Genomic DNA, 57,671 nt, shown 5'->3' with positions numbered 1-57,671 from the left:
GCATGCAGGAAGCTGAGAAGGCCCGCAAGCAGCAGCAGGAGCAGATGCGCCAGCAGCAGGACGAGGCCAGGAAGCAGGCTGAGGAAGCCAAGGCCCGCGAGGAGCAACAACGCATGCAGGAGGCCGAAAAGGCCCGTCAGCAGCAGCAGGAGCAAATGCGCCAGCAGCAGGAAGAGGCCCGGCAGAAACAGATCGAGGAGGCCCGCGAGCGACAACGCCAGCAACAGGAGGAAATGCAGCGCCAACAGCAGGAACGCCAACGCCAGCAACAGGAGGAAATGCAGCGCCAACAGCAGGAACGCCAACGCCAGATCGAGGAGGCGCGGGAACAGCAGCGCCAGCAGCAGGAACGCATGCGCGAACAGCAGGAGGAGATGCAGCGTCAGCAACAGGAACGAGCGCGTGAACAACAGGAACAACAACGCCAGCAACAGGAACGCATGCGTCCGCCTTCCCAAGGCGATGGCGGTGACGGCCAACCGTCACAGGGCCGCCGGGAACGCCGGGAGCGGTGATCTTTCGGCCTCCAGGCGTAGCGGAAGTCGTGAGACTTCCGGTGGTGGGGAAGTCCACGGAAAAACCGCAGCGTTCCTGTCAGGTGACATCCATCCCGCCGAATCTCTCACGAGATCCGCTACCTCCCGGATCCGTCACGCCATGAAATCCGCCACGGGCGGGATGCCATCCTTTCGGTTGACCCGTGCCGGATCCGACGCACGGTTAGGGTGGTGTTCCCATGAAAACTTTCCCATTCATCATCCTCTGTGCCACCGGGCCGCTCCTGCCCGCCCAGCCCGAAAAGCCGGAGACGGGGGAGGTCGCCCCCGCCCCGAAGAAAGACGCGGAAGAGCAGACAGTCACGATCGCCGAGGTGCTGGGCAAGCCGATCAAGGCGAACCAGAGCGAGGCGCTCACCTCCCTCATCTTCACCGCGATGATGGAGAAGTATGCGAAGGACAACAAGATCGCGGCGACGGATGAAGAGGTGGAGACGTTCCTCGCCAAGGGCGATGAAATGGACAAGACGACCCGCGAGGGCTTCATCAAGGACAGGAAGCGCCTGGAGGAGGAACTGAAGTCCGCCACGCTCAGCGATGCGGACCGCAAGAAGAAGCAGGAGGAACTGGCAATGGCGGAGGATGTCCTGAAAACCATGGAACAGGAGGCGGACAAACCGAAGAAGCGGGATGCGGAGGAAACGAAGATGGCCCGCGAGTTCGTCCGCACGTGGAAAGTGAACCGCGCGCTCTACAAGCAATATGGCGGCCGCGTGATCTTCCAGCAGGCGGGACCGGAACCTCTGGATGCCTACCGGGACTTTCTCCGCGGGGAGGAAGCGAAAGGTTCTTTCAACATCATGGATGCGGAAGCGAAGAAGGTGTTCTGGAAATACTTCACGGATGACTCGATGCACACGTTCCTGGATGCGAAGGAAGGCGCACAGGCGATGGAGATCCCTTGGTGGCTGAAAGAGCAGAAGCCGGAGTAGGGAGGGAGGACACTCCTGTCCTCCGGCGGCATTGGCGAAGCAGGAATGGGCGGATCTACTCCCAAGACGCCTTTGTTTTGCGTTCCTGTTGCAGCCGGAGGACAAGAGTGTGGTCCCTCCTTACTGACAAATCGGCGTTATCCTGCCGTATTGCATGGCGCACATGATCCTTCGCTGTCTGCTCGTTTCCACATGCCTTGCCGTGCCCGCGTTTGCGGGTGAGATTTCCGTTTCACCGGACCGTCCTTTTTCCGCGATCCTGGAGGCGGCGCGGAAAGAGCCGAAGCCGGTGACGGTGGTGATGCAGGCGGGGACCTACCCCATCACGGAGGCGGTGGCGCTGGGCGCGGCGGACTCCGGGATCCACTTCCGGAATGCGGAGGGAGCCGCGGTGGTGATCGACGGAGGTAGGAGGATCACCGGCTGGACGAAGCAGGCGGACGGCCTGTGGCGGGCGGAGGTGCCGGAGGTCCGTGAGGGGAAATGGTATTTCCAGCAACTGTGGATCAACGGTCGCCGGGCGACACGGGCACGCACGCCGAACAAGGGATTCCTGCACATGGAGGACCGCGCGACCTCCGCGATCTTCCCCGGGGAGAAGCCGGGCGATGAGAAGTGGGAGGCGGCGCTGAAGTACCAGGCATTCACCACCAGCGCGCCGACGTTCGCCATTTTCCAACAGATCAAGCCGGAGGAGACGGGGGATGTGGAGATCATCATCCCGCACACGTGGGACGTCCACCACTACCACCTGAAGCAGCTAAACCCGGCGGCGAACGCGGTGCTGATGCACGGGCCGCGCATGCGCGAGCTGCTGACGAACGAGCCGGACGGACGCTTTCACATGGAGAACTACCGCGCGGCGCTGGATGCACCGGGCGAGTGGTTCCTTTCCCGCTCCGGGGAGCTGCTCTACTCCCCGCTGCCGGGTGAGGATCTTTCAAAGGCGGAGGTGTCCGCGCCGGTTTCGCAGAAGCTGGTCACCATCGACGGGGCGAAGGACATCCGCTTCACGGGGATCTCCTTCCGCCACCAGCAGTGGGTGATGGGGCCGGACGGCTACGGCGACCCGCAGGCGGCGCACATGATGGGCGCGGCGGTGGAGGTGGACCGGTCTGAGAACATCCATTTCGACAACTGCGAGATCAGCCACACGGGCGGCTACGCGCTGTGGTTCCGGCATGACGTGGCGCATAGCTCGGTGAAACACAGCCATCTCCACGACCTGGGGGCCGGAGGTGTCCGCATCGGCCCGACGACGCAGCCCGGCTCCACGAAGACGACGGCGTTCGTGACGGTGGACAACAACATCATCCAGCACGCGGGGAGGATCTTCCCGGACGCCATCGGCGTGTTCGTCGGCCATGCTTCCGACTGCGGGGTGATGCACAATGACATCGGGGATCTCTACTACACCGGCATCTCCGCGGGCTGGCACTGGGGCTATGGGGAGACGGTCGCGCACCGGAACCGGTATGAGAACAACCACATCCACCACATCGGCTGGGGATATACCAGTGACATGGGCGGGTTCTACAATCTGGGCACGTCCCTGGGCACGGTGGTGCGCGGGAACCATGTGCATGACATCAGCAGCCACCGTTACGGCGGCTGGGGCCTCTACACGGACGAGGGCAGCACGGGCCTGGTGTTCGAGAACAACCTGGTGCATGACACGCGGGAGAGCGGCTTCCACCAGCACTACGGCTACTACAACACCATCCGTAACAACATTTTCGCCTTCGGCAAGAACGCGCAGATCCAGCGCAGCAGGCCGGAGAAACGGCTGAGCTTCATCTACGAGAACAACATCATCGTCTGGAACCCGGACACGGCGAAGCTGCTGCACGGCACGAAATACAACTGGGCGGACGTGGAGAACCGCGGCCACGGCGACCCGAAGACCGCCTACGTGATGCGGAAGAACCTCTACTGGCCAGTGACGGGAAAGATGCCGGAGATGACCGAGGGATGGTCATGGGATGAGTGGCGGAAGCAGGGACGCGACGGCGGCTCCATCATCGCGGACCCGCAGTTCGTCGATCTGGCGAAGCGTGATTTCCACCTGAAGCCGGACAGCCCGGCGCTGAAGCTGGGCTTCAAGCCATGGGACCTGTCCGTGGCCGGCGTGCGGTCGGACGGGCCGCGCGGAAAGGCATGGCGCGAGCTGGCGGAAAAGGCGGATTTCCCGAACTGGGAGGAGGACTCCAAGCCGTGGCCGTCACCGCCGTGGTCGATCCCGATGAAGACGTTCGAGTTCGCTGCGGACGGCACGTTGCCTATCATCGGAGCCTCGGCGGATCTGTCGAAGGAGAAGAAGGGCGACTCCATCAGCGTGACCAGCGATGCTTCCTCACCCATCCCGTTGGACGGTGGCGCGGGATCCGCCTCCCCCGCCCCGTCGAAAAAGTCGATCAAGATCCAGGACGCGCCCGGCCTCACGCCATCCTGGCTGCCGGTGCTGAACCTGCACCCGAAGTTCGCACCGGGACCGATCCGCATTTCCTTCGATGCCATGTCACGCGCCGGAGCGGAGTGGTTTTTCGAGGTGCGTGGAGGTGAGTTCGGAGCGGGCCCCTATCTTTCATGGAAGGATGGAAAGCTGGCCGCGACCACCGGCCGCAGCGTGCCGCTGGCGGACATCCCCACCGGCGAGTGGTTCCGCGTCCGCATGACCGCCACCCCCGGCAGCGGCACCTGGAACGTGGAGATCACCCGCCAGGACGGCACCAGAACGAACCACCCGGACATCCCGTGCAAGAAGGAGTGGACGAAGGCGAACCTCGTCCTGTGGAGCGCCATCTCCAATGCGGACACCGCCTTCCACATCGACAACCTGGAGATGTCCGGGGAGTGATGGGATGTTGGATCGGCGGGAACTGGCCCTCCCCTCGCCGGGAAAATGCACCCCGATGGGCGGAAACCCCCGCTGGCGCCGCTTTGCCTCCGGTTCTTTTCCCTTTGCCTCCGGGCGGTGGATCACCTACCTAGAGCGCCCACGCCGCATGAGACTTTTCCGCATCCTCACCTTCAAGGAATTGAAGGGCTATTTCCTCAGTCCCTTCGGCTGGGTCATCCTGGCGTTCGTCGTCATCATGCAGGGGATCTCCCTTTCCACGGCCATGAAGGGGTTCCGTGACACCCCGGTGAAGGACAGCCTGGTGTATGTCACCTTCCACACGCCGTTGTTCTGGTTCTATTTCCTGTTCATTTTCCCGCTCATCACCATGCGGCTTTTCGCGGAGGAGGAGCGCAGCGGCACGCTGGAAAGCCTGCTGACCGCGCCGGTGCGGAGCTGGCAGGTGGTGGCGTCGAAGTACACCGCGGCCATGATTTTCTACACATTGCTGTGGGTGCCCGCCATCGTGCAGTTCAAAATGTTCGACTGGGTGACGGTGTTCGAGTGGGCGAAAGGCATGCCTCCGGCGTGGACCGCGGGCGGCCTGCTCGGTTCACTGGCCATCATCTGGCTCATGGGCGCGGCGTTCACCGCCGTCGGCTGCCTCTGCTCCTCGCTGACCTCCAGCCAGATCACCGCCGGCATCTTCACCATCGGCATCCTGGTCATCTTCCACTTCCTCGGCTACGTCACCACCATCTGGGGGAACTCCTTCGCCGGGGCCGCGTTCTTCGACTACATCTCCTCCCGCCAGCACCTCCACTACTTCGCCAGCGGCCTGTTCGACAGCCGTCCGGCGGTGCTCTACCTCACCCTTGCCATCTTCGTCCTGTTCCTGACCTACCAGGTCGTGGATTTCCGCCGCTGGCGGCGCTGACCTCCCCACCCTCATGTCCGAAGCTTCCGCAGAAATCTCCGGGAAAAAATCCGGTGGCGCGCCCCGCAAGCCCAACCGCTGGGGCGTGGGCACGCTTTCCATCATCCAGCTCGTCCTGCTGCTGTTCGTCCTGGGCGGACTGAACTACCTCAGTTCCTTCCACTACGTGCGGAAGGACCTCAGCAGGGACGGAAACTACACCCTCTCCAACTCCACCCGCCGCTACCTGGAGTCCGAAGCCATCCAGCAGCGGGACAAGCCTGTGAAATGGATCATGGCCTTCCGCCGCTCCTCCCCGTTCTACGAGCGGGTGCGCGCGCTGGCGGAGGACTATACCCGCCTTTCCGGCGGAAAGATCGAGCTGGAGATCCTGGACCCGCTCCGCAGCCCGGACCGCACCCAGCAGGTCACCGCCGCGTATGACATCTCCCTCGTCCGCGACCTCCTCCTCATCGACGCCCGCACGGACGAGTCCGCCGTCACCGCCCAGGAACAGGGCGGCACCCGCGCGCTGAACCCCAACGTCAAGATCGTCGTCGCGGATGAGATGCTCGTCCACACCACCTACCAGGGCCAGCGGCGTCCCACCGGCTTCAAGGGCGAGGATCTCCTCACCGCGCGCTTGGTCGAGGCCATCGAGGGCCGCCCGCGGAAGATGCTTTTCCTTTCCGACAAGAGCCGCATCGACGCGGAAGGGGAAGAGTCCTCATGGAAGTCGCTGGAGGAAAACCTGCGCCTCCAGAACATCCAGCTCACCGCCATGGAACTGGCCGGCATGAAGGACATCCCGGAGGATGCTGAGGGCATCGCCCTCGTCGCGCCACGGTATGACTTCACCGATGAGGAGATCGCCGTGCTGGAGCGCTACTGGCAGCGTCCCCGCGCCGCCCTGCTGGTGCTGCTGAAGGCGAACGAGACGCCCGCGAAGCTCCGCGCCTTCCTCCGCACCAACGGCGTCACCCCGCAGCGTGACCGCGTCATCGCCCGGGAGGGTGGCCGCATCGTCACCCACGCGCGCGGCACCTACACCTACGGCGTGGATTTCCTTTCGGACCTGGCCCTGCAGTCCGCCATGTTCAACGGCGCCACCTCTTCCCTGGAGGTGCGGGAGGGCGCGGAGGATCTCATGACGCGGAAGATCACCCCCTTCGGCCTCATCCGCGCGGCGGAGGGATTCTGGGGTGAGACGAAGTTCGGCGAGGGCGATCCCGTCTTCGATCCCGCGGAGGATTCCAAGCCGCCGCTCTACCTGGCCGCCAGCGTCACCCGCGGGGATGAAAGCAGCGACGCCACCGCGAACGAAACCTCCCGCATGATCGTCGTCGCCAACACCGACTTCCTCGATCCCACGCGCCAGCGCACGGAAAACGTCGATTTCCTGGCCTCCTCCGTGAACTGGCTGGTCGGGCGGAAATCGCTCACCGGCACCGGCCCGCGTTCCATCGGCACCTACATGCTGCCGTTGCTGGACAGCCAGGTGCAGTTCATCAACCGGGCGAACCTGTTCTTCATGCCCGCCGCCCTCCTCATTGTCGGGGCGTTCGTCTGGTCCTCCCGCCGCGCCTGATTCCGCCATGCGCTCCTTTTCCTTCACCCTCTTCCTCGCCCTGCTCGCCGCGGCCATCTGCGGCGTCATCGGCTGGCAGTTGAAGGAAGGGAACCTCGACGCCATACTCGGCGTCCCGCCCGTCCAGCCCGGGGAGCGTCTCTACACGGACTTCCTCCCGGATGATGTGGCGAAGATGTCCGTGGAGTCCGGCGGCATCCACCTGGAGTTCGTGAAGGACGGCAGCACCTGGAAGTCCACCGCGCCCCCCCATGACCGCATGGACCCCAGGGCGGCCGCCAACATCATCAACTACACCCTCGGCCTCACCGTCACCGACCACGCCCCGACGGATGAGATCGACCGCACGGAGGCCGGCCTGCGCGATGGCAGCGTGCAGATCGAGCTGGAGGACACCTCCGGCGGCTCCCTCGCCCGCTACCGGCTGGGCATCCGCACCCCCTTGCTGACGGAGAATCCGCAGACCGGTGACAGCACCGCCAACTTCTACATCCAGCCCCGCGAGCGCGGGAAAAAAGACCACGTCTATGCCTGCACCGGCGACATCTCCGGGCTGTTCAAGGACGGTATGAAGCTCCTGCGCGACCACCAGCCCTTCTACGTGAATCCGCTGGCCCTCCAGAAAATACGCCTCCGCACGGACCAGGGGGAACTCACCCTGGGACGGGAACTGCCCACGGGGGAGACGCCGAATCCCCCGTGGCGCATCGTCAAGCCGCTGGATCTGCGTACGGACCGCGACCGGATGGTCGCCCTGCTGGAGGGCATCGTCCAACTGCATGCCTCCAGCGTGGTGGACCGCAGCTCCGTGACGCTGCCCGCCCTGGACGCCTCGTCAAAGTCCTTCCAGATCGGCGTGACCGCCTACGGCCAGGAAAAGGAAACGCTGCTGGAGGTCTATCCGCCGGAGACTCCGGACGCCGCCGAGTCACTCGCCACCATCAGCGACCGTCCGGACACCGTCTTCCATCTGCCGCGCAAGGCGGGGTCCGGCTCCCTCGCCAACCTGCCCCTCACCGTCAACGAGCTGCGCGACCGCGCCCTCACCCACCTCAACATCAAGAACGTCCGCGCCATCTCCATCACCCCGCTGACCGGCAGCAGGATCCTCCTCAGCATCGACCCGCCGAAGCCATGGCAGGTCGAGATCAACGGCGTGACCCAGAATGCCAACGAGCAGCGCCTTTTCGCCCTGCTGAAAATGCTCGGCACGAAGGCCACCGGCATCGAGAGCGACGCCGCGCCCGACCTCGCGCAATGGGGGCTCGACAAGCCCTTCCTCGTCATCGAGGTCATCGACGGCAACAACCAGGCGCTGCGGCTGAACTTCGGCATGGACCAGCAGGGCGGCGTCTTTGTCAACCGTCAGGGCACCCCCACCGTCATGAGGATGGAACGCTCCATCCTTTCCTCCATCTCCATCCAGCCGCATGAGTGGCGGCACGCCCTGCTCTGGTCCATCGCCGGGGTGGACCTGGAAAGCGTCCAGCGCACCGTGCGGAATGATCCGCCGCTGGACCTCACCTACAACGACGCCATGGAAACCTGGCGTGGCCGCATCGGGGACACCGATGTCACCGACCGCATCGAGCCGGCGAAGGCGAAGGCCATGCTCAACGCCATCCTCTCCGTGTATGTCTCCCGCTGGCTGCCGCTGGCGGACGCCGGTGCGGAGGCCGCCCTGGCCAGCCCGGTCTTCACCCTCACCACCTCGGAGATCCAGGTCGATGAACTCGGGGATGACACCGGGGAAAGGAAGCGCCGCACCCTCACCCTGGCACCCATGACGGACTCCGCCGACTACTACGGCAGGCTCAGCGGGGAGCCGCACCCCTTCGTCATCGACCGGGACACCGCGTTCAAGCTCGGCATCGACCCGTTGGAGAAAGCGCAGCCGTGATCTCCTCGCTCCGTCTCCAGGACTTCCGCTGCTTCCGGTCGCTGGACCTCGCCGCTCCCGCCTCCGGCGTCGTCCTCACCGGGGACAACGCCCAGGGGAAAACCTCCATCCTGGAGTCCATCTGCATGCTCGTGCGGCTCCACTCCCCGCGCACCCACCGCATCGCCGCCATGGCCCGCATCGGCACTCCCGGCTTCGGCATCGCCGGAGATCCATGGGGCCAGGAGAGGAAAGTCCGCCACTCCCGCGACGGCCTGCTGCTGGAGACCGACGGCGAGCCGCAGACCAGCCAGACCGGCTACCTCGCCGACGGCGGCCTGGTCGTCTGGATGGGGAATGAGGACCTCGACCTCATCCGCGGTCCGGGTGAGGGCAGGCGGCGCTACCTCGACTTTCTCGGTGCGCAGGTCGATGCGTCCTACCGCCGCTCATGGGCGCGCTACCGCCGCGCCCTGCGGGCGAAGAACGCCCTGCTGAAGGACGGCCGCCCGCGCGATGCGGAGATCGCATCGTATGAGGAGATCCTCGTCGAACACGGCGGGAACCTCATGGCCATCCGCGCCCGGCTCGTCGCGGAGCTTTCCCCCTTCGCCGCCGCCGCCCAGCTTTCCGTCAGCGGAAAGGAAGAACCGCTCACCCTCCGCTACCTCCCCGCCAGCGGACCGTCCCTGCGCGACTCCATGCTCCAGGCCCGCGAGCGGGAAATCCGCCTCCGCCAGTCCGTCGTCGGTCCGCACCGCGACGACCTCGAACTGCGGCTCCACGGCGTGCCCGCCTCCGAGTTCGCCAGCGAAGGCCAGCAGCGCACCATCGCCCTCGCGCTCAAGCTCGCCCAGGGCGCCCTGCTCGAGCAGCGCGGCGGGAAGCTCCCCATCTACCTCATGGACGACATCTTCGGCGAGCTGGACCCCGGCCGCCGCAACGCCCTCATGCGCCACCTCCCCGCCGGAGCGCAGAAGTGGATCACCACCACCCACCTCGGCTGGCTGGAGGAAACACCCGCCCTCGGAGAACTGGCCCGCATCACCGTCTCCGGCGGCGCCATTTCGTGAAGCGGACGGAACCGTAGCCGCGTCCCCGTAGCTGCGGCGTCCCGCCGCAGGCCGTGATTGCGGCGTCCCGCCGCAATTCTTCCACTGTGGCTGGGCCATCCTGGCCCAGGCCGTTGCAGGGGCATCTTGCCCCTGTCTTCCGCCCGTGAAACCGGACCGCATCTCTAACAGACGTCCATCCCGCGGAAACCCGGCACTGCTCAATACACCTGCCCTGCCATAAGATTGATTTCCCTGCCGTCCCGGCATTGCTATGGATAAAGCCAGCCGCGCTTCGCGGATAAATTCATCACCCCACCCTGAACACCGACCTGCCGCAGATGGACACCACCTTGCTCCTCCTGACCGCGTTTGCAGCGACCTTCCTCGCCGGTCTGGTGATCGGTTTCATGTCCGGAGTCGCGAAGGGATTGGTTCTGGGCGCGAGATTCCGCACGGGCCGCCCGGCATCGCCGCTGCCGTGGATCCTTTGCTTCGTCGCCTCGGGCGGCTTCCTTCTGGCGGCCGCAGCCACCACGGTCTATTCCACCTGGTTCCTCTCCGCCGGCATCAGGACCACCGCCACGGTCAACGAGATCATCGAGCGGAAGGACGATGACGGAAAGGTCAGCCGGACCACCCGCTACACTTACCGGGACAGCGCGGGCACCTCCCATACGGGCGAAACCTCCCTCAGCGGTGGCCGCCCATCCGCAGCCGGGGATGCCATCCCTGTCCGTTACCTCAGGGACTCTCCCGGCAAATCACGGATCGACACCTTCCTGCATCACTGGTTCGCGCCGATCTTCCTGGCGGGCTGGTCGATCTTCGCATGGGCCTTGGGCATCGGGTTGCGCTGGTGGCGCAGCCGGGAACAACAATGGACTGAAAAACGCCTGCTAGCGGCCGGACCCGCCCCCGATGCCTGACCCTCCGGCCCTTCACACACATGCATCTCTATCTTTCATCCTACCGGATCGGAGCGGAAGGCCATCTGCTCCGCGAGCTTGGAGGGGAGGGAAAAGCCTTCGTGATTGGGAATGCCCTCGACTTCTCCGGAGATGTCGGGCGGCGGAGGAATGGCATCGCTCGTGAGATCGACGATCTCGGCACGTACGGTATCACCGCGGAGCCTCTCGATCTGCGCGACTTTTTCGGCCACCCGCAGCTTCTTGCCAATGAACTCGAGGGTGCGACGATGCTCTGGGTGACAGGAGGGAACACCTTTCTCCTGCGGCGTGCGATGGCGCTGTCCGGTCTGGACGAATTCCTCCATGCTAAAAAGGACGCTCCGGATTTCCTCTACGCCGGATACAGTGCCGGAGCGTGCGTCCTTTGTCCGTCGCTGGAAGGCATCCACCTGGGGGATGATCCCGATGCCCGGGCCGAAGGCTACGCCGGAGAAGTCCTGTGGACCGGGCTGGGGTTGATCGACTACTACTTCGTGCCCCATTTCCGTTGCGGGCATTTCGAGTCGGATGCGATGGAGACGGTCGCGGCCTACTATCATGTGCGGAACCTCCCGTATCGGACAGTCGCGGACGGAGAGGTCATCATCGACAGAACCCACCACCGCGAACCGGAACCGTAGCGGAAATCGTGAAACTTCCGGCTGGGAGGAAGTCCATGAGGGACTGGAGCGGGTTCGTTCGCAGACATTCACCCCGCCGAATTTCTCACGAAATTCGCTACCCCCGGAATGCGCCACATCCGCTCACTCCCGGTCACCTGTCAGCTTGCGGAAGATTTCGCCTTTCTCCCCTTCGGGATTGGGAAAGGGCGGCATGCCCTTCGGGGTGACCACCACACCTGCGGAAGTCAGGAAGACATCCTGGTTCGCGGTTCTGGCGATCTCACGCAGGATGGTGTCGAGCGTCACCTTCGTGCCATCGTAGGAAACGGTGAGGGGTGGGTGGTTTCCGGGATCCCCGGCGACCGGAGCGGGCGGCACCAGGATGATGACCAGCGGAGACGCCCCCGGCAGCGGGCTTTCAGCCGTGGATTCCTCCACCCGCTTCTTCAGCTTGTCCAGTGCATCGGAAAGCGTGGATTCCTCCACCCGGAACGAGCTGAAGCGGATGTCCCGCAACTGCGCCTCCAGCACCTCCAGCGGGACGGCGCTGGCACCGGCCGCGAAGTGCAGGAAAAGCAGGCAGGCTGCGGACAGTGCGCGTTTCATCCGAGAAGATAGCCCGTTCCCGGCGTGGCCGCCACCGTTCCTTTCCACCCGGAGGGCAGCGAAGGCCGTGAGACCTCCCGCTGGGAGGAAGCTCATGGAGAAGCCGCAGTCCTTTTTCCAGCAGACGCCTTCCCCGCCGAACCTCTCACGAGGTTCGCTACATCACGCCATCTCCAGCCCGCGCATGGTGCCGGTGCTGGTGGCGAAGCGGTCCGCGCCGATGCCCATGCGCTGGAGCATGCTGACGAAGAGGTTCGGCAGCGGATAGTTGTGCTCCTTGTCATAGGCCAGGTGCTGGCCGTGGCGGAAGCCGCCGCCGGCGAAGAGGATGGGCAGGTTGGTCGTGACGTGGGTGTTCGCGTTGCCCAGATTGCTGCCGTAGAGGATCATGGTGTGGTCCAGCAGGTTGCCACCGCCCACCTCGTTGCGGGACTTCAGGTCCGTGAACAGCTTGTCCAGGTGCTTCATGTGCTCCCGGTCGATCGTTTCGAGCTGGCCCAGCTTCGACTCGCTTTTCCCGTGGTGGGAGAGGTTGTGGTAGCCTTCGGAAATGTGCGCGCCGTCGATGTCGAGCGCGGGTGAGTTCACGCTGTCCAGCATGAGGGTGATGAGGCGGGTGGAGTCCGTCTCGAAGGCGAGGCGCGCCATGTCATACATCAGGCGCACCTTCTCCATGTATTCGCGCGGGTCGCCGGGATCGACGGGGGGCTGGTCCTTCACCACGGGCTTCGGCTTCGTCTCCCACTCCGCGGACATCTCCAGCCGTTGCTCCAGGTCGCGCACGCCGGTGAGGTACTGGTCCAGGCGTTCCTTGTCGTGGGCGCCCACGCCGTGCTGGAGCTTCCGCGTCTGGTCGGCGATGGTGTCCATGATGCTCTGGCCCAGCGCCAGCCGCCGCATCTGTTCCTTCACCTCCTCCGGGGAACCACGGAGGAAGAGTTTCTTGAAAACCTCCGACGCCTTTTCCTCGCACGGGATGAGGACGCCGCCGCCGGTCCAGGAAAGGCTGCGGGAGCCCTGCACCACATTCACCCCAAGTGTGAGGGAGGGGAAGCGGGTCAGGTGGCCGATCCGTTCCGCCATATACTGGTCCAGGGAGATGGTGTTGCGGAAGCCGCCGCTGCCCGGGTGCGGTGCGGCGGTGAGGAAGCAGTTGTCCGCCGGGTGGCCGCCGTCCACATCCGGGTGCCACACGCCGCTGAAGACGGTGAACTGGTCGCGGTGGGCGGAGAGGTGTTCCAGGTAGGGGGACAGCTTGTAGCCGCGGCCCGTTTGGTCCATGGCGGGGAAGAACTTGTCCGGCAGCAGGCCCAGGTTGTTGCAGATGCCCAGCATGCGGCGCGGCTGGGCGGGCTTTGCCTCCGCGGCCCGTGCGAAGGCGGGGAACATGGCGTCGAGCATCGGCAGGCCGAGGGCGACCCCGGCCCCGCGCAGGAAGGACCGGCGGGAGAGCGCCGCCTGGGTGGATACGTGGAAGGACTTCATGGGCTTCGCTTATTTATGGAGGAACAAATGGCTGGAGACAAGCTCCCGGATGAGGGTGCGGACGCCGAAGCGCCCCGCCTCGCAGCGGTCGAGGATGCGCTCGACCTCCGGCCGGTCGCTGAAACGCGCGGGAGAACCGGTGGAATAGACGAGCAGTTGCTGGAGCAGGTTGCGCGCGACCTGGCGCTCGTCGGAAAGCATCAGCTTCTTCAGCTCCCGGATGTCCTTGAACGCCCTGCCGTCCGGGAGCACGCCGGAGCAGTCCACCGCCGGGCCGTCATGGAAGTCGAAGGCCTGGCCGTTCTTGCCGATGCCGACGGTGCGGGTGCCCTCACCGAGCGCGCGGTACTTGTCCCGCCAGCCGCCCAGCACGTCGAAGCTCTCCAGCGCGAATCCCGCGGGGTCGATCTTCACGTGGCAGGTGTTGCAGCTTTCCTGGCTGCGGTGCTTGTCGAGCTGCTCGCGGATGGTGGTCGCGCCACGAGTGTCCGGCTCCACGGCGGGGACGCTGGCGGGCGGCGGTGGCACCGGCTTGCCCACTAGGCGCTCCAGGATCCACACGCCGCGCAGGACCGGGGAGGTGGTGGTGCCGTTGGCGGTGACCTTCAGCACACTGGCCTGCGTCATCAGCCCGCCGCGCGGACTGTCCGCGGGCAGGGTGACTTTCAGGAAGTCGCTGGTCCCGGCCTTCGCCGCCGCACGGGTGTCCTGGTAGGGCTTTTCCAGCCCGTAGTGGCGGGCCAGCCGCTCATTGACCATGACAAAGCGGGAATCAACCAGATTCGCGGCGGGGAGGTCCTTTTTGATCAGCTCGGTGAAGAACGCGCGCGTCTCATCCGCAGAGGACTCCACCAGATAGTCGTCCAGGTAGTAGTCCGGATAAAGGAGCGCGTCCGGGGAGGTGGCGTTCACCTTCCGCAGGTCCAGCCAATAGTCGAGGAACGCGGCGGTGAAGCGTTCCGACCCCCGGTCATCCAGCAGGCGGTCCGCCATGGCCCTCACCTGTTCCGGCTTGCCCAGCCCCCCCTCCGCGGCGGCGGCACGGAGAAACGCGGGCGGCTCCGAGTTGTGCAGGAAATAGGAAAGCCGCGCGGCCACCGCCGGGGCATCCAGCGCGCCGGGCTTCTCCTCCAGCGTGACGAACTCCGGGGAGCAGAGGACGGCGGAGTAAACGGTGAGCATGGTCTCCCCGAAGGACGCGCCGGAACTCAGCGCCGTCCGCGCGAGGTTCATGAAACGCAGCATGTCGTCATCGGAAGGCGGCCGCCGGTAGGCGCGGGTGAGGAACCCGTGCAGCAGCGCCGCCGCGTCCGCCTCCGGGTTCCGTGGCGTGACGGTCCAGTTGTTCCTGCCCTGCTTCTTCACCGGCAGGTTCCCGAACATGAGCCTGACGCCCGCGTCCAGGCCGGGTTCCGGCAGCGGACCCTCCACCTCCAGCCAGTGGAACGCCACGCCAGGCTGGCCGTCCTTTTCCGCCAGCGGATTTTTGAAAGCCGGCGGGCGGGAGCGGAACAGGCGCACGGCGTCCGGGCGGATGGTCTCCGTCTTCACCAGGTAGGTGTCCAGCTCGCTGACGGACTCCTCCGGCGTGACGCTGAAGGTGCCCAGCTTCCGCAGCAGGCGCGGGCGCTTTTCGGAATAAAGGCTCACCGGTTCCTCCGTGCGGCCCGCGGACACCTTGTCCTGCACCGGCTTCCACCATTTCTTGTCATCCAGCGGCCCGGCCCAGAACGACTTCGCCTTCACCCGCAGCTTGTAGCGGCCGGACGCGGGCGCGGAGAATCCGTTGAAGGAAATGTCCAGCGGCTCATAGCTGCTGGCCACCACGCCCACGGACTCCTGTTCCCGGCGCACCGGGTCGTTCGTCCGCAGGCCGACGGTCACGGCGTCATCATCCGTCAGCGCGGGGATGTCCGCCTCATTCCCCACGATGAGGAAGGTGGCGCGCTCCACGGAGCGGTTGAACTCGCTGAAACGGGAGCGCCGCCACAGGCTGGTCTGCTCCCGCGCGTAGTAGCGTTTCACCTTCGACGGCACGCCGGAGGCGGAGCGTTGCAGCACTTCGTTGAGGGCGTACTCCGCCGCGGAAAGGTAGCGGCTGATCTGCACGTGGGAGACATCCAGCGCGTCGCCCACCTTGTTGAAGCGCTGGGACTCGCCGTCCTCCGGCAGCATGTCCTTCACCTGCAGCCACGGCGCGCCCAGCAGGTCGCGCAGCGTGTTCTCATACTCGTAGCGGTTCATCCTCCGCCAGGTGGAGCGTCCCGCCGTCCGGATCTTCAGCGCGTCCGCCGCCGCCAGCGCGGTGGACAGCCCGCCCAGCAGCTTCTCCCGCTCCGCCGCGTCCGGTTGGTCCTTGTTCTTCGGCGGCATTTCATGCTCCAGCACCCGGTCATGGACCTTCACCCACTTCGCGAAGGTCTTCGGGTCCTCCAGGTCGAAGGGCAGCGCCGTCAAGTCCAGGTTCCCTTTCTTCGTCTCCGCGTCATGGCAGTCCGTGCAACGGTTCTCCAGGATTTCCGGGATGCCCGCCGGAGGCGCGGCCTGGGAACGGAGACAGGAAACCAACAGGAGAAAGAGGAATCGGCGCATGGGTTTCGCTTCAGGGGTGGGATACGTGGTGGGGAGAGGGGATTTTTCAGGGGTGTGATGGCAGGGACGCCATTCCATGGCGTCCGGCGGGGGGCGGCGGCGGAAATCCTCGGGCTTTCGCACCACGACAGATGTCCGGGAGGGGATCGGTGGCGTCTCTTCGCAGATTGGAATCGGCGGATCATGGCGGTGCTCCCCGCCTGACCGCACGGAGTGCGGTCCCTGCCTTGCGGTCCCCGCCTGCGCTCTTACGATGGCTTGGTGGAATCCCAGCCGATACGCCCGGGGAACCATACATGCGGCCAATCCGCGTAATCTCCGACCAGTCCCGCACGCACGGGGTTCTCCCGGATATATGCCCAGGTTGCCAGGTGGTCACCCTCACTCCGGATGCGATGGTCGAAGTAGTCACGCTGCCAGCCAATCCCAAAGGTTCTGGCGGTGTATCGCTTCCAGTGGCCGATGACCGATCCCATGCCCTGGCCTTTCTCCCATGAGAACGAAATGAGCGCATGCAGGTGATCCGGCATCAAGAGGACCATCTCCGGCCACCACCGCCGGTTCTGCTGATAATGGCTGATTGCCGAGAAAATTTTCCCGGGCAGATCCTCTGCCGTCAGTTGGGCTTTCCCCCGGACACTGCAGTTGATGGTGATAAAAAACACGGCATCCTGAACCACCCAATCCGGGGGAAGATGAATCGGACTTCGGGCGGATCGGTCCGGCCTGGAGTTCGGCAACATACGGCAGATTGAATGGGCCGCTTGTCCGGTTGGCAAGCAGCAGAATGGATTGCGTTTCGGGGCAGCAAGGCAGGGACGCCATTCCATGGCGTCCGGCGGGGGGGAGGGGCGGCGGGAGATATCCTGCGGCTTTCGGACTACGGCAGATGTCCGGGAGATGAGGGGTGACATCCCTTATTGGATTGGAACAGGACAATCATGGTGACTCCTCCCCGCCTGACCGCACGGAGTGCGGTCCCTGCCTTCTGACGTCACGGCAGGGACGCCATTCCATGGCGTCAGGCGGGGGGCGGCGGTGGATATCCTGCGGCTCCGGGATCATCAGGGGGTAGTTCCACACGTGATTGGTGCGTCATTGAGGATTGGACCCGGATGGTCCTGGTGACTCTTCTCCGCCTGACCGCATGGAATGCGGTCCCTGCCATCACTCACTCGCGGTTCCGGGAATCGATGACGATCGTCACCGGGCCGTCGTTGACCAGGGTCACCTTCATGTCCGCGCCGAAGATGCCGCGGCCGACCGCACTTCCCGTCTCCTTTTCCAGTGCGGCGCAGAACGCCTCATACAACGGCTCTGAAACGGCGGGCGCGGCGGAGCGCAGGAACGACGGCCGGTTCCCTTTTTTCGTCGAGGCATGCAGCGTGAACTGGCTGACCACGATGATGCCGCCGCCCGCCTCCGTCACGGAGCGGTTCATTTTCCCCTCCTCATCCGCGAAGATCCGCATCCGCGCCACCTTTCCGGACAGCCACTCCACATCCTCCGTACCGTCCCCATCCTCCACTCCCAGCAGGATCACCAGCCCGTGATCGATCTCCGCGGTGGTCTGGTTATTCACAGTCACGGACGCTTCAAGCGTGCGTTGCAGGATGGCTCGCATGCCTTCTTTTCAAGCGTTCGATTCCATTTGGCAATGACTGTCTGCAAGGGACAAACAGAGTCTGTTCACCGCCATTCACAGGATATTCACAAAGCGGTTGTTCACGGCCATCCACAGGTTGCTCACACCGATTTTCGCGGACCATTGTTCACGATCGTCCACATGGTGTCCACACGTTGTTCACAGACGCCGCTCCATCATCGGCGGGCGATTCATGGCGCGGAGACACTGTCCGCAGCAGGGTGTCATTGACCAACGGGGAGCCGTTTGGCACTCTCTCCGCCCCGCTTCTTTTCATGGCCGCCGACACCAAACCACCGTCCACATCCTCGCCGAATTCCTACCTCCAGCAGGGGGCGGCCGCGGTGGATGACGTGACACGCGCGCTGCCGCATGCCGTGGGGCCGGAAAAGAGCCTGCTGTCCTCCATGCTGCAGGACCCGCAGGAATACATCGGCGTGGCCATCGAGGAAAAGCTGACGAAGGACCACTTCTACCTGCCGTCCCACTCCACGTTGTTCGCCTTCCTGGTGGAACTGTTCGAGGCCGGGCAGGAAGTGGAGCTGGTCTCGCTGGTGCAGCGCCTCATCGACCGCGGCCTGCTGGACCGCGTGGGCGGCCCCGCCACCCTGACGGACCTCTACACCTACGCCCCCAGTCCGGGGCATTTCCGCAGCCACCTGCAGCACGTGAAGGACAAGTTCGTCCTCCGCTCCATCATCCAGAACGCGAACGCCGCCATCGCGCAGGCGTATGACGCGCCGGACGAGGTGGCCGGCCTGCTGGACTCCGTGGAGCAGAACGTCCTGGCCATCCGCGAAGGATCCGAAACGAACCGTGCGCCGACGATCAAGGACTCCGTCCACGAGGTGCTGGAGCAGTTCCAGTCCCTGCTGGCGGGGGAAAAGGGCGCGCAGGGCGTCAGCACCGGCTTCAGCGAGCTGGACCGCATGAGCAGCGGCCTGAAGCCCGGTGAAATGTTCGTCGTCGCCGCCCGTCCGTCGATGGGAAAGACCTCCTTCATGATGAACATCGTGGAGCACATCTGCATGGACCTGCAGAAGCCCTCGATGGTGTTCTCCTGCGAAATGAGCTCGTTCCAGATCGTGCAGCGTCTCATTTTCGCACGGGCGAAGTTCGCGCTCAGCCAGCTCTCCCGCGGCTACACCCCGGCGAAGGGCGACCTCCAGCGCATCCAGCGCGCCGCGCTCGAGATCGCGGGATCGAAGCTCTTCATCGACGACACCGCAGGCATTTCCATCAACGAGCTGCGGGCGAAGGCGCGGCGGAAGAAGCGGGAGGAAAACATCCAGTTCATCGCCATCGACTACCTCCAGTTGATGAAGTCCCGCACGAAGCAGGCGGAAGGCTCCCGTGAGCGGGAGATCGCGGAAATTTCCTCCGGTATCAAGGCGCTGGCGAAGGAACTCAGCCTGCCCATCCTCATCCTGGCCCAGCTCAACCGGGGACCGGAAAGCCGGAGCGGCAAGAGCCTGGGTGTCCCCCGGATGTCCGACCTCCGGGAGTCCGGCTCCATCGAGCAGGACGCCGACATGGTCGGCCTGCTCTACCGGACCGCCTACTACGCCGAGGACGCCGAGGACAAGGAAGCCAAGGCCGGCGAAGCCGAGCTGGTGCTGGCCAAAAACCGTAACGGTGAAACCGGCCACATCCCACTCACCTTCATCGCGGAGCTGATGCGCTTCGAGACCGGCGCCCCCGCAAAGGATCCGGAGTAAGGGGCAGTTAGGAGGGAGGACACTCCTGTCCTCCGGCTGCAACCGGAACGCAAAGCAAAGGCGTTTTGGGATAGATCCATCCTTCACTTCATTCCCCAATGCCGTCGGAGGACAAGAGTGTCCTCCCTCCTTACCCCCTCTTGACTTGTCTCCCGTGATCCATTCGACTTTCGGGAATCCATGAAACCCATCGCCTTCCTCTGTGCCGCCGCCTTTGGCTCCACCCTCGCCTCCGCCGAACTGAAAACCATCGACGTCGGGCCGAACCCGGAGAGCGTGACGAAGGGCTTCGGCGGAAATTACTACGTCACCCTCATGGGGCCGACGCGGAATCCCGGCGATGGCGACGGCTCCATCGTCGTCATCGAGGATGGTGTGGTGAAGCCGTTCGTCAGCGGACTGCATGACCCGAAGGGCATCGTGTTCCTGGAGGACTCCCTCATCACCGCGGATTTCACCCAGGTGTGGAGGATCGATTCCAAGGGGGAAAAGAAGTTGCTGGCCGGGCCGGAGGCTTTCCCGCGGCCCATCCTTTTCCTGAATGACGTGGCCATCGCTGCGGACGGAAAGAGCGTGCTGGTGACGGACATGGGCGCGCGGGACAAGATCGCCGGGCCGGATGGATTCTGGCCGCTGGACAGCGCGGAGGCGAAGGCCGTGCCCGCGGAGGGCCGCATCTATCAGATCACCCTCGACGGAAAGGTGACCGAGGTGGTCCCGGCGGACGAGCGCATGAAATGCCCGAACGGCGTGGACGTGACCCCGGAGGGCAAGATCCGCATCGCCGAGTTCTTCACCGGCAACATCTACGAATGGGAGGGCAACGGAGCGTTCAAGATCCTGGCGGAAGGGCACCGCAGCGCGGACGCCATCGTCCATGATTCCAAGGGCAACTTCTACGTCACCGAAGTACGGACCGGCAACGTGTGGAAATACCCGGGCAAGGTGAAGATGGGCGAGGGTCTGACCGCCGCAGCCGATGCCTTCGTCGATGAAAAGGCGGGCGTCCTCGTCGTCCCGGAAACCAAGGCAGGCAAGCTGGTGTTCCTGCCGCTGTGACCGGGCGGATGCTCCGGGGCCTCACCACCTGCTGATCTCCAGCACGGTGGCGTTCAGGGCTTCCAGGTTGCCGATGTTGATGCCGTCGGTGTCCAGGCTGTCGCGGTCGGTGGCGCCGCGCCAGCTTCCTTCCAGGCGGTCGTGGAAGGCCCATTCGCGGTCCTGCTCACGGCCCATGAATTCCCACGCACCCTCCGGGATGAGGATGCGCAGGTCGGTCATGTCCAGGTCCGGGTGGAAGTTCGCCACGACGAGGAAGGATTCCCTGCTCTCCGGGTCATGGCGGAGAAAGGCGTAGATCCAGTGGCCGGAGACTTTCTCACCGGGCTGGCGGCCGAAGGCGGGGTTCTCCCGGTTGAACCAGTTCAGCCCGAAGAATTCCCCGCGTGTGAAGGCGGGCCGCGCCAGCACGGACAGCAGCTTGCCATACCAGGTGCGGAGATCCTTTTGTTCCGGGCTGAGACCGCCGCCGTCATAGCGGCCGCCGTTCACCCATTTCACGAACTCCTTCATGCACCAATAGTCGAAGATGGTGGTGCGCTTGTGGTCGGTGCTGAAGCCGGCCTCATCGCCGCCGCACTCCCCCACTTCCTGGCCGCTGTAGATCATGATGGGGCCGCGCCCCATGCCCAGCAGGACGGCGGAGGCGGGCCGTCCGGCGTGCATGCCATGGCCGCCCCATGCCTCCGCACAGGCGATGCGCACCTCGTCATGGTTCTCCACGAAGCGCAGGGATTTGTGGAAGCGTTCTTCCGCGAACTCCCCGCCGTCGAAGTCGTTGGCCCACTTTCCGGCATCATAGATGCCCTCCGCGACGTCGTAGGTCTGCTTGTCATAGACGCCGTCGAACCCGGCATCCAGCAGGGCGTCCAGCACGTGGCCGTCGGTGAGCTTCGCGGGGTCGTTGTTGTAGGCTTCCGCGGAAAAGAAGACGCCGGGCTGGCGCGCGCGCGCGCGTTTCACCGCCCAGCGCCAGAACTCCATGGGCACCATGTGGGCCATGTCCGCGCGGAAGCCGTCCACACCCATCTCCTGCCAGTAACGGAGGATCTCATCCATGGTGCGCCAGGTCTTCGGCACCTCCTCACACGGAGCATCCGGCCCGGGCAGGTGGGAGGTGTCCCGGCCGGTGGTGAAGTCATGGCCGTAGTTGATTTTCACCGTCTCATACCAATCGTCCACGGAGGGAGTCCATGAGATGACGTTGTTGCCCGTCACCTTTCCATACTCCGCCTCCGGGCCGAAGAAACCGTCACCGGATCCGGGCAGCTTCAGCGGCGGTCCGTCGCCGGGATCACCACGGCGCAGATAGTAGTAGTGGTTGTCCCGGTGGAAGAAAACGTCGCGGTCATCCCCGTGGCCGAAGGTGTGCTCCGGACGGATGTCGGAGACGTAGCAGCGGGAGACATGGTTGGGGATGAAGTCGATGATGACCTTCAACCCCAGGCCGTGGCAGCGGGCGACCAGATCGCGGAATTCATCGATGCGTTTCTCCGCGTCCAGCGCGTAGTCCGGGCAGACGTCGAAGTAGTCGCGGATGGCATAGGGGCTGCCCGCCTCGCCCTTGAGGATGTCCCGGTCATCGGCGGGACGGCACGGGTATTCCGTACCGCTGGCCTGCTCGATGATACCGGTGAGCCAGATGTGGGTGAAGCTCATGTCCTTCAGCGAGGTGAGCGCGGCTTCATTGATGTCGGCGAATTTCCCACAGCCGTTCTCCGCCAGGGTGCCGTTCCTTTTCCGCGTGGTGTTGGTGTTGCCGAAGAGGCGGACGAAAAGCTGATAGATCACCGGGCGGGGGGCGGCGGGCGTGTTCTTCTCGGACATCGCCTGCATTGTCCCCCATCACGCGGGATCTTCAATGGTGCTTTTCCCTTTCTTCGCGGATGACGGCGAGCATGTCATACAGCGCCATCACCATGGTGAGGCAGGTGAGGAACGCGCAGGCACCCCACCAGATGAGGAACATCCACGGGCGCGTCCGCAGCCAGTCATCGACCAGCCACAGTCCGCCCGCCATGAGACCGAGCGCGAGCAGGAGCATGCGCGCCATGATCTTCCGCCGCGTGCCGCGGTTCCGCAGCATCGAGCGGGCGATGCGTTTGTCAGATTCCCAATCCACGGGTGGTGATGCGGTGAGTCTAGTGGATGAGGCTTTCCCGTCGATGAAAAGAGGAGGTGAAACGCGGAGGTGTGGGTGGAAAGAATCCAACCGCAGATGAACGCAGATGGGCGCAGATGAAGAAATGGAGGGGCGTAGCGGAGGACGCATCTCCTGACATTTTTACAAAAAATCCGAGGGTCCGGAGGGCGGGCGGGCGGTGAAATTTAGGATTGCCAATGAACGGCACCTGCCACAGATTCCCGTTGTTGGAACGACGGAGGGCTGTTCTGGATCTCGTTTCCCGGACTCCCCCAGGGTCAAGCTCATCTGCCCGCGATCATGGCGATCCGCGCACAAGCACTTCCCGCTCCGTCCACTCGGCCACCGGACTGTCCCATGGTCCGCCGCCGTCCCGCCCTTTCCCATTTCTACTGAATTTCCCATCCACCATCCCTTATGGCCGGTCACAACAAGTGGTCAAAGGTCAAACACATCAAGGCCCGCGTCGATGCGATCAAAGGCAAGGTGTTCAGCAAGTGCGCCCATGAGATCGCGCTGGCGGCCCGTGCCGGCGGCGGGGATCCGGGCATGAACGCGCGGCTGCGCACCGCGGTGGACAACGCGAAGGCGGTGTCCATGCCCCGCGAGAACATCGAGCGCGCCATCAAGAAAGGCACCGGTGAGCTGGGCGGAGACGCCATCCAGGAGGTGACGTATGAGGGCTACGGACCGGCGGGCATCGCCTTTCTGGTGGAGATGGCCACGGACAACCTGAACCGCGCCGCGGCGGACATGCGGACGATTTTTTCAAAAAACGGCGGTTCGGTGGCGACACCGGGCAGTGTTTCCTATCAGTTCGACCGCCGCGGGGAGATCCGCATGGCGGCGTCCGGGACCGATGCGGACCGCATCATGGAGGCGGCCATCGAGGCCGGCGCGGATGACGTCCACAGCGACGCGGATGAACACATCATCCACACGGCGGCGAACGAGCTGGGCACCGTGGCCAACGCGCTGCGCGCCGCGGGCCTGAACCTGGTGTCCGAGAAGATGGTGTCCCTGCCGCAGAACCCGTCCGTGGTCTCCGACGTGGATACCGCCCGCCAGATCCTGAAACTTTACGACGTGCTGGATGACTACGCGGACACGCTGAACGTGTTCACCAACTTCGAAGTGACCGACGAGGCGCTCGAGCAACTGTCGGCCTGATCCCTTTCTCTTTTTTCCCCGAACCATTTCCTGATGAGCAACAACACGAACGAGGAAACCTTCGCCGAATCCGCCCCTGAAAAGAAGGTGGCGAAGAAAGCCGCGAAGAAAACGGCAGCCAAGAAGGCGGCGGCGAAAAAGACAGCCGCGAAGAAAACCCCCGCAGCCGCCGAGACGCCTCTGTTGATCGACGTGCCGGCGGCACCGGTGACGCCGAAGACCACCCGCAAGACGGCGGCCCCCGCGCCTGCCCCCGAAGCCGTGGCCGACGCCGCACCCGCACCCGCAAAAAAAGCGGCGAGGAAGACCGCGAAAAAAGCCACGAAGAAGGTGACCGCGGAAGCTCCCGCGGAAACGAATTTACAAGCTCCCGCTCCCGCACCTGCCTCCGCAGCTCCGGCGCCGGTGGAGGCCGCACCTGCCCACACGGCACCCGCCGTGGACGAGCCGAAGCGGTTCGGCCGGGTGCCGGGTGGTGGACCGACCACGCCCCGCGCGGATGTGCCACAGGATGCGGCGGCTTCCTCCCCCTCCCCTGTCCCGCCGCAGGACCAGCCACGCCCACAGGGACAAGGCGGACACCAGCAGGACGGCGCGGAGCAACAGGGTCAGGGTGGCCAGGGCGAGAGCCGCAGCAAACGCCGCCGTGACAAGCGGAAGAAACGCCGCGAGCAGATCCGCAACGAACGCGGCCAGGATGGCGGCGGCGGTGGTGGCGGACACCCGCAGCAGCAGCCACAGCGCCAGCGCGGCAACGACCGCCACCAGCGGGGCAACGACCGCCACAACAACCCGCGCGGCGACCGCCAGCAGAACGACGACCGCGAGTATGAGAACCGCGGCCCGGTCCAGCTTTCCGGTGAGAAGATCGAAGTGGACGGCATGCTGGAACTCGCGCCGAAGGGGTTCGGCTTCCTCCGCGTGCCGAAGAAGAATTTCGAACAGGCGCGTGATGATGTCTTCGTCACGCCGGAGATCATCCGCAAGAACCACCTGCGCCTGGGCCAGTGGATCCACGGCACCTACCAGCAGGGTCCGCGCGGCCCGCAGCTCGTGGAGATCACCGCGGTGAACGGCATGCCCGTCGCGGAGGCGTCGAAGCTCCCGCACTTCGACGAGCTGAAGGCCATCAACCCGAGCAAGCGCATCAGCTTCGAGACGACGCCGGAACGCTTCACCACGCGCGTGGTGGACATCATGGCGCCGGTGGGCCGCGGCCAGCGCGGACTCATCGTTTCCCCTCCCCGTTCCGGAAAGACCACGCTGCTGCTGCACATGGCGGAAGCCATCCGCACGAAGTATGAGGAAACCATGCACCTGATGGTGCTGCTGGTGGACGAGCGCCCGGAGGAGGTCACGGAGTTCCGCCGCGCCCTGCCCGGAGCGGAGATCTACGCCAGCTCCAACGACGAGAACGCGCGCAGCCACTGCCGCATCGCGGAACTTGCCATCGAGCGCGCGAAGCGCCTGGTGGAGGCGGGGAAGGATGTGTTCCTGCTGATGGACTCCATCACCCGCCTGGCCCGCGCCTACAACGGCAACATGAACAACCGCGGACGCGGCACCGGCTCCGGCGGCATCACCATCGGCGCGCTGGAGGTTCCCCGCCGCCTGTTCGCCGCGGCGCGGAACACCCGTGGCGGAGGCTCGCTCACCATCCTCGCCACCGCGCTGATCCAGACGAACTCCCGCGCCGATGAGGCGATCTTCATGGAGTTCAAGGGCACCGGCAACATGGAGCTGGTCCTGGACCGGAAGATCGCGGAAAATTACATCTACCCCGCCGTGGACATCTTCAAGTCCGGCACCCGCCGGGAGGAACTGCTGCTGCCGGAGCACATGCTGCACAAGATCCACCTCATCCGCCGCGGCCTCTCCGGCCACCGCCCGGTGGAGGCAATGGAACGCCTGCTCTACTTCCTGAAAAAATTCCCGAACAACCCGCAGATGCTCCTTGAGATCAAGGGTTAAGGAGGGAGGACATTGCGGCAAAGCCGCTATGTCCAACCTCGCTCACGCGAAGATCTCCCGCGCGACCTTGCCCGCCACATCGGTGAGGCGGAAGTCACGTCCCGCGTAACGGTAGGTGAGTTCCTCGTGATCCAGGCCCATCAGCGCGAGAAGGGTCGCATGCAGGTCATTGGTGTGCATGCGGCCGTCGATGGCCTTGATGCCGAGTTCATCCGTGCCGCCGTGGGTGTAGCCTTTCTTCACGCCGGCACCAGCGAGGAACATGGAGTAGCCGGTGATGTTGTGGTCGCGCCCGTCCTGGCCCTGTGCGGACGGCTGGCGGCCGAACTCGGAGCCGAACAGGACCAGCGTGTCCTCCAGCAGCCCCCGCTGGTCCAGATCCTCCAACAGCGCGGCGGTCGGTTTGTCCACATTCGAGGTGCGCTCGATCAACCCCTTGTGGAGATTGTTGTGATGGTCCCATCCCGGTTGGCAGATCTCGACGAAGCGGACTCCCGCCTCGCTGAGACGGCGGGCCATGAGGCACTGGCGGGCGAAGGCCCCGGCGGGGCCGTCCTTGATGCCGTAGGCCTCCTTCACGTGCTCCGGCTCCTTTGAAATATCCAGCAGTTCCGGCACCTTGTCCTGCATGCGGAAGCCCAGCTCATAGGAAGCGATGATGCCATCGACCGGGTCCGGAGCGCCGGGCGTCGCGGCATAGCCACGGTTGAGGGACTGGATGAAATCGAGCTGCTTCCGCTGCCGCGATGCCTCAGCCGATGCCTTCAGGTTGGAAAGGAACCCCTTGTCCGTGATGCGCGTCCCCTGGAAGTGGGCGGGCAGGAACGAGCTGCCGTAGTTCACGGCTCCGCCGAAATTCGGTGATGGATTGATGGTGATGTAGCCGGGCAGGTCCGCATTGTCCGTGCCCAGTCCATACAACAACCATGATCCCATGCTGGGCCGGGTGAGCGCGGCGTTCGCGCTGCCGGTGTGGAGCTGGACCACCGCCTGCGGGTGGGCCGGGGTGTCCGTATGGAGGCCGCGCAGCCAGCACATCTTGTCCGCATGGGAGGCGATGTTCGGCAGCAGGTCGGAGAACCAGGTGCCGGTTTCCCCGTATTGCTTGAAGCCGAACTTCGAGGCGACCAGCTTGCCGCCCCCGGGCGAGGTCTTGCCGTCGCTTTTCTGGAGTTCCGGCTTGTAGTCGATGGTATCGACCCCGGACATCGCGCCTTCCATGAAGATGAAGATGATGCGCTTCGCCTTCGGTTCGAAATGCGGCTTCTTCGGGGCGAGCGGATTCACCGGCGCGGGCGCGGCGCGGAGGGCGTCCTTGCCAAGCAGACCGGCGAGGGCGAGGTAGCCGAACCCGGCACCGGCGGAACGGAGGACGGATCTGCGGGAAAAATGGGAATGAGGGTTCATGGGAAGATTTCTGGAAAAGTTTCAACGGACGAAACGGAACTCCGCGGAGGCGAAGACACTCTGGACAAGGGTCATCCATGCGGCGGTGCGGGCGTCACCGGCCTCCACCACCTCTTCGGTCGCGGTCTGGTCATCCCGCGGGATGTCATCCGGATTGGCGGCCTGGGCATCCGCGACGATGGGACGGTCCGCATCGGATGATTCCGAAATTTCAGCCCGCGCCACCAACGTCTCATGCGGCGCGTTTTCAAACTCTTCCAGCAAGGCCAGCGCGGCGGAAAGCTCACTTTCATGCGGCTCCCGGCCATAGGCGCTGAGGAAGACCGAGCGCACGCGCTCCTCACCGGGCACGTCCCCTGCAGCGAGACCGCCAGCCAGAGCCAGCGCCTGGCCACGGACGAAGGATGAGTTCAACATGAACAGCGCCTGTGACGGAACCGTAGTTTCCTCGCGCCTGCCGGAAACCAGTGTCTGTCCCACCGGATCAAACGCTTCCAGCGCGCGTGGCGTCACGCCACGGAGCAGTGGAAGATAGACGCTGCGATGGAGCGAGGTGTTCGCGTTCCGGTGGACGGTGGCCGCTTCCTGGCCGTTGTCCCGCATCTCGATCATCTTCAGCTTGTCCACGGGAGCACCGGAAGGCGGCTGGCGGTCGAGCTTTCCGGACACGGCCAGGATGGTGTCCCGGATCTCCTCCGCGCTCATGCGGCGCGGTGCGTGCCGCCAGAGCAGGCGGTTCGCCGGATCGACCTCCAGCAGCCGGGCCGGTGCATCACCACCCAGACGGTAGGTGCGGCTCAGAACCAGCTCGCGGATGGTTTTCTTCACCGACCATCCACCGGCGACGAAGCGGTTGGCCAGATGATCCAGCAGCTCCGGATGGGATGGCGCGTCACCCGTCACACCGAAGTTGTCCACGGTGATGACCAGTCCCTCGCCAAAGAGGTGCTTCCAGATCCGGTTCACCGCCACGCGCGGCGTGAGCGGATTGCCAGGATGGGTGAGCCACTCCGCGAGCTGCAGGCGGCCGCTCTGCGCGGGGTCGATCTCCGGTGCGCCGGGCACCGCGAAGATTCCCGGAAAACCACGGGGCACCTCCGGCCCCAGGCGCTCCGCCTCACCGCGGATCCGCACCTGGGTGTCCGCGATCTGTTCCGCCTCACGGACTCCATGGACCGCGAGCCCGCGCGCCGCGGGATCGGTGAGGTCCATCAGCTCCGCCTGGGCTTTCTCATACCGCAGGCGGTAGGCGCGCTGGACGGGCTGGCCGTTGGCGTTTCGCTTCAGGCCCTCCGGCGTGCCGCGGATCTCATCCCACTCTTTCTTCGCCTCATCCGCCTTCTTCCGGAGTTCCGCCGCTTTCACGGGGTCCGGTGGAGGAAGATCATCGGAGGTAAGGCGGACCAGCTTCTCCGCATCATAGTAGTCCAGGCCGCCGCCGCCCATCTTGTTGCGGACGCCCGCGCCGTCCTCCGTGCTGGTGAAGATGCCCGCGAGCGAATAGTATTCCGTGGTCGGGACCGGATCGGTCTTGTGGTCATGGCAGCGGGCGCAACTGACCGTGAGGCCGAGGACGGAACGGGTGACGGTGTCGATCTGTTCATCGACGTTGTCCATCTGGAAGCGGATCTTGAAGCGCTGGTTCACATCCTTCACGCCCAGCGCAAGGAAACCGGTGGCGGTCAGCAGGCGGTCGCGCTCCTTTCCATCCTCTCCGGGAAGAAGATCCCCCGCGATCTGCTCACGGAGGAAGAGGTCGAACGGCACATCCCTGGAGACGGAGTCGATGACATAGTCGCGGTACTTCCACGCGTGGGGATAGGGAATGTTCCGTGACGGTCCGGTGGACTCACCGTAGCGGGCAACATCCAGCCAGTGCCGCCCCCAGCGTTCGCCGAACGCGTCCGAGGAAAGAAGACGGTCCACCACCTTCTCATACGCATCCGGCCCGGCATCACCCATGAAGGCGCGAAGCTCCTCCGGAGATGGTGGCAGGCCGGTGAGATCATAGCTCACGCGGCGCAGGAGCGTGGCGCGGTCCGCATCCCCCACGGGAGCCAGACCCTTGCCTTCCAGCTTGGCCAGGATGAAATGATCCACCTCCCCCGCGGGCCACGCGGCGTCCTTCACCACCGGGACGGGCGGCGTGGCGAGCGGCTGCCAGGACCAGTGGGATTTACGGAGATTCTCGTACTTCGTGCGATCCTTGCCGATGTAGGACGGAATCTCCTCCTCCGGCCACACCGCCCCGTCATCGATCCATTTCTCCAGATCCGCGATCTCAGCCTCACTGAGGGCATCACTGTCCTTCGGCATGCGCCGCCGTTCCTCCGCGTGCCGGATACGCCGGATGAGGGAGCTTTCCCCGGCATTCCCGCGGACCACGGCGGCACCGCCATCCCCTCCCTGGAGGAGGCCGTTGAGATCATCCACACGCAGGCCACCGGCCGCCTTGGTATCGGCGGCATGGCAACTGTAGCAATTCTCCGACAGGATCGGGCGGATGCGTTTTTCGAAGAATTCGAGCTTCGCGGGATCAGGGGAGGCATGGACGGCGGCGGCAGGGAGCACCGCTGCCAGCGGGATGAGCAGGCACTTCATGGGATGGGTTGCTTTCCGTGAGGGAACTCAGTTGGCGGCGGTCTCACCGGAGCCTGTCTCCACACCGACCGGCTGGAGCAGCAACGTGCGGTCCGGGATGCTCTTCATGTTCATGCGGCGGGTGACCGGATCCTGATAGACGCACAGCAGCCAGCGGCGGTCCTTGCGCACCGCGCAGCGCGTCTCCGTCAGGCGGTTCCAGCGCCCCTCGTCCTGGAACTCGAAGCGGACGCCCTGCACCGCCCCGGCCTCCCCTTTCAGCTCGAGATCCGTCATGCCGCCGGAGGCCGCCTCGACATAGCTGCGGCCGATCGCGCCACGGATGGCCTTGCGGGAGAAGTTGACGACCCGGTAGGTGCCGAGGGGAAAGCGGTGGCCATGGTCCACCAGCACCGCCTGGTAGGGTTCCGCCGCGCCGGATGGATTCGGCACCAGGATCACCAGCGCCTTCTCCACGTTCGCCGGGATCCGGACCTTTGCGGCTGCGGCGGGTGGAGCCTTCGGGTCGCCCGCCGGCGTGCGGTGGAACACGGCGAGATCACCCTCGACGGGAATCGTCACCGGGTCCGTCATGTTTGCCGTCGAAAGACGGACGGGTTCCGAGCCGGACGTCTTCGCCAGGTGGATCGTTTCCTGCCCGGCGACATACTTGAGGCAGTAGAATGAAACAGCGACGTTCCGGGATTCCGCATGGAGCGGCAGGGCGAGGGTGAGGAGCAGGAGCAGTTGTTTCATGAGATTCAGATTTCGGATGGAGTGAGCCAGCGGAAGGAGACGATGCTGATCCGGCGGCCGAATTTCTTGTTCACCTCCGTGGAGGCCTTGAGGGTGGGATCGTCCTTCGGATCGACATGATCCGGGTAGCGCTGGACCGTCGCCTCGCACCAGGCGCGGACCACGCGGCCTTCACGGTCCACGGCTTCACCGCAGGTCCGGATCACGAAGGTGTCGCCCCGCACGGTGAGCTGGGGCAGGAGCGGGGTGAGGATATCCGCCTGGGTGATGAGGCCGGGCGCGCCATCCGCGGTATTGCCGGATCCGGCGCCCTGGTTCGCCCCCGTCGCCACCCGGAAATCAAAGCTGCGGTCGAGGATGCCTTCGTTGATGCCGGATTCATCAATGGCGGCCTGGACCGCCCCCGCGGAGGAAAGCTTCTCATCCCCACCGGGCTGGCGGTTGACGAACTCCGCGAGCGAAAGAAACGGCCCGCGCTTCTTCACCTGCTCCACCAGAGCCCCGGCAAGAGACTCGATCTCCTCCGCGGAGAGGCGGCGGTGGCCGCTCCATTTCTCCCGGTCGGATGCGGCTCCCCCCGAAGAACCGTTGTTGCCGCCGACGGATGGCACGTTGCGGGACACCGGCACGCCGTCACCGCCCGCGATGTCACCGCCCGAAAGGGGCACCGGGGCATTGAAGTTCGAGGCTAGCAACGCCTGCCATGCCGCGATGCTGGTGGAGTTCACGTTGAAAGCCCCCTTCACGAGCAGGTTCGCGGCGATGTGGTCGTGGGCTTCCTTGTCGGCCAGGAGGCGGTCGGTGATGGCGGACGGGGTTTCACGCCCTGTGTAGGGTTCGAAGCGGAGGTTCGGCAGAGGCTCCCTGCCGGCCAAGAACTCCGTGAGCAGCGACTCCCTCCGCAGCGCGGGGCTGCCATGGCGTGCGGGGTGATCCACGGCGCCCGAAAGGAAGTGGGAATCCAGCAGGGCGTTGTTGGCGAAATAGGAATGGTCGAGATAAGTCCTGCTTCCAGCCACCTCCGTGACCTGGTCAGCCGGGATCAGGGCCGGTGCGAAGGAGTTCCCGAAAGGATGGGCCACCAGGGGAAGCTGCCCGCCCACATTGAGCGGCGCGTGGGTGAACTGCCCCAGCGAGAGCGCGGGTTCCAGCGGGAGCGAGGAAAAGGAGGCGAACTCCGAACCGCTCTGGGAATAGACTCCGGAGCCGCCGTACCCGCGGTTGCCGTCGTTGCTCAGCTCGATGGTCGGGCTGTCCGGCGGCCAGTCCGTCATCGGCTCCCATTTGAACTCATACTGGTGGTGGGAGAAGTCCTCCGCCTGGTCCAGACCGCCAACGGCGTAGAGATTTCCCGGATTGTTGTTGATCCAGGACCGGGATGGGAATTTCGAATCCCGCTCGGTCTTCTGCTGGAAGGAAGCGATGAGGAACGGCTCCTTCCAGCGGATGGCGTCATCCGCCCCCGCTTCATCCGGGTCCACGCTGGTGTTTCCGGGGGATGTCTTCGGGATCGATGGATCGACCACGATGGTGGGAAGATCATTCCGGCCGAATTCCGGCAGGTATTCCTTTTCCTTGTCAGCGTAGTCCAGCTCGATGCCTCCGATGAAGCGGCGCTGGGTCCTGGTCCCGATGCCGACGTAGTATTTGAGGAAGCCGGTCACCTCGCGCTTCCCGGTTTCCGTGAGTTCATCCGCGCCCGCGCGCTCCGGCTTCACCTCCACCTGGATCTTGTCGCCTCCCTTGACCGCAACGGTGCGGATGGTCTTCCCATAGTCCTTGCCGGTGCTGGCTCCCGTGGGGCTGACGAAAAGATTCTGGGTGGTGACGCCGCCGATGTCCTTGCTGCTGCTGGCACCGGCCGGAGGATGGAAACCAGGCCTCATGGTGAGTCCCTGGAGATTGTAGCGATGGCTGCCATGGAGGGTCCACTCATGGCCGGTGAAGACGACATGCTCACCCGGCTGCAGGACACGGCTGGACTGGCCTTTCTCCGGCAGCAGTTTCAGGAGATAGAAACGGTTCTGCCGGTTCTTGAAATCATTCTGCGTGTGGGCGTCCGTCAGCCGGGTGTAGTTCTCCGCCAGCCGGGTGCCGTTCTTGTAGAGCCGGAAAGCCATCGGCACGCGGTAGAGTTCGATGGTGGCCCCGCTGAACTGCAGCGGGACGTTGTAAGGATTCCAGAGCGTGATGACCGGATCGATCACCAGCCAGGTGATGTAGTTGTCCCGCTGGCTGGCGGGGGTGGATCTCGCCCCGCCGTTCGCCCACATGGTGTCGAGCGTCTTCTGGTTGACCCCGAATGCCAGGCTGAAGACGAACTGCGCCTTTGCGATGACCGGTGCGATCTGCTGCCCGTTGAACGCCGGCTGGCGGAGCAGTTGCTCCGAGGAAGTGATGGCCGCCGGATCCGGCCTGTCCACGACGGAAGCGGTGGTCACCGCGTGCGACGGCGTCCCTCCTCCGGAAAGATCCCGGTAGGAACGATAGTGGGAATGCAGCAATGCCCAGGAAGGATCCGGGGAAGGAAACGGATTCGCCCCTTCGAACCGGACCGGAGGCGGCAGCAGGGGGGTGTCATTTCCGGAGTAGAGGAAACGGTCCGCGTGGCTGGCGGGCAGAGCGTCGTCCTTGAAAAGCTGCGACAGGTCCTTCTTCCATCCACCGTCCACGGAATCCGTGAGCAGTCCGAAGGATCCCGCCGTCGCATCATGGAAGGAAGCGTCCTCCTTCTTCAGCCCGATCAGCCGTGACTGGCCCAGGGAAATGAGACGCCGCCTTTCATCCCTGCGCGTGGAGAGCGGCTTCCAGTCGAACGCCTTCACCGCTTCATAGCCAGGTTCATGGGCGGCGGACATGCGGTCCATGCCGCGGGCGAAGTCCTTCCCCTCCCCCTCGTCCGCTGGCAGTGAGATATCGATCTTCTGCGACTGGTCGAAGACCGCCCATGCAAAGCCGTCGTTCCGACCGCCCCTGCGCGATGAACCGGCAACCTCGACGACTCCCGCTTCCACCGCGTCCTTCCCGGATGCGCCCGGAGGGGCCAGCCGGATCGTGCGCCCCCCGGCGGGTGCCTTCACGAAATCAAGGTCACGCGCAGCGTCACGCTCCGATGAGGAGACGAGCCAGCCTTTGAAGCGGCTCTTTTTCTCCCGCTCCCAATCCGGCGCGTTCCCTGAACCGTCCCACTTCCATCCCTCCCATACCCCGGTGAGGTGGGGGCGGACATCCTGCCCCTCTCCACCGGATGGAGCGGTCACCCGCTGGTCCTGGCCTGCCAGAACCTGGAGTTCGCCGATGGCCATCTGCAGCGCCAGCCGTGCGTTCGCCCTGGCCCGCTGGACCTCACGGTCGTTCCCCGCGGTGCGGACCGTCACCGCCGAAAGGGTGGTCATCGCCAGCGCCAGCAACATCAGCAGCGAGAGCATCAGGATCGTCGCAACGAGGGAGAATCCCCGCCCGCCACGTTTCTTCCGCGGTTTCATTCCGTACACGGTGGATGGCATCTTTTCTTTCCGTATGGTTCTCAGTTGACCGTCTCGATGCGGTAGAACTCGGCTGGATTCCCGGCATCGATGGTGATGGTGGCGGTCCCGTTGCCCTCCCCATCCGTGGCCGAGGTTCCGAGGTCGGTGCCGAAGGAGATGAGATCGGTGGACCCCCTCACCGCGTAGGTCGTGGACGGCGCTCCCCGGAAGTGGATGATGAAAGATCCGCCCTCGATGCGATGGGACACGATCTCCAGCGGGACCGTCCCGCCGGTGACGGTGATGGTGTAGGTTGTGGTCACCGGCCCGTTCGGACCATCGAGCGTGATGGTGTAGGTCGTGGTGACGCCCGGGGTGAGGGAAACCACGGCGTTTCCATCCGTGGTGGCCACCACACCGACGCCGTTGTCGATGGTGACGGAGGTGATGTCCTTGCCCACCCTCAAGGCCAACTGGGCGCTCTCCCCGGCATTGATGGCCGTGCTGGAAATGGATGAATGGAGGAGACCGGTGGTGCGGTTCCACCAAGCATTCCGGTGCGCCAGGATTTCGCTCTCATCCAGGATCCGGTCATAGATGATGAGATCGTCGATCTTCCCCCGCCAGAAGCTGCCGTCGAGACCCTTTGCCGAGCCGATGACCCAGGCACCCTGCGAAGGTTCGAAGAACTTCTCCGGTTTGCCGGTTCCGGCAGGCTGGCCGTCGATGTACCAGCTCACGAGGTTCACATCGAGATCCACCACGCCCACGAGATGGCTCCATGCACGAGCGGGAACCTTTCCAGTGGAGGAAATCGTCGTCCCGCCACCAACATTGGAGCGGACGGTGCCGGTATCATCCACCGAAAGGATCTGGCGGCCGGTGTAGGGAGGCGTGTCCTGCTGGGAGACGAGCACCCGGTTGGCGGTGCCGTTGCCAGGGTTCGTCTCGATGATCGCCTCGACGGTGAACCCGACGAGAGCCTCATCATTTGGATCGATGATCCGGTCCGTGAGGATCGCGCCGGCGGCGCTGAACGTGCCTGCGCCATCAAGGAACCCTCTGGCTCCCAGATTCACCGCGATGTGGTTGCGGAGAACACCATCGTGGGGGGCGCCCCTTCCGGCGGAGTCCACGACCAGGCCGGAGGAAACACTTTCATTGAAGCGATACCAGGCCACGGGATTCGCGGCGCGGATCACCGCGGAGTGGGCGGTGTCCGGCGCGGGTGGAGCGGCTTCGAGTTCGTCCGAGCCGATCACGTTGGTGAACCGGAGTTTGAGATCGGTCGCCTCCGCCGCCGGGATGTCGCGGAAGCCGCGCAGGTCGGTGAACTCCAGCAGCCCCTCGGCTCCATAGGTGAGCCGCCCTTCGACCGCCGTCGGAAAGTCCCCCGCGGTCGCCGCCCAGTGCAGCCGGACCTTGTCAGGCTCCACCCCATCCGGGGACGGCAGCGATGTCGCTTCGAAGCCGAGGATCACGGGTGCCGTGAGCTGGTTGTAGGTGAGATCGAAAGAAGCGGTGTAGGTGACCCCTCCCGTCCCCGTCGCGGTGAGCGTGTAGGTGGCGGATGCGGTGGGCAGGACGGCCAGGACGTTCGCGTTGCGGTCCGCATCGATGGGGACGGTGCCGATGCCGTTGTCGATGGTGACGGAAGTCACGTCCGCACCGACCAGGGCCAGCAGGTCCAGCGGCGTGCCCGTGACTACGGTGGAAGCCGTACCTTTGAAGAAGAGGATGCCTTTCGTGAGCTGGTACCACGCCTGGTGGTGGGAGGAGATGCGGGAGTCCGCGGGATCGCCATCCCGGTCCGGATCATCCAGCAGATCACGGAAGACCGCCACCTCATCGATGGCTCCCTTGAAAAGATTGCCGGTCAGGTTTTTCGCGGAGCCGATGACCCATCCACCCTCCGTGCCTTCCAGCGTGATGCCGCCGGACGGGGTGATGGTGTCCGCCAGCTTTCCGTTCAGATACCAGCGGAACTGCCCGCGGTCCGGATCAACGACGAACACCACATGGTTCCAGGAGTCCGGCACCAGCTTCGCGGCGGAGTCATGCCCGGTTCCGCCCAGCACGGAGAAAAGCGTGCCGTCCGGCCTCACCGAAATGATCTGGCGCCCGGTCCCGTTGATGTCCTGCTGCGAGATGATCACGTTGTCGATCGTCGCGGCGGAGTAATGCTTCACGATGAGTTCGACAGAGAATCCCTTCGGCACCTCCGCGTCCACCAGCCCGGGGTTGAGGATCTGGCGGTTCAGCACCGTGGTGCTTCCCGCGAACACACCCGATCCGTCGATGATCCCGGTCCCGCCCGCGATGGTTTCACCCCGCACGGTTCCGTTGTTGGGGATGGCGTTCTCCGCGGAGTCCACCAGGTGCCTCGAACCGGCGGCCTCGTTGAACCGGTACCACGCCAGCGGATTCGATCCACGGACGACAGCGGAGTGGGCGGTCTCCGCCTGCGGGGCCGCAGCCGCCTGGACGGTTCCGGTGGCATTGGTGGCGGTGAGGATGAAACCCGGAGCGGTCGTCTCCAGGTCAACGAATCCCACCAGCGACCCTTCCGGGATGGTGTGCAGCAGGACCCCGCCCGGGGTCTCCCCCTCACGGATCTCCGCCGTCGTCGGATTCGGCAGCCCGCCTTCGGAAATGTTCCAGTGGAACCTCAGCTTTCCGGCGGATGGCAGGCGGGTGATGGTGAATCCTTTGATCTCCGGTTCCGAAAGGACGGCGGGCGTCACATCGCTGGCATTCCAGAACACCGCGCGGTGGACCACCCCGGCGAAGCTGGTGACCTGCGCCGCGTTCGTATTGAAACGCGGATCGATGGCGTTGGTGGTGTCCCGCGCCAACCCTCCCGCGTTGCCCGTGTTCAGTGTTTTGACACTGAGGGTATCGTTGCCGGACCAGTTGCCCGGAAGGCCCGTGATCACGAACGGATCGAAGATGTCATCAACCTGCCCATCCTGTTTCACCCGGAGTTCGAGGGTTCCGGCATGGTTCCATGAGGCGGAGAAAGAGTAGCTGACCCCGGCCTCCAGCACGCCGATCGCGCTCTGCAGGGCGATGCTGGGGAGCGTGGCGTCATTCAGGCTTTCAGGATGGGTGGTCGCTTGGGCACCCTGCTTGCTCAGCAACGTCGGCACACCGCCGATCAGGTAAAGGCCGGAGCCGCTGGAGTTTCCCCCGATTTCGATCAGGGTCTTCGTTCCCGTGAGATCGGAGGCAGCCGGGGTGAAGCTGACATTGAAAGTGAAGCCGGAGGAATGGGGATGCTCTCCCGCATTGTCGATCACCGGCACACCGGATGGATTGTCGGGCGGCTGGACATTTCCATCGCTGACGATGTCCTTCTGCTGGCTGTCATAAAGAGCGGTCCCCGCCTCCAGGCCCACAAGGATCTCGGCGGATGCCGGGACGGACCAGCCCATGGCAAATGTGGCGGCCAGATAGACAAATCGATGCTTCTTCATGCAAATAGATAAATTGGTAGGGTATAAAGGCGCGTTGAGCCGGATGCGGCTTGCTTCATTCCAACGGGCTGGCCACGTCGCCTTACCCCATCACTTCCCGGGAAATCCCTTCTCGGGTCTTTCCACCTGCCGGTCCGACCAGACCGTGGACCGCCATCGGCCGGTCCCCTGCTTCCTCAAGCTCGGTGACCGGGAAGGAGTTCTCGTCCTCGGGGACGTGCAAAACCTTCCGGCGGGAAAACCATACCAGAATACTACCTTTAGTCAAGTATCCGATTAAAGAATCTACATCGCGCTGTTGACTGCGAACGCAACCACCACCGCAAGGCGGCCGGTCCGGCCTCATTCCGTGCGATTCAACTGTCTCACAAGCCCGGTGATCCGGCGGGAATCACCGGCTGGCCACAATCATCCACCCGAGGATCATGATGAGGAGGAGGAAGCCTCCAACCATCAGGAAAAGGGTGACGCCGGTTTTCTCGGGATGCTTCGCAGGCTGGTTTGGACGGTTTTCGTTCATATCCACGATTCCGCAGATGCCAGACCAAAGATGCAGGAGCCTTTTTTTGAAGGACTTGCACCATTCGTCCCGCGCCCCGGGTTCCCTGCATGGGAAGATTCCGCAATCCGACCGGAGCAGATCGCCCGACCAAGCGGCGGACACCCACTCCCACATCATGCACCACCCCACGGGATCGCGTGGGTTATCCCCGCCCTATCATCTGTTAGAGTTTCCCCGGACTGCCCGTGGATGACCACAACCGGGCGGCAGGATTTCGTGTAAGTGTGTGTGTCAGGGACGGATCTGCTCATGGCAGGTCCGTCCCTCCCGCGCGGAGGCCTGCCCGCCCAGCGGAGGACGGAGATATTTCCTGCTGGATCATCCGTCCGGCTTCCGTATTCCGATCCTATGCCAAAATCCATTCCGTGGGGGCTTGCCGTCCTCCTTTCCGCCTCGTTCGCTTCCGCCGAGATCACCCTCGCCCCGTTGTTCCAGGATGGCGCGGTGCTCCAACGTGAAAAGCCGGCCCCGGTCTGGGGCAAGGCAGCTCCGGGAAAGGAAATCACCGTCACCTTCGCCGGGCAGACCAAAAGCACCACGGCGGACGCCAGCGGCAGGTGGCAGGTTGCGCTCGATCCCCTGGCAACCAGCGCGGAAGGGCGGCCGCTCGGTGTGACCGAGGCAGGCCTGCCGCCGAAGGAGGTGAAAAACATCCTCGTCGGTGAAGTATGGCTCGGCAGCGGCCAGTCCAACATGGAGTGGACCGTCAACAACACCACCCCGGAAAACAAGGCGGAGGCGGCGAAGGCCCCCGTCCCCCTGCTCCGCCTGTTCCAGGTTCCGAAGAAGGTCAGCAACAAGCGCCAGGAAACCGTGGATGCGAAGTGGACGGAGGCGACGCCCCAGACCGCGACCCATTTCTCGGCGGTCGGTTATTTCTTCGGCAAGTTCCTGACGGAGGAACTCAAGGTTCCGGTCGGCATCATCCACAGTTCATGGGGCGGTTCCCGGATCGAGCCATGGTGGGCGGATGAAGGCCTCAAAGAGGTGCCGGATCTCGCCGGTCTTTACGAACAGCGGATCAAAAAGCAGCCCGGCTTCCCGGAATATGACAACGCTTTCAAAAAATACGTCGGTGATGTGCGCACCTGGAGTGATGAGGCGCAGAAAGCCATCGACGGCGGATTTCCCGTCCCCGACATGCCCGTGGGACCGGAACTGCTGAAGGCGGGATCCGGCGCGGAGACCGGCACCTACCAGGCGATGATCCATCCCCTGGTCCCCTATGCGCTCCGCGGCTTCCTCTGGTACCAGGGCGAGTCGAACTCCGGCGAAGGCATGGCCTACACGCTGAAGCAGGAAGCCCTGCTCGCCGGATGGCGGAAGCAGTTCCGCGCGCCGGACGCGCCGTTCCTTTATGTGCAGCTCGCCCCTTTCTTCTACAACGAGGGCGCGGACAAGGTCATCCCGCAGTTCTGGTGGGCGCAGCAGGCATTCCTCAAAGTCCCCCACTCCGGCATGGCCGTGACCAACGACATCGGCAATCCGAAGGACATCCACCCGCAGGAGAAGATGGAGGTCGCCCGCCGCCTGTTCCTGTGGGCGATGGCGGACACCTATGGCAAGAAGGACCTCGTCCACTCCGGGCCGTTGTTCAAAGGCTACAAGGTGACGGAAAAGGGCATCGAGATTTCCTTCGACCACACCGGCGGCGGTCTGGCCACCCGTGATGGGAAAGCACCCACGCTTTTCGAGATCGCCGGAGCCGACGCCCAGTTCCAGCCCGCGGAGGCGACCATCTCCGCCGATGGCAAGACCCTGCTCGTCAGCAATCCCGCCGTCGCCAAGCCGGACCGCGTCCGCTTCGCCTGGTCCCAGGTCGCCTCACCGAACCTGATGAACAAGGAAGGCCTGCCCGCAGGCGCCTTTTACACCCACTACCCCGTTGACCCGTCCCTCGGCATCAATCTGCTGAAGGGCAAGCCGCACAAATCCAGCCACCCGAACACCTATGGCTGGGACCTGGGCCTCACGGACGGCAACTGGGGCACCCATGCCCCCACCGCCTATGCCACGGACGCTTCCGCCACCTTCCCGAAAACCGTCACGGTGGATCTCGGCTCGGTGCAGGACATCCAGGCGGTGATCTATGGCACTCCATCCATCGGCGCCACCAAGACCGTCGCCGTCTCTGTCAGTGAGGACGGCGCGAACTTCACCGAGGTGGGTCGCAATGATTTCCCGCCGAAGAAGGCGGCGAAAGCGGAAGCCCGCTTCGCACCGAAGAAAGCCCGCTACATCCGCGCAACCTTCATCGCCAACCACGCGGCACAGGATGACTTCGGGAACACCTTCGCGTTCCTTTCCGAGATCGAAGCCTACGGCCCGCAGAAGTAAGGCGGAGAAATCAGCCAGCGGTGGCGGCCTCTTTCCCGCAGCGGACCTCGTGAGAGGTTCGGCGGGGTGGATTCGCCACCGGCAAACCGCTTCCTGGTCCTGCATGGACATCCCCCCAGCCGGAAGTCTCACCGGTTCCGCCCCCACGCCCCTCTCCGGACAACCGGTCCGGAAAAATCCCCCCCATCGCCATTTCACGTTGAACGGACCGGCGGGAGATCCCACCCTTTCCCCGGCAAGCATGACCGGGCAGGAAAACATCGCCGCGCGGACGGTCGTGAAAAGCATGGCAGTGAACGCCGTGCTCGCGCTGGTGAAAATCGTCACCGGGGTGGTGGGGAATTCCTACGCCCTCATCGCGGATGGCATCGAGTCCCTCAACGACCTCTTTTCCTCCCTCGTCGTCTGGTGCTCGCTGAAGGTGGCGCACCGCCCGCCCAGCGAGAAATACCCCTACGGCCTCGGAAAAGCGGAGCAGCTCGGCGCGTTGTTTTCCGCCGTCTCCCTGCTGGCCGCCGGTGGCGTCATCATCTGGCAAAGCGTGGGGAACATCATCCACCGGCATGAGCCGCCCGCCTGGTTCACACTGCCCGTCCTGGTCGTCGTCATCATCACGAAGGAACTTCTGTCCCGCCATGCCCTGAAAAAGAGCGAGGAAACCGAAAGCACCGCGCTGAAGGGGGACGCCTGGCACCACCGCGCGGACGCCATCACCTCCGCCGCCGCGTTCGTCGGCATCCTCGTCGCGCTCATCGGTGGTCCCGGCTTCGAGAAAGCGGACGACATCGGCGCACTCGTCGGCTGCACCGTCATCGTCTTCAACGGCATCCTTCTCCTGCGCACCGCCCTCCATGAAAACCTCGACGGAGCGCCCTCCGTGCAACTCCTGGAGCAGGTGCGGTCCGCCGCCGCCGCCGTCCCCGAGGTCATGGGCATCGAGAAGCTGCGCATGAAAAAAATGGGCCTCGGCTACTTCATGGACATCCACATCGAGGTGGACCCCGACATGACCGTGGTGAGAAGCCACCAGATCGCCCATGAAGTGAAGGACTCCATCTGCCGCGACTTCCCTCAGGTGACGGACGTCGTCACCCACATCGAGCCATACGGAGACGGGGATTGACCCGCCTCCGGCGGCCACTTGCTCAGGAAGCGGCCTTTTCCAGGGCGCGCCCGATGATGGTGCTGCCGCTGAGATGGCGGACTCCGTGTTCCTGCCGCATCCTCCGCAGACGGAGCAGCGGTTTCCCCAGTGCCCCGCCATCGGCGAGGTAGGACCACCAGCCCAGACGGAGCGCCCGCTGCCGTGCCAGCGTGGCATAGCCCGGCGGGGGCAACTGGAGAGGGCCCGTGATCTCCCTCCGCCGCAGCAACATGGAGAGGTTGCCATCCTGGCGGCTGGAGATGACGTCGAAATAACCGCTCGCGCATGCCGCCAGCGTTTCCCGTTCGAAGTAATGGAGGTGCGCCTTGAAATAACGGTTCGCAGGGGAAATGGTGGGCGACAGTCCCCATGGCACCTCGATGAACAGGACGCCGCCCGGTGCCAGCAGTCCGTGCAGGCGCGCGAACACCCCGCGCGGGGACGGCAGGTGCTCCATGACGTGGAACAGGGTGATGACGTCATGGACTCCTCCCACATCCGCCAGTTCCTGTGTCAGCATCTCCACTCCATACTCCTCCCGCGCGTAGCTGGAGTAGCCCAGGTTCGGCTCCGCGCCGCGGCTCAGGAACCCACTGTGGCGGCAGATGAAGACGAACTCCCCGCTCCCCGCGCCGATGTCCAGCAGACGGCCTCCGGTGATTCCGCTGGACCGCAGGAAGCCGCACCTGCGGAGCGCCTGCCGCACGGAGCGGTGGACGTGCTTCGGCTTCGGGCTCCATGTGCCCTTGTAGTCCATGCGGTATTCGGACGCATAGTAGCCGCTTCAGTTCATCAGTGGTGGGCATGTGCGCCTGCTGGATGAGTCCGCAGTCCCCGCAGAGGTGGACCGGCAGCGGCAGGCGGGATTTGCAGTCGGTGCGGGAGATAATGGTGGAACGGGTGCCTTGGCACAGGGAGCAGTTCATGGAAAAAATGGAGTGAGGTTGGTTCGTTTCTTTTTGAGGGACCCGCCGCTTTCCGCATGCGGGCGCGCGCGCACGGACAGCCGTGCGCGGACAGCCGTGCGCGGTGGGTCCGGGAAAGCACGCGCGTGGTGGTGCTCAGCCGCGGACCGGGTGGGGTCGGGAGCGGCCCGGGGAAACCTCCGGGCCGGTGAGGATGGCGGCCGTCCATCGCGTATGAGCGAGTGGTGGCCGGGAGCGCGCCGGAATCAGATCAACGGCGGCAGTTCCACCTCAGGAAAGGGTGAGTCCGGCCTGGTGGCTACCAGTGACGGACATGGAACGGGTGAGCGGCCATCAACGCGGAAGGCATCCGCGTGCTGGTCCGTACACGTCTCGGAGGAGAAATCGAAAACGGTGTGATAGTGGTAGTCCGCTGGCAGCGGACGGGGTGTCATGGTGTCTCCGCCGGATGATTCACCGCCCGGGCCGGATGCCGTGACGGAGTCATCCACGCAGTGCGGCGGCTGCAGCTCATGGCCCGCCGCATGGGCATGCGCGTGGCCGGTGGTTTCCGCCCCCGGTTCCCACGAAACGAAGATACCCGTGAGAACGAGCAGGCTGTAGAACCATTTGCGGCAGGAGGACATGCTGGGTGCTGGAGGGGACCGGGAGGATCACGGCGCGGCCTCCCGTCTCCGGAAAGCCGCACCGGTGGGAGGTCAGTCGAGGATTTTCACGGCGATGGGCTTGAGCTTGCCGCCGGTGTTCTCGACCTTCACTTCCACGCTCTGTCCTTCCTTCAAAGCGTCGAACCCGACTTTTTTGTCTCCCTTGGTGAGGGAAGTTTCCGGTTTCAGATAGAGTTCGATGAGTTTCCCGTCATCGGCCTTCACGTAGATTTCCGTCTCCGCAGGGACCACCTTGTGGACCTTCCCCTTGTAAGTGCCGGTGTCGATCACATCCGCTTCTTCGGTATCAGGGCCCTTCTTCTTGTCCTCCGCATGGAGCGGGCTGGCGAAGGCGAGCGCGATGAAGGCGAGGCCGCAGCATTTGATCATGTGTTTCATATTTTTGTCAGGTTTGGTTTCGTTCTTCTTTTTTGTGGTTTCCAGGAAAGGCGGATGCCCGTGAAAAAGGGCACGGTCCTCCCCGGGAAAGGGTCATGGGGGATCACACGGAGGTCCGGCAGCGCGGTGGGGAGGAGGGATCGCGGAGACACCGCATCCTGCTGGGACGCTCCCCCCCTCTGTTGGCTCCGGTGGACGGGGGCCGTCCTGCCGGAAGGCCGCACCGGGGGGAGATGATACTGCCGGTCAGGCAGTCCTGCGCGTCCGCGCGCTGTTTCGTGGGATCAGGAAAGGTAGCCCTGCGGAGGGCGGATGAGCAGGTCCGCCGGACGGCGCGGCCCGTTCCTGTCATCCCCCGCCAGCAGGATGCTGCCTGCAGGCGCTGGTTCCGGCATGTCCGCCGCCGCCACGCTGGCGATCACCGCAGGTGCATCCACCTGCACCGCGATCCGGTGGCTGTGTTCATGCGGTTTTCCGCCATTTTGTTTGTCCGGGGACGGGGAATGCCTCCCGGCATCCAGAAAGTCCCTGTAGTCATGGTGGGTATGGCTCACCCCCGCTTCATGGACATGGGAGTGTGTCAGCACCATCACCAGCGGGGCCTTTCCCGCTCCGAATCCCACCACCAGCGCCACCACCACCCACAGCACCCTGAGGACGCTGCTGGCGGAACCGCGGAGCGGAGATGGATTCATCGGAAGCAAGTGAAATCCGGATGACGACGGATTCAAGGAAGAATCGCTCCACCCGATGGAAGTTTGTCCTCTTGAAATCGGCAGGTGATTCCCACCTCCCCGATCCCTTGTCACAAAAGTGGTAAATTTCCGGTTGCCCTCCGCACCGGATGGCCCTATGCCTTTGGCCGTCGGCAGTCCGCGTCAGCGGAACGCTTGGCGACACCCTCAATGCCTCGGTAGCTCAGTTGGTAGAGCAGAAGACTCTTAATCTTTTGGTCCTTGGTTCGAATCCAAGCCGGGGTACTTCCAATCATTCGGAAATAAGGAGGACGGGTCGCATCCGGAGAACCGCGGAATCGCCGTGTCCACCGTGGCCCGCCACATCAAGCCGGTCTGCCGGAAGCCCGGCATCCCCACCCGGGCGGAGACCGGTTGGCATGTCAACCGCCCCGGGCTCCGGGATGGGGCTGGGTGAGGTGGTTTCCTCAGCCCGCCGATTTTTTTCCGTGGTTGTAGCTGTTGATGAGGCAGCGGTAGCTGGGGAGATGGTTGGAGAAGAGGGTGCCCAGACCCTCGATGTCGTTCCGCCAGTCCCGGTGGAGTTCACAGGCGGTTCCGAACCATGTCATGAGCTGCGCGCCGGCGGAACTCATGCGGTCCCAGGCAGCGTCCCGGGTGGTTTTGTTGAAAGTTCCGGAGGCATCCGTGACGACGAAGACCTCATAGCCTTCCTCCAGAGCGGAAAGAGCGGGGAATGCGACGCAGACCTCCGTGACGATGCCCGCGATGATGAGCTGTTTTTTTCCCGTGGCCTTCACCGCGTTCACGAAGTCCCCGTTGTCCCAGGCGTTGATATTGCCTGGGCGGGCGATGTAGGGGGCATCAGGGAAGAGTTCCTTCAGTTCCGGTACCAGCGGACCGTTCGGTCCGTCCTCGAAGCTGGTGGTGAGGATGGTGGGGAGCTTGAAATACTTCGCCAGATCCGCGAGTGCGAGGACGCTGTTCTTGAAGTCGTCCGGGGAGAAGTCCTGGACGACGTTGGTCAGGCCGGTCTGGTGGTCCACCAGGAGGACGGCGGCGTCGTTTTTATCAAGGCGGCGGTAAGTGAATGGTTTCATGATGTTGTGTGGTTGGGATACAGCCAACACCATGCGCCCTTCGCCGGGCGGGGGATAATGCCAATGCGTCAGTCTCAGACTTCCGAAAAGGCATGCTGGCGCATTTTCACCCGGGAAATCAGCGGGCGACCGGGTCGCCACAATGCCTGGAAAGGATGCCGACGACCAGACGGTTGAGCTTGGTGCGGTCCCGGCTGGGTTTGATCTCTTCCAAGGCCCTGGAGATCGCTTGATCGACCTGCTGATCGGAACAGTCGGGGAACCTTTTGCACATGCTGGTGCGGAAGTAACGGAGGTCGGATTTCATGGGCTGGAGGGTGGAATTCTCCGGCGGTGGGGAAAGGGCCGGATGGGTTTCTCTCTAAAAGTCCATCCCCTCAGGGTAGGCCCATCAGGAACAAAATGCAAACTGGCGGAAGGCGGAAACATGCCCTGCCAGATAGATATGTTCCGCATATCTGCGGGTCAGCCGGTTCTGGCGGCGGCACGCAGTGCCTCCAGCAAGACGGATGGAGCCGGGGGCTGGATGCCGTCCAGGATGGCGGCGACGGCGGATAGGATGGGGATTTCCACGCGGCGGTCGCGGGCGGCGTGCAGGAAAGTGGCGGTGGCGCGGACACCCTCCGGAGCATGGACATTTTTTCCATGGAGACCGGCCGGTGGCAGTCCGTCCGCGAGATCCTGGCCGAGGCGGCGGTTGTGGCTGCGGGGGGAACTCCCGGTGGCGGTGAGGTCGCCCAGCCCGGGGAGACCCCGGATGGTTTCCGGGCGGGCGTCCATGGCGGTGAGCAGCCGCTCCATTTCCATGCCACAGAGGGTGAGGGCGGCGGCGGAGAGGTTGTGGCCGTGGCCGCACAGCCGGTCCAGCAGGCCGAGGAAAATGGCGTGGGAATTTTTCAGGATGCCGGCGAGCACGGCTCCCGTCAGATCCGTAGTGGTGCCGGGAATGAGGATCTCCCCGCGGATCATGGATGCGGTTTCCTCCGCAGTGGCGGAGTGGCGGGCGGCGATGGTCAGGAAAGTGGGGCGGCCTCGGGCGATCTCATCCGCCAGGGCGGGACCGGCGAGGTGGGCGCAGTCGTGGCCCGGGGCGATGGCTTGGAGCCACGCAGGCAAGGTGGTCTTTCCATCCGGAGCGAAGCCCTTGGCGACATTGAGCAGGATGGCATCCGCACGCAGGGATGGCAGGAGCGGGAGCAGGACGCCCTCCACGAAGATGGAAGGAACACAGAGGATGACGAGGCGGGCGTCCCGCACGCAGTCCGCCGCGCCGGCCTGCGGCTGGATGGCTGGATGCAGGTCGATCCCCGGCAGGTAGCGGTGGTTCGTGCGGTCGGAGAGGATCTCCGCGATGGTTTCCGGAAAGTGGTCCCAGATGGACACGGCGGCACCCTGGCTGGCGAGTGCGTGCGCGAGTGCGCTGCCCATGTTCCCCGCACCCAGGATGGCGATCCGTTGGTTCATGCAGGGGGATCTAACGCATCGCGGAGCGGGAGGCAAAGGAATGGTGGCTCGGGAAATGGCGTCCGTCCCCTTCACTTCGGGGCTTCCATTTTTCCGCGGACGCGGAAAGATCGGTGGATAAACCCCAGAACCCATTTGATGCGAGGACCCCTCTTCCATTCCTCCGTGCTCTGTTTGCTGGCCATGGTGCCGTCCCTGACGGCGGCACCGGTTGCGGTGACGGGCATGCAGCGCTCCGGCAACCAGATCCTGGGATTGACGGTGAATGGCGCGAACATTTCCCGCGACCGGCTGCAGACCGGCACGCTCACCTCGTTCGCGGGGGCCACGGCCTCCGTGGTGCTGGCGGTGGATGGCAGCGCCCCCGCAACCGGGGCGCAGGCGGAGGGCTATCTGTCGGACTTCCTTTTCGACACGGGACTGATCAACCCGGCGGTGGGGGATGCGTCCATCACACTGGAGTTCACCCCCGCCCTGGTGAACCGCCCCGGACCGGATGTGGTGTTGCTGGAGATCAACACCAGTTCGCCGGCGGATGGGTTCCAGGTGAGGACCAACGGCGTGACCCTGCAGGTGGCGGGCAGCGCATACGGCAGCACCGGCTACTCCACCTCCGGCGCGGATGTGCTGGACACGCGCAACAGCGGGAACACCGCCACCTTCATCGTCCCGTCGCTGGCGCAGCTCCGCACCGCACCGCTGGCGGTGAGCAGCACGGACATCTCCCAGCAGGTCTTCGGCGTGGCGCTGGATCTATCGGACTTCGGCGTGGCGGAGAATGGCACGGTTTCCACCATCCAGCTCGGCTCGAATACGGTGGCGAACTTTGATCCGGTGTTCGTGGCCGGCATCGTCCCCGCGCAGGAAATCACCAGCGGTCCCATCATCTCGGAATTCCTCACGGACAATGGCGAGGGCATCGAGGATGAGGACGGGAACAAGCCGGACTGGATCGAGATCTACAATGGTACGGACACGCCGCTGGACCTCACCGGCTGGGCGCTGACCAACTCCGCGGGCAATCCGAAGCGGTGGCTGTTCCCGGCGGGCGTGATCCTCCAGCCCTACGAATACCGGCTCATCTTCGCGTCGTCGAAGAACCGCACGGGGCCGGTGCTGCACACGAATTTCAACCTTGGGAAAGGGGGCGGCTACGTCGCCCTGGTGAGGCCGGATGGGTCCGCCGCCAGTTCCTATACCTACACCGCGCAGAGCGAGGATGTGAGCTACGGGGTGATGGGGTCCGCGTTGACCCGGGGCTTCCTGGCCACCCCGACCCCCGGTTCCGCCAACCACGGCGTCCAGTCCCCGAACGGCCCGGCGGCGGATGTGGTGTTCAGCGCGGCGAGCGGGGTGTTCGACGCGGCCTTCCAGCTCACGCTTTCGCTGCCTGCGGGAGCGTCCGGGACCATCCGCTATACCACGGACTTGTCGGAGCCTTCGGAAACGTCCCCCATCTATTCCGCGCCCGTGACAGTCACGAACAGCACGACGGTGCGCGCCCGTGTCTTCCGGGCGGACTATCTGCCCGGCTTCATCGGCAACCGCCATTTCATCCGCATGGGGGCCAACGTGAAGGCGAACTACCGCTCCACCGGCCAGCCGTTCCAGTCGAACCTGCCGGTGCTGGTGCTGGATTCCTTTGGCGTGAACGTGGACTCCAACACCTCACAGAGCGCCCCCTACCGGACCACGCTGGCCGCCCTCTATGAGCCTGACCAGGTGACGGGGAAAAGCTCGCTGGGAACCACGCCGAACATGGTCCTGCGCGGCGGCACCCATGTGCGCGGGCAGTCCTCCGCCACCTTCCCGCAGCGGCAGTATGCCTGGGAACTGTGGCGCGACCACATCGACGAAGATGAGAAAGTCTCCCTGCTGGGCATGCCGGAGGGCGCGGACTGGGTGCTGCACGCGCCATGGAATGACAAGAGCCTCATGCGCAACGCGCTGGCCTACGGGCTGGCGCGGGACTGGGCGGGTCCGGGCGCGGGGATGCGCACGCGGTTCGTGGAGGTGTTCTTCAACCAGGCCGGGACCACCCTGGACCACGCGGACTACCGTGGTGTCTATGTGCTGGTGGAGAAGATCAAGCGGGATGCGGAGCGGGTGGATGTGGAGGAACTCACGCCGCTGGCCACGGACATCACCGGCGGTTACATCTTCTCCAAGGACAAGCCGCCGTATGACAACGGCTTCTCCACCACCACGTCCAGCGCGTGGGGCGGCCAGCCGCTGGACATGGTGGAGCCGGGCACGCCGACCGGCGCGCAGCTCAACTATCTGCGGACCTACATGAACGGCTTCGAGGCCGCGCTTTCCGGCAGCGGCTTTGCGGATCCCGCGACGGGCTACGCCGCCTACATCGACCCGACTTCCTTCCAGGACTGGCATCTCATGGCGGAGTTCGCCCGGCAGACGGACGCCTACCAGAACAGCAACTATTTCCACAAGAAACGCGGCCAGAAGGTGAAGGCGCTCCCCATGTGGGACTTCAACCTTTCCTTCGCCAACAACAGCGAGACGGAGAGCGGCGGCAGCGCCCAGCCGGGACAGGGACCGGGCGAGGGCTGGCACTGGATCCGCCTGTTCGACGACTGGCTGTCGCAGAAAGGCCCGTCCCACTACCCATGGTTCCCGCGCCTGTTCCAGGACCCGGAGTTCCGCCGCGGCTACTGGGACCGCTGGTGGGAAAAACGTGCGGGCGTGCTGACGGATGAGGCGGTGGCGGCACGGGTGGATGGTCTGGCCGCGCAGCTCACCGCCGGTCTCTCCACTCCGGTGACGAATGGCACGGGCACCTGGCCGAACAGCACGCCCAGCGTGGAAAGCCCGGCGGGCCGCCACTTCTCCCGCTGGCAGATCCTCGGCACCTACGTCTGGACCACCCCCATCGGCTGGCAGGACCGCACCACCCATGCCCATGAGGTTTCACTGTTGAAACAATGGCTGCAGGCGCGGCTGGAATGGATGGACACGCAGAGCATGGCCACCACACCCACCACCACGGCGGGGTCCGTGGCCAGTGTGGTCGCGCGGCCTCCACGCGTCACCTTCTCCGGCGGCTCATCCTTCGGGCTGGCGAACCCGAATCCGGATACGGCGGAGGTGCTCTACACCATCGACGGGCCGGACCCGAGGGAGCCGGGAGGCGCGGTCAGCCCGGCGGCGGTCACCGCCTCCGCCACGCAGACGGCCCAGGTGGAACTGCTGCCGGTGGGGGCCACGTGGAAATTCTCGGCCTCCTCCAGCCTGCCGGTCGCATGGCGCGGGGACGGCTTCGATGACTCCGGCTGGGCGGATGTTTCCTCCGTCCGCGAGCAGACGCAGACCGGCACCACGTATTTCCGCAGGACGTTCAACGCATCCGGCACCGGTTCGATGAATGCCGTCCGGTTCGACCTGCTGGCCGACGATGGCGCGGTGGTGTGGCTGAACGGGGTGGAGCTGCGGCGCGTGGGCATGCCCTTCGCCCCCACGCCCGTCACCCATGCCACATCCGCCACGGCGGTGATCGACAAAGGACATGAGACGGAGTGGATGACCTGGCTCTGCCCGCCCGGCGTGCTGCGGGAGGGCAGCAACACCATCGCCATCGAGGTGCACCAGTACACCCATGCGAACGGCGTGGCGAAGGCGAACGACCTGTCCTTCGACCTACGCGTGCGCGCGCTCTCACCCGTGGCGGGCACGCCGGTGTCATCCACGCCCGGGGTGCACGTCGTGCGCGCCCGTGTCAGGAATGGAAGCGAGTGGAGTCCGCTCACGCAGGCGACCCTCCAGGTTGCCACCGTCCCCGCCGCCGCGGCGAACCTGGTGGTGACGGAGCTGATGTATCATCCGGCGGACCCTTCCACACCGGAAGAGGCCGGATATGTGGACAATGATTTCGAATACATCGAGCTGGCGAACATCGGCACGCAGACCATCGACCTGTCCGGTGTCACCCTGGCGGACGCGGTGACATTTTCCTTCGACAACGCACCCGTCGGCCTGCGCACGCTCGCTCCCGGAGCGCGGGTGCTGGTGGTGGCAAATGCGGCGGCCTTTGCGGTGAGGTATCCTCCTCCGGGTGACGTCGTGCCCGCGCCCGTCCTGCCCGTCGCCGGACAGTACACGGGCAACTTCAACAACAGTTCGGAAACAGTGAGCGTGCTGGACGCCACCGGCGCGGTGATCCGGCGTTTCACCTACATGGACTCCGAGCCGTGGCCGGTGGATGCCGACGGCACGGGCGCCAGCATGGTCTTGAAAGCCGTGGCGGATCTGGACCACACCGTCCCCACCAACTGGCACGCCAGCGCCGCCGCGAAAGGAACCCCCGGATACGGTGACCACCTGCCGCCCGTGCTCGACCCGGGCGGCGACAGCAATGGCGATGGCCTTTCCAACTTCCTGGAAGCCGCCATCGGCGGGCGGACGCTGCCGCAGTTCTCCGTCGCGCCTTTCACTCCGGAAGGAGGCACGGAGGAGGCTTACGCGTTCTTCACCTTCCGCCGCAACCTGGCGGTGGCGGGGGTGGACTACATCGCGGAAAGCAGCCTGACCCTGGCCGATGACTGGAGCACCACGGATCTGGTTTACGTCAGCACGCGGCGGCAGCCGGACGGCACGGCCATCGTCACCTACCGCAGCGCCCTTCCAGCGGCACAGATGCCCGCGAAGTGGTTCGCCCGGCTGCGGGTGAGGTAGCAGCGGATCGCACGCGTAGCGAATCTCGTGAGAGATTCGGCGGAGTGCATGTCATCCGACGAAATCGCTCCGGTCTTCTGTGGGCTTCCCCTAGCCGGAAGTCCCTCGACTTCCCCTACCCCACCCCGATCTCCCCCAGCAACTCATCCAGCCGCACAAGCGAATGATCCGCCTGGAAATCCGCGTGCCGCAGGGCCAGTGGCCGGCCGTTCCAGTTGGTCCCCTCCCGCAGATGGGGAATGGCCTCCAGCGCCCGCTCCGCGTCTCCCTGCGGAATGGTCAGCCCCGTCCCGTAGGCATCCACCCGATGCCCCACGCAGCCGCCCTCACTGGCCAGGCAGGGAATGCGGAACGCCGCCGCCTTGCCCAGCGTGTTGCTGCTGCCCTGGAAGTTCTCATAGGCGGCCCACGCGACGGAGAAGGTGGAGAACAGCGAGTTGAACTCCGCCTCCGTGGGGATGCGCCCGGCCTGCAGGTCCAGATGGAGATTTTCCAATCCTCCGCCCGCCAGCTTACCGATCTCTTCCCATTCCTCCACGCTGTATTCCTGCCGGAAGATCCGCCCCCCACCCACGAGGTAGTACGGCAGATCCCGTAGCTTCGCCAGCTCCGCCGCGCGCAGCAGCGTCAGCAGGCCTTTCCTCCGCTCCAGTCCGATCATGCCGATGATGGTGCGTCCGCCCGCCTTCGTCATGATCTCCCGTGCGAGCGCCGATGGTTCTTCCGGCAATGTCGTGTCCGTGAAGTCCGGAAACATCCGCACGGTCCTGCAGGTGAAGCGTTCCATCTGCGGGATGAAGCGTTCATCCAGCACGCCGATACCGCGGCAGGAGGCGGACCGCAGCAGCGCGTCCCCTTTGCCCAGCATGACCACGGCTTGCTTCAGGGAGGGCGGCGCTGCGTGGTGGTGGTTCCGCAGATAGAGTCCCGCCCACGGCCTGCCCAGCAGGATCTCCGGAGCCAGGCTTACCGGCAGGAAGCGCAAATAGGTATCGAGATAGGGGAAATAGACCAGATCCACCCTGCGGCCGAGCAGACCCTCAGCCCGGGCGATCTCCCGCTGCACCTGCATCCAGCGCTGGGTGGTCCGCACCGGATCCCCCTCGAACCGCCCGCCGAGAAGGCTTCTCCGCGCCGGTTCTATTTTCCCGATGGTGACATGGCGGTCCAGGTCCGCTGCCACCTCCGGGGACACCGCACCCAGGATCTCCCGGCGGGCTTCCTCCGGCTCGGGGCACAGCGCGATCACATGCGCGCCCAGGCGGAGGAAGGCCGCGGTGAACTGGGCGAAGTACATCGGGTGGTGGCCGATCCAGATGGGATCCGCCACGACGATGAGTTTTCCGGAATGCGGAGACATGGGGTGGGTCAGGCGGGAAGGCTGCGGTGGATCCAGGAGGCGCGGATGTAGAAGGCCTGCAGCATCCCCACCATCATCCCGAAGGTCATGCCCGCGAGCCGCTCGTTGAACGGGTTCGACGTCAGGGTTTCGCTCAGCACGCAGCAGGTGGCGATGAATGGCAGGAAGGCGAGCCACTGGTCCGGCCCGGGATCCGACGCGTTGGCCCGCGCGGCGCGGATGCTGGTCATCAGCGTGCCGATGTTGAGCGCGGCGTATCCCGCCAGCGCGATGATGCCGCCGGTGAACAGCGCGTAGCTCCATGTGGAGTGGCCGATGGTCCAGACATCCACGCCCAGCTCGCTGTCCTCCGGAAAGACGAGGAAGATTTCCGGCATGTAGGCGGCATCCCAGTTGTAGGACGCGCCGATCCCCATGCCGTTTATGAAATGATATGGCTCATCCCCGAGGATCTTGGCGATGGAGTCCGCCTCCGCCTTCCGCGTGAGGTAGGAAATGTCCGCCGTCAGGTTCCGGTCATCCGCCAGGTGGAACAGCCGCTCGTTCCACCGCTCGATCATGCGCGGCTGGAACACTGCGGCCAGCCCCAGCAGGGTCAGTCCCGCCACACAGGCAACGGCCACCGGCAGCAACCGCTTCACCAGATCGATCCACTGGAACTGGCGCCAGCGGATGCCCATCATGAAACAGAAGCCGCTCGCCAGCGCGGAGGCGAACACCGGGAACAGCAGTGACCGCGTGACGGTGATGAAGACGCCGATGAACAGCACGCCGATGGCGACCAGCAGGCTCCAGTGGAACCGGCGGCGCAGCAGCAGCGCACAGCCGATCCATGCGGCCAGCCAGTTGCCCGACGGACTCTGCACCTCGATCCGGACCGTCTCCAGCGTCACCTCCTTGAACAGGAAACCATGGATGATCCGCCAGATCACATTGATGCACGCGGCGACGAAAACCGGCCCGACGATCCGCGACGGGCGGATGCCCGCACAACTGGCGATGTGGGCGTTCATGATGCCGGAGAAAAGGAAGATCAGCGGCAGCACCATGCGGAACCACCGCTCGAACGGCACACCCTGGAGCGCCGCGTTCCCGATCATGAACGCCAGAAACCCACCCCACAGCAGGATGAACCATGCGATGGGACGCACCAGCAGGAACCTCCAGCCGAGCAGGAAGATGCAGCCGGTGGACCCCGCCCATGTCAGCAGGAAGAGGATCTGGTCGATGCCCGCGCCGCCCGTCCGCGTGTCCGACGCACGGTAGTCGAAGGCGAAGGAAATCATGAACACCCACAGCAGCCGCTCGATCCACACCGCGCTCCATGTCCGGGGGATGGCCACGGCATCCTCCTCCCCGCTCCATGGCCGGAGCCAGCGGGGCAGCAGTCCATGGTCTGCCAGGATGGAGAGCATCAACGGGAAGTGAGCAGATCCTCGAATGCCTGTGCGGTCCGCGCGATGGGGAAAGTCCGCTCCGCATAGGCGCGCGCGTTGCGGGCCAGTTCACCACGCCTTTCCGGGGAGTCACGTAGGGACGCCGCCGCGGCGACGAAGGCGGCGGTGTCATGCGGCGGGACCACCAGCCCTGCATCGTTGCGCGTGGTGATGCGGGCGGCCAGGTTGCCGGCGGGCATGGCCAGCAGCAGCGGACGCTCCGCGCAGAGATAGCTGAGCGTTTTCGACGGGACGGAGAATTCACCGGCATCCGGTTCCAGGATGGCGGTCAGCACATCCCCGGCGGCCATCACGGACGGCAGGTCCGGAAATGGTTGGTAGGGCAGCAGGATCAGGTTCGTGAGATTCTCCTTCGCGGACTGCCCGCGCAGCCATTCGGAGCCGATGCCCTCGGAAACCACCACCACCCGCACCTCCGGATCGCCCGCATGGTGGCGGGCCAGCTCCAGCAGCAGTCCGGGGTTGTGCTTCATGCCGATGGTCCCGGTATAAAGGAAAACGAACTTGTCGTGCAGCCCGTGTTTCCGCGACCAGGGATTGTCCTTCGGCAGGGAGGGGATTTCCTCGATGAGCGCCCAGTTCGGGATCACCGCCACGCGCTCCGCCTCCACGCCGAATTCCTTTGAAAGCACCGGGGCGAAGTCCTCCGTGATGGCGATGACCTTCGCGCTGTCCCGGAACTGGCGGCGGTCGAGGCTGCGGTACCACGCGCCGATGGGGATACCGGCGAGCGGCAGTTTCTTCCGCACCAGCTTGTCCACCGCCAGGCTGTAGAAATCCTGCACCCAGTAGTGGAACCTACCTCCGCCGCGCACGGTGGCCCGGACGATGGGTCCCTGCGCCTCCGTCGGTGTGTTCCCGGAGATCACCGCGTCAGGCTTCCATTCGCTGATGAAGCGGGCGGCCTGTCTGCCATACTCGATCTCCATCTTCCTCCGCCGCAGGAAAGAATATTTGTAGCGGACGTATTCCGCATCCATCGGCACTTCGTGGAAGGAAAGGGTGGCGGGATCACCATCGCGCACGCGGAGTTCCCCACGCGGGGTCTGCAGGGAACCGGCGAAGGCATGGACGACCTGGTGGCCGCGCGCCGCCAGCTCCCGGCTAAGGGACGGGGCGAAGGTGTGGCCTGCGTAATCGTGGATGACGATTCTCATGGGGGGATTCCGGAGCGTAGCGGACCAACCGTGCGGGTGTCAAAAGCGGCGCGGCACGTGATCGCGTATAGGGGGGCGTTTCGCAAGGTCACCCATTTCGGAACCTCCCCCGGGAAAATGGGAAGGATCACAACTGATTTCACTGATTTACTGATTCAGAGTCGAATCATACGGCCGCGGTGATTGCCGCAAAACCGCTTCATTCACCTATTCATTTAAATCAGTGAATCAGTGAAATCAGTGGTAATCCACTCGCTTTCCTCCAAGCAGTGGCCGAAATGAGGCGGCCTTGCCGCGTTCGGGTCCCCTTTGGTCACTCCACGTTCTGGACCTGCTCGCGGATCTTTTCCAGCTCGGTCTTCGCCTCCACGACGGTCTGGGCGATGGTTGAGTCATTCGCTTTCGAGCCGATGGTGTTGAACTCGCGGAAAAGCTCCTGGCAGAGGAAATCCAGCGGCCGTCCGGGTGGCTCCGCGGCGTCCAGGTATTCTCGGAATTTGGCGAAGTGGGAGTCCAGCCGGGTCAGTTCCTCGGTGATGTCACAGCGATCCGCGTAGATGGACAGCTCCTTGAGCACCCGCTCGTCGTTGAGATCGATCTCCAGGCCGGAATCGCGCAGGCGCTTCTGGAGCTGCTCCAGTTGCCGGGCGGGCCGAGCCGGGGCATCGAGCGCGATTTTCCCGGCCAGCGAGGCGAGCGTGCCGAGCCGTGCGAGGAAGTCCGCCTTCAGGTCATCCGCCTCGCGCGTGCGCATGGCGGTGAGCTGGGACAGCGCCTCCAGCAACGCTGGCTCGATGGCCAGCCAGGCAGCCTCCGGATCGATCTCCACCCGCCCCGTGGCGATGATGCCGGGCTGGCGGAGGAAGTCGGATGCGGTGGGGAGCAGTTCGCGGTCCAGCAGCTTGCCCAGCTCCCGGAAGGCGTTCTCGAAGCCCAGCGCCTGGGCGGTGTCGATGGTGATGGCCTGGGCTGTCAGGCCGGGCTGGTCCAGCGTGACGGAGATCTGGACGCGGCCACGGGCCACGGCGGCCAGCGCGTGTTTCCGGATGCGGGCCTCCAGCTCGTTCAGCTCACGGGGTGCCTGCACCACGATCTCCGCCTGCTTGCGGTTCACGGAGCTGATTTCTACGTTGGCCAGCCAGGTGCCGCTGGTGGAGGAGCCGCGGCCGAAGCCGGTCATGGATTGCATGCGCGGAGTCTGCACGCTGACCGGGCCGGATGGGAAACCGAATTTCCACCCGCCGGAGCGAACATCACACGAATGGGGGATGCCGGACAGCGGAGGATTTTTGATAGAAAGAGACACTGGAGGGATTCCCCTCCTTCCAAAAGCCCAGCTCTTTTCTCATGAAACGCTCCCCATGGTTCGGCACCGCCGTTTTCCTGTGCCTTTCCGCTGTCTCCTCCGCTGCCATCACCTCCTATTTCGCCGATTTTGAAGGAGACTCCACTTCCCTGACTTCCGTCTTCGCCGGAGCGAGTGATGCAGCGGTTCCGGGATTCACCTGGAACGCCACCGCCGGGGTCGGCGGAGGAGCGGGCGTTCTCGTCGGATCCTCCGCCAGCAACAAATACTACCGTCCCAGTCCGGGGGCGGATGCGACTTCGGCGATCAATCTGGCGTCGCTTTCCAGCGGCGAGGGTTTCCGGTCCAGTGCGGATTTCCGCTGGTCGGATACCTCGGCAACGGATCTGACGGTGCTGAATTTCGGTTTCGTGACGACCCAGGGAACGGCCATGTCGTCGAGCAATTCCATGGGAGGGAGCATCATCAGGACCGCCGGAGGCTCCACCGTTGCTCTCCGTCTCCGCAGCGGGACGTCGGATGTTGAAACGCTTTCCTTCAACCAGTCCCTCTTCACTGCGGGCAGTTGGTACCGGCTGGTCTATGAGACCGTGAAAACAGACACGGCGAATACCTTCGCTTCCGTCCTCACCCTCTATTCCATCGGGGCGGACGGCACGTCCACCGCGGTGGTCATGAACAACGCTGGAAACCCGCTTGTAGTCTCCTCCCAGGTTGGAGCCTCCTTTCTCTATTCGGACACCGCGGCCTTCGCAGCCTATGACGTCAGGAACACCAACGGCATCAGCGCGATGGACAACCTGCGGATGGAGTTCATCCCGGAGCCTTCCGCCGCGGGACTGTTGCTGCTCGGCCTGTCCGGTGTGATGGCGCGCCGGACGCGTCGTTGAGTGCGGTTTGCCGCAGGATCCCTACATTAGGGAGAATAGACCCTGATCGTTGGATTTTGAACCACGGATGGACGCGGATGGACACGGATTCCTTCTTAAATGCAGAAGAAATGTCGCTCATTTCCAT

40 protein-coding genes and 1 tRNA gene (1 of these 41 running past the window's edge) are annotated in these 57,671 nt (G+C 64.6%); 18 read left to right on the top strand and 23 right to left on the bottom strand.

The window, feature by feature from the left end; genetic code table 11:
- The 9 genes from KF712_18285 to KF712_18245 all read left to right on the top strand — a co-directional run.
- Positions 1-515: the 3' portion of a hypothetical protein gene (locus KF712_18285; protein MBX3742939.1), read on the top strand. It extends 2,263 nt beyond the left edge of the window; only the last 515 of its 2,778 coding nucleotides appear in the window; its start codon lies beyond the left edge, outside the window; its stop codon occupies positions 513-515.
- Positions 516-736: 221 nt separating this feature from the next.
- Complete coding sequence (locus tag KF712_18280; protein MBX3742938.1) at positions 737-1,489, top strand: hypothetical protein; 753 nt, start codon at positions 737-739, stop codon at positions 1,487-1,489.
- A gap of 163 nt (positions 1,490-1,652) precedes the next feature.
- Positions 1,653-4,346, top strand: coding sequence for a right-handed parallel beta-helix repeat-containing protein (locus tag KF712_18275; GenBank protein MBX3742937.1), 2,694 nt, complete (start codon positions 1,653-1,655; stop codon positions 4,344-4,346).
- Positions 4,347-4,494: 148 nt separating this feature from the next.
- Positions 4,495-5,265 carry an ABC transporter permease subunit gene (locus tag KF712_18270; GenBank protein MBX3742936.1) on the top strand — a complete coding sequence of 257 codons (771 nt, stop codon included), beginning with the start codon at positions 4,495-4,497 and terminating at the stop codon, positions 5,263-5,265.
- Positions 5,266-5,278: 13 nt separating this feature from the next.
- Positions 5,279-6,832 (top strand): Gldg family protein, encoded by a 1,554-nt coding sequence (locus tag KF712_18265; protein ID MBX3742935.1) that lies wholly within the window; start codon positions 5,279-5,281, stop codon positions 6,830-6,832.
- 7 nt (positions 6,833-6,839) lie between these two features.
- Entirely contained in the window at positions 6,840-8,732 is a 1,893-nt protein-coding gene (locus tag KF712_18260; protein ID MBX3742934.1) for a DUF4340 domain-containing protein, read from the top strand.
- Positions 8,729-9,784: a DNA replication and repair protein RecF gene (gene recF, locus KF712_18255; protein ID MBX3742933.1), complete on the top strand. Its 1,056-nt coding sequence runs from the start codon at positions 8,729-8,731 to the stop codon at positions 9,782-9,784. The genes KF712_18260 and recF overlap by 4 nt, the downstream gene beginning before the upstream one ends.
- A 320-nt stretch (positions 9,785-10,104) precedes the next feature.
- The gene (locus tag KF712_18250) at positions 10,105-10,692 is read left to right on the top strand and encodes a DUF3592 domain-containing protein (GenBank protein MBX3742932.1); all 588 of its coding nucleotides are present in this window, start codon (positions 10,105-10,107) and stop codon (positions 10,690-10,692) included.
- A 20-nt stretch (positions 10,693-10,712) separates the two neighbouring features.
- Entirely contained in the window at positions 10,713-11,354 is a 642-nt protein-coding gene (locus KF712_18245) for a Type 1 glutamine amidotransferase-like domain-containing protein (protein MBX3742931.1), read from the top strand.
- Positions 11,355-11,477: 123 nt separating this feature from the next.
- Here the strand turns inward: KF712_18245 and KF712_18240 are convergent, their stop codons facing one another.
- From KF712_18240 to dtd, 5 genes are all read right to left on the bottom strand, one after another.
- Positions 11,478-11,942, bottom strand: a complete 465-nt coding sequence (locus KF712_18240) for a hypothetical protein (GenBank protein MBX3742930.1) — start codon at positions 11,940-11,942, stop codon at positions 11,478-11,480.
- A gap of 162 nt (positions 11,943-12,104) precedes the next feature.
- Entirely contained in the window at positions 12,105-13,427 is a 1,323-nt protein-coding gene (locus KF712_18235) for a DUF1552 domain-containing protein (protein MBX3742929.1), read from the bottom strand.
- 9 nt (positions 13,428-13,436) lie between these two features.
- Complete coding sequence (locus KF712_18230) at positions 13,437-16,019, bottom strand: DUF1588 domain-containing protein (protein MBX3742928.1); 2,583 nt, start codon at positions 16,017-16,019, stop codon at positions 13,437-13,439.
- Positions 16,020-16,267: 248 nt separating this feature from the next.
- Positions 16,268-16,684, bottom strand: coding sequence for a transposase (locus tag KF712_18225; GenBank protein MBX3742927.1), 417 nt, complete (start codon positions 16,682-16,684; stop codon positions 16,268-16,270).
- Between the two features lie 506 nt (positions 16,685-17,190).
- Entirely contained in the window at positions 17,191-17,643 is a 453-nt protein-coding gene (gene dtd / locus KF712_18220) for a D-tyrosyl-tRNA(Tyr) deacylase (GenBank protein MBX3742926.1), read from the bottom strand.
- A gap of 296 nt (positions 17,644-17,939) precedes the next feature.
- Between dtd and dnaB the strand changes: the two genes are divergently transcribed.
- Both dnaB and KF712_18210 read left to right on the top strand, forming a co-directional pair.
- Entirely contained in the window at positions 17,940-19,382 is a 1,443-nt protein-coding gene (gene dnaB / locus KF712_18215; GenBank protein MBX3742925.1) for a replicative DNA helicase, read from the top strand.
- Positions 19,383-19,562: 180 nt separating this feature from the next.
- Entirely contained in the window at positions 19,563-20,441 is an 879-nt protein-coding gene (locus tag KF712_18210) for an SMP-30/gluconolactonase/LRE family protein (protein MBX3742924.1), read from the top strand.
- Positions 20,442-20,462: 21 nt separating this feature from the next.
- Here the strand turns inward: KF712_18210 and KF712_18205 are convergent, their stop codons facing one another.
- The gene (locus KF712_18205) at positions 20,463-22,268 is read right to left on the bottom strand and encodes a hypothetical protein (GenBank protein ID MBX3742923.1); all 1,806 of its coding nucleotides are present in this window, start codon (positions 22,266-22,268) and stop codon (positions 20,463-20,465) included.
- A 31-nt stretch (positions 22,269-22,299) separates the two neighbouring features.
- Positions 22,300-22,563 carry a hypothetical protein gene (locus KF712_18200; protein MBX3742922.1) on the bottom strand — a complete coding sequence of 88 codons (264 nt, stop codon included), beginning with the start codon at positions 22,561-22,563 and terminating at the stop codon, positions 22,300-22,302.
- 438 nt (positions 22,564-23,001) lie between these two features.
- Here KF712_18200 and KF712_18195 point away from each other — a divergent pair, with 438 nt between their 5' ends.
- The gene (locus KF712_18195; GenBank protein ID MBX3742921.1) at positions 23,002-23,754 is read left to right on the top strand and encodes a YebC/PmpR family DNA-binding transcriptional regulator; all 753 of its coding nucleotides are present in this window, start codon (positions 23,002-23,004) and stop codon (positions 23,752-23,754) included.
- Between the two features lie 261 nt (positions 23,755-24,015).
- The gene (gene rho / locus KF712_18190; protein MBX3742920.1) at positions 24,016-25,725 is read left to right on the top strand and encodes a transcription termination factor Rho; all 1,710 of its coding nucleotides are present in this window, start codon (positions 24,016-24,018) and stop codon (positions 25,723-25,725) included.
- Between the two features lie 42 nt (positions 25,726-25,767).
- Here the strand turns inward: rho and KF712_18185 are convergent, their stop codons facing one another.
- Genes KF712_18185 through KF712_18165 form a run of 5 tightly spaced genes read right to left on the bottom strand, consistent with a single transcriptional unit; the run spans position 25,768 to position 37,411 of the window.
- Positions 25,768-27,132, bottom strand: coding sequence for a DUF1501 domain-containing protein (locus KF712_18185; protein ID MBX3742919.1), 1,365 nt, complete (start codon positions 27,130-27,132; stop codon positions 25,768-25,770).
- A 21-nt stretch (positions 27,133-27,153) separates the two neighbouring features.
- Positions 27,154-29,733 carry a PSD1 domain-containing protein gene (locus KF712_18180; protein MBX3742918.1) on the bottom strand — a complete coding sequence of 860 codons (2,580 nt, stop codon included), beginning with the start codon at positions 29,731-29,733 and terminating at the stop codon, positions 27,154-27,156.
- 27 nt (positions 29,734-29,760) lie between these two features.
- Positions 29,761-30,468, bottom strand: coding sequence for a hypothetical protein (locus KF712_18175; protein MBX3742917.1), 708 nt, complete (start codon positions 30,466-30,468; stop codon positions 29,761-29,763).
- 5 nt (positions 30,469-30,473) lie between these two features.
- Positions 30,474-33,953 (bottom strand): hypothetical protein, encoded by a 3,480-nt coding sequence (locus KF712_18170; protein MBX3742916.1) that lies wholly within the window; start codon positions 33,951-33,953, stop codon positions 30,474-30,476.
- A gap of 41 nt (positions 33,954-33,994) precedes the next feature.
- Positions 33,995-37,411 carry a LamG domain-containing protein gene (locus tag KF712_18165; protein ID MBX3742915.1) on the bottom strand — a complete coding sequence of 1,139 codons (3,417 nt, stop codon included), beginning with the start codon at positions 37,409-37,411 and terminating at the stop codon, positions 33,995-33,997.
- Positions 37,412-38,321: 910 nt separating this feature from the next.
- Here KF712_18165 and KF712_18160 point away from each other — a divergent pair.
- Together KF712_18160 and KF712_18155 are read left to right on the top strand one after the other, a co-directional pair.
- The gene (locus KF712_18160) at positions 38,322-40,310 is read left to right on the top strand and encodes a discoidin domain-containing protein (protein ID MBX3742914.1); all 1,989 of its coding nucleotides are present in this window, start codon (positions 38,322-38,324) and stop codon (positions 40,308-40,310) included.
- 241 nt (positions 40,311-40,551) lie between these two features.
- Positions 40,552-41,433: a cation transporter gene (locus tag KF712_18155; GenBank protein ID MBX3742913.1), complete on the top strand. Its 882-nt coding sequence runs from the start codon at positions 40,552-40,554 to the stop codon at positions 41,431-41,433.
- A 22-nt stretch (positions 41,434-41,455) separates the two neighbouring features.
- Here KF712_18155 and KF712_18150 read toward each other — a convergent pair whose 3' ends face one another.
- From KF712_18150 to KF712_18135, 4 genes are all read right to left on the bottom strand, one after another.
- Positions 41,456-42,211, bottom strand: coding sequence for a class I SAM-dependent methyltransferase (locus tag KF712_18150; GenBank protein ID MBX3742912.1), 756 nt, complete (start codon positions 42,209-42,211; stop codon positions 41,456-41,458).
- Between the two features lie 414 nt (positions 42,212-42,625).
- Positions 42,626-43,006, bottom strand: coding sequence for a hypothetical protein (locus KF712_18145; protein ID MBX3742911.1), 381 nt, complete (start codon positions 43,004-43,006; stop codon positions 42,626-42,628).
- Positions 43,007-43,078: 72 nt separating this feature from the next.
- Positions 43,079-43,426 carry a hypothetical protein gene (locus KF712_18140; protein MBX3742910.1) on the bottom strand — a complete coding sequence of 116 codons (348 nt, stop codon included), beginning with the start codon at positions 43,424-43,426 and terminating at the stop codon, positions 43,079-43,081.
- A gap of 284 nt (positions 43,427-43,710) precedes the next feature.
- Positions 43,711-44,121 (bottom strand): hypothetical protein, encoded by a 411-nt coding sequence (locus tag KF712_18135; GenBank protein ID MBX3742909.1) that lies wholly within the window; start codon positions 44,119-44,121, stop codon positions 43,711-43,713.
- A 212-nt stretch (positions 44,122-44,333) separates the two neighbouring features.
- On the opposite strand from KF712_18135, the gene KF712_18130 reads away from it, so the two are divergent.
- Positions 44,334-44,406, top strand: a tRNA-Lys gene (locus KF712_18130).
- 182 nt (positions 44,407-44,588) lie between these two features.
- Here the strand turns inward: KF712_18130 and KF712_18125 are convergent.
- The 3 genes from KF712_18125 to KF712_18115 form a co-directional block, all read right to left on the bottom strand.
- Positions 44,589-45,221, bottom strand: a complete 633-nt coding sequence (locus tag KF712_18125) for a hydrolase (GenBank protein MBX3742908.1) — start codon at positions 45,219-45,221, stop codon at positions 44,589-44,591.
- Positions 45,222-45,339: 118 nt separating this feature from the next.
- The gene (locus KF712_18120; protein MBX3742907.1) at positions 45,340-45,528 is read right to left on the bottom strand and encodes a hypothetical protein; all 189 of its coding nucleotides are present in this window, start codon (positions 45,526-45,528) and stop codon (positions 45,340-45,342) included.
- A gap of 158 nt (positions 45,529-45,686) precedes the next feature.
- Positions 45,687-46,685: an NAD(P)H-dependent glycerol-3-phosphate dehydrogenase gene (locus KF712_18115; protein MBX3742906.1), complete on the bottom strand. Its 999-nt coding sequence runs from the start codon at positions 46,683-46,685 to the stop codon at positions 45,687-45,689.
- Between the two features lie 138 nt (positions 46,686-46,823).
- Here KF712_18115 and KF712_18110 point away from each other — a divergent pair, with 138 nt between their 5' ends.
- Positions 46,824-51,374 (top strand): CotH kinase family protein, encoded by a 4,551-nt coding sequence (locus KF712_18110; protein MBX3742905.1) that lies wholly within the window; start codon positions 46,824-46,826, stop codon positions 51,372-51,374.
- 115 nt (positions 51,375-51,489) lie between these two features.
- Here the strand turns inward: KF712_18110 and KF712_18105 are convergent, their stop codons facing one another.
- The 4 genes from KF712_18105 to KF712_18090 form a co-directional block, all read right to left on the bottom strand.
- The gene (locus tag KF712_18105) at positions 51,490-52,734 is read right to left on the bottom strand and encodes a hypothetical protein (protein ID MBX3742904.1); all 1,245 of its coding nucleotides are present in this window, start codon (positions 52,732-52,734) and stop codon (positions 51,490-51,492) included.
- An 8-nt stretch (positions 52,735-52,742) separates the two neighbouring features.
- A complete protein-coding gene (locus tag KF712_18100; GenBank protein MBX3742903.1) occupies positions 52,743-54,149 on the bottom strand; it encodes a hypothetical protein in 1,407 nt (468 codons plus the stop codon).
- Entirely contained in the window at positions 54,149-55,348 is a 1,200-nt protein-coding gene (locus KF712_18095; protein ID MBX3742902.1) for a glycosyltransferase family 4 protein, read from the bottom strand. Before KF712_18095 ends, KF712_18100 begins: the two co-directional genes overlap by 1 nt.
- A 313-nt stretch (positions 55,349-55,661) precedes the next feature.
- Positions 55,662-56,537 (bottom strand): YicC family protein, encoded by an 876-nt coding sequence (locus tag KF712_18090; protein MBX3742901.1) that lies wholly within the window; start codon positions 56,535-56,537, stop codon positions 55,662-55,664.
- Positions 56,538-56,695: 158 nt separating this feature from the next.
- Here KF712_18090 and KF712_18085 point away from each other — a divergent pair, with 158 nt between their 5' ends.
- Complete coding sequence (locus tag KF712_18085) at positions 56,696-57,544, top strand: PEP-CTERM sorting domain-containing protein (GenBank protein ID MBX3742900.1); 849 nt, start codon at positions 56,696-56,698, stop codon at positions 57,542-57,544.
- Positions 57,545-57,671 lie beyond the last annotated feature (127 nt).

It is taken from the genome of Akkermansiaceae bacterium, from assembly GCA_019634595.1.
Taxonomy (GTDB): Bacteria; Verrucomicrobiota; Verrucomicrobiia; order Verrucomicrobiales; family Akkermansiaceae; genus Luteolibacter.
Note: the sequence above shows the minus strand (reverse complement) of the source record. Positions and strands in the feature narration are given on the sequence as shown.

What these genes read in the sequence shown, in the direction of transcription:
- KF712_18280 (MBX3742938.1), top strand. Translation starts at nt 737, where the DNA reads ATGAAAACTTTCCCATTCATCATCCTCTGTGCCACCGGGCCGCTCCTG.
- KF712_18275 (MBX3742937.1), top strand. Translation starts at nt 1,653, where the DNA reads ATGATCCTTCGCTGTCTGCTCGTTTCCACATGCCTTGCCGTGCCCGCG.
- KF712_18270 (MBX3742936.1), top strand. Translation starts at nt 4,495, where the DNA reads ATGAGACTTTTCCGCATCCTCACCTTCAAGGAATTGAAGGGCTATTTC.
- KF712_18265 (MBX3742935.1), top strand. Translation starts at nt 5,279, where the DNA reads ATGTCCGAAGCTTCCGCAGAAATCTCCGGGAAAAAATCCGGTGGCGCG.
- KF712_18260 (MBX3742934.1), top strand. Translation starts at nt 6,840, where the DNA reads ATGCGCTCCTTTTCCTTCACCCTCTTCCTCGCCCTGCTCGCCGCGGCC.
- KF712_18250 (MBX3742932.1), top strand. Translation starts at nt 10,105, where the DNA reads ATGGACACCACCTTGCTCCTCCTGACCGCGTTTGCAGCGACCTTCCTC.
- KF712_18245 (MBX3742931.1), top strand. Translation starts at nt 10,713, where the DNA reads ATGCATCTCTATCTTTCATCCTACCGGATCGGAGCGGAAGGCCATCTG.
- KF712_18240 (MBX3742930.1), bottom strand. Translation starts at nt 11,942, where the DNA reads ATGAAACGCGCACTGTCCGCAGCCTGCCTGCTTTTCCTGCACTTCGCG.
- KF712_18235 (MBX3742929.1), bottom strand. Translation starts at nt 13,427, where the DNA reads ATGAAGTCCTTCCACGTATCCACCCAGGCGGCGCTCTCCCGCCGGTCC.
- KF712_18230 (MBX3742928.1), bottom strand. Translation starts at nt 16,019, where the DNA reads ATGCGCCGATTCCTCTTTCTCCTGTTGGTTTCCTGTCTCCGTTCCCAG.
- dtd (MBX3742926.1), bottom strand. Translation starts at nt 17,643, where the DNA reads ATGCGAGCCATCCTGCAACGCACGCTTGAAGCGTCCGTGACTGTGAAT.
- dnaB (MBX3742925.1), top strand. Translation starts at nt 17,940, where the DNA reads ATGGCCGCCGACACCAAACCACCGTCCACATCCTCGCCGAATTCCTAC.
- KF712_18210 (MBX3742924.1), top strand. Translation starts at nt 19,563, where the DNA reads ATGAAACCCATCGCCTTCCTCTGTGCCGCCGCCTTTGGCTCCACCCTC.
- KF712_18205 (MBX3742923.1), bottom strand. Translation starts at nt 22,268, where the DNA reads ATGTCCGAGAAGAACACGCCCGCCGCCCCCCGCCCGGTGATCTATCAG.
- KF712_18195 (MBX3742921.1), top strand. Translation starts at nt 23,002, where the DNA reads ATGGCCGGTCACAACAAGTGGTCAAAGGTCAAACACATCAAGGCCCGC.
- KF712_18185 (MBX3742919.1), bottom strand. Translation starts at nt 27,132, where the DNA reads ATGAACCCTCATTCCCATTTTTCCCGCAGATCCGTCCTCCGTTCCGCC.
- KF712_18180 (MBX3742918.1), bottom strand. Translation starts at nt 29,733, where the DNA reads ATGAAGTGCCTGCTCATCCCGCTGGCAGCGGTGCTCCCTGCCGCCGCC.
- KF712_18175 (MBX3742917.1), bottom strand. Translation starts at nt 30,468, where the DNA reads ATGAAACAACTGCTCCTGCTCCTCACCCTCGCCCTGCCGCTCCATGCG.
- KF712_18170 (MBX3742916.1), bottom strand. Translation starts at nt 33,953, where the DNA reads ATGAAACCGCGGAAGAAACGTGGCGGGCGGGGATTCTCCCTCGTTGCG.
- KF712_18165 (MBX3742915.1), bottom strand. Translation starts at nt 37,411, where the DNA reads ATGAAGAAGCATCGATTTGTCTATCTGGCCGCCACATTTGCCATGGGC.
- KF712_18160 (MBX3742914.1), top strand. Translation starts at nt 38,322, where the DNA reads ATGCCAAAATCCATTCCGTGGGGGCTTGCCGTCCTCCTTTCCGCCTCG.
- KF712_18155 (MBX3742913.1), top strand. Translation starts at nt 40,552, where the DNA reads ATGACCGGGCAGGAAAACATCGCCGCGCGGACGGTCGTGAAAAGCATG.
- KF712_18150 (MBX3742912.1), bottom strand. Translation starts at nt 42,211, where the DNA reads ATGGACTACAAGGGCACATGGAGCCCGAAGCCGAAGCACGTCCACCGC.
- KF712_18145 (MBX3742911.1), bottom strand. Translation starts at nt 43,006, where the DNA reads ATGTCCTCCTGCCGCAAATGGTTCTACAGCCTGCTCGTTCTCACGGGT.
- KF712_18140 (MBX3742910.1), bottom strand. Translation starts at nt 43,426, where the DNA reads ATGAAACACATGATCAAATGCTGCGGCCTCGCCTTCATCGCGCTCGCC.
- KF712_18135 (MBX3742909.1), bottom strand. Translation starts at nt 44,121, where the DNA reads ATGAATCCATCTCCGCTCCGCGGTTCCGCCAGCAGCGTCCTCAGGGTG.
- KF712_18125 (MBX3742908.1), bottom strand. Translation starts at nt 45,221, where the DNA reads ATGAAACCATTCACTTACCGCCGCCTTGATAAAAACGACGCCGCCGTC.
- KF712_18120 (MBX3742907.1), bottom strand. Translation starts at nt 45,528, where the DNA reads ATGAAATCCGACCTCCGTTACTTCCGCACCAGCATGTGCAAAAGGTTC.
- KF712_18115 (MBX3742906.1), bottom strand. Translation starts at nt 46,685, where the DNA reads ATGAACCAACGGATCGCCATCCTGGGTGCGGGGAACATGGGCAGCGCA.
- KF712_18110 (MBX3742905.1), top strand. Translation starts at nt 46,824, where the DNA reads ATGCGAGGACCCCTCTTCCATTCCTCCGTGCTCTGTTTGCTGGCCATG.
- KF712_18105 (MBX3742904.1), bottom strand. Translation starts at nt 52,734, where the DNA reads ATGTCTCCGCATTCCGGAAAACTCATCGTCGTGGCGGATCCCATCTGG.
- KF712_18100 (MBX3742903.1), bottom strand. Translation starts at nt 54,149, where the DNA reads ATGCTCTCCATCCTGGCAGACCATGGACTGCTGCCCCGCTGGCTCCGG.
- KF712_18095 (MBX3742902.1), bottom strand. Translation starts at nt 55,348, where the DNA reads ATGAGAATCGTCATCCACGATTACGCAGGCCACACCTTCGCCCCGTCC.
- KF712_18090 (MBX3742901.1), bottom strand. Translation starts at nt 56,537, where the DNA reads ATGCAATCCATGACCGGCTTCGGCCGCGGCTCCTCCACCAGCGGCACC.
- KF712_18085 (MBX3742900.1), top strand. Translation starts at nt 56,696, where the DNA reads ATGAAACGCTCCCCATGGTTCGGCACCGCCGTTTTCCTGTGCCTTTCC.